Source organism: Pragia fontium (assembly GCF_900638655.1).
Taxonomy (GTDB): Bacteria; Pseudomonadota; Gammaproteobacteria; order Enterobacterales; family Enterobacteriaceae; genus Pragia; species Pragia fontium.
Map to the genome: position 1 here is coordinate 230,686 of NZ_LR134531.1, position 57,671 is coordinate 288,356.

Annotated in this window: 51 protein-coding genes (2 of these 51 only partly in view); 27 read left to right on the plus strand and 24 right to left on the minus strand. The window is 46.4% G+C overall.

The annotated features are described in order from the left end of the window. The 3 genes in view from EL341_RS00870 to EL341_RS00880 are tightly spaced (at most 60 nt apart) and all read left to right on the plus strand, a layout consistent with a single transcriptional unit that may run on beyond the window. A protein-coding gene (locus EL341_RS00870; RefSeq protein WP_126466793.1) for a YadA-like family protein crosses the window boundary here: on the plus strand, positions 1-460 show its final stretch. It extends 5,651 nt beyond the left edge of the window; only the last 460 of its 6,111 coding nucleotides appear in the window; its start codon lies beyond the left edge, outside the window; it ends in the stop codon at positions 458-460. 60 nt (positions 461-520) lie between these two features. After that, the gene (locus tag EL341_RS00875) at positions 521-1,297 is read left to right on the plus strand and encodes an OmpA family protein (RefSeq protein ID WP_126466795.1); all 777 of its coding nucleotides are present in this window, start codon (positions 521-523) and stop codon (positions 1,295-1,297) included. A gap of 18 nt (positions 1,298-1,315) precedes the next feature. Continuing rightward, complete coding sequence (locus EL341_RS00880; protein ID WP_126466797.1) at positions 1,316-2,317, plus strand: hypothetical protein; 1,002 nt, start codon at positions 1,316-1,318, stop codon at positions 2,315-2,317. Between the two features lie 152 nt (positions 2,318-2,469). On the opposite strand, the gene nfuA is transcribed toward EL341_RS00880, so the two are convergent. Next, positions 2,470-3,048, minus strand: a complete 579-nt coding sequence (nfuA, locus tag EL341_RS00885) for a Fe-S biogenesis protein NfuA (RefSeq protein WP_047779629.1) — start codon at positions 3,046-3,048, stop codon at positions 2,470-2,472. A gap of 51 nt (positions 3,049-3,099) precedes the next feature. Beyond that, positions 3,100-3,789 carry a DNA utilization protein GntX gene (gene gntX, locus EL341_RS00890; RefSeq protein WP_126466799.1) on the minus strand — a complete coding sequence of 230 codons (690 nt, stop codon included), beginning with the start codon at positions 3,787-3,789 and terminating at the stop codon, positions 3,100-3,102. A 65-nt stretch (positions 3,790-3,854) separates the two neighbouring features. Here gntX and bioH point away from each other — a divergent pair, with 65 nt between their 5' ends. Together bioH and EL341_RS00900 are read left to right on the plus strand one after the other, a co-directional pair. After that, positions 3,855-4,631, plus strand: coding sequence for a pimeloyl-ACP methyl ester esterase BioH (bioH, locus tag EL341_RS00895; RefSeq protein ID WP_126466801.1), 777 nt, complete (start codon positions 3,855-3,857; stop codon positions 4,629-4,631). Between the two features lie 114 nt (positions 4,632-4,745). Then, positions 4,746-5,018, plus strand: coding sequence for a YdgH/BhsA/McbA family protein (locus EL341_RS00900; protein ID WP_074824161.1), 273 nt, complete (start codon positions 4,746-4,748; stop codon positions 5,016-5,018). Positions 5,019-5,101: 83 nt separating this feature from the next. Here EL341_RS00900 and EL341_RS00905 read toward each other — a convergent pair whose 3' ends face one another. From EL341_RS00905 to EL341_RS00920, 4 genes are all read right to left on the minus strand, one after another. Then, entirely contained in the window at positions 5,102-5,350 is a 249-nt protein-coding gene (locus EL341_RS00905) for a FeoC-like transcriptional regulator (protein ID WP_047779633.1), read from the minus strand. After that, positions 5,351-7,669 carry a Fe(2+) transporter permease subunit FeoB gene (gene feoB / locus EL341_RS00910; protein WP_047779634.1) on the minus strand — a complete coding sequence of 773 codons (2,319 nt, stop codon included), beginning with the start codon at positions 7,667-7,669 and terminating at the stop codon, positions 5,351-5,353. Positions 7,670-7,728: 59 nt separating this feature from the next. After that, positions 7,729-7,956, minus strand: coding sequence for a ferrous iron transporter A (gene feoA / locus EL341_RS00915; RefSeq protein ID WP_047779635.1), 228 nt, complete (start codon positions 7,954-7,956; stop codon positions 7,729-7,731). Positions 7,957-8,547: 591 nt separating this feature from the next. Then, positions 8,548-10,869, minus strand: a complete 2,322-nt coding sequence (locus EL341_RS00920) for a Tex family protein (protein ID WP_074824162.1) — start codon at positions 10,867-10,869, stop codon at positions 8,548-8,550. 161 nt (positions 10,870-11,030) lie between these two features. On the opposite strand from EL341_RS00920, the gene greB reads away from it, so the two are divergent. The 3 genes from greB (at position 11,031) to envZ (ending at position 13,766) form a co-directional block, all read left to right on the plus strand. Further along, positions 11,031-11,519, plus strand: a complete 489-nt coding sequence (gene greB, locus EL341_RS00925) for a transcription elongation factor GreB (RefSeq protein WP_047779638.1) — start codon at positions 11,031-11,033, stop codon at positions 11,517-11,519. A 196-nt stretch (positions 11,520-11,715) separates the two neighbouring features. After that, entirely contained in the window at positions 11,716-12,435 is a 720-nt protein-coding gene (gene ompR, locus EL341_RS00930) for an osmolarity response regulator transcription factor OmpR (protein WP_047779639.1), read from the plus strand. Beyond that, positions 12,432-13,766 (plus strand): two-component system sensor histidine kinase EnvZ, encoded by a 1,335-nt coding sequence (gene envZ / locus EL341_RS00935; RefSeq protein WP_074824166.1) that lies wholly within the window; start codon positions 12,432-12,434, stop codon positions 13,764-13,766. Before ompR ends, envZ begins: the two co-directional genes overlap by 4 nt. 82 nt (positions 13,767-13,848) lie before the next feature. On the opposite strand, the gene pckA is transcribed toward envZ, so the two are convergent. The 4 genes from pckA to EL341_RS00955 form a co-directional block, all read right to left on the minus strand. Next, positions 13,849-15,483, minus strand: coding sequence for a phosphoenolpyruvate carboxykinase (ATP) (gene pckA, locus EL341_RS00940; protein ID WP_074824169.1), 1,635 nt, complete (start codon positions 15,481-15,483; stop codon positions 13,849-13,851). Between the two features lie 219 nt (positions 15,484-15,702). Then, a complete protein-coding gene (gene hslO, locus EL341_RS00945) occupies positions 15,703-16,587 on the minus strand; it encodes an Hsp33 family molecular chaperone HslO (protein WP_126466806.1) in 885 nt (294 codons plus the stop codon). 56 nt (positions 16,588-16,643) lie between these two features. Beyond that, the gene (hslR, locus tag EL341_RS00950) at positions 16,644-17,048 is read right to left on the minus strand and encodes a ribosome-associated heat shock protein Hsp15 (protein ID WP_047779643.1); all 405 of its coding nucleotides are present in this window, start codon (positions 17,046-17,048) and stop codon (positions 16,644-16,646) included. Between the two features lie 170 nt (positions 17,049-17,218). After that, entirely contained in the window at positions 17,219-19,390 is a 2,172-nt protein-coding gene (locus EL341_RS00955) for an IgaA/UmoB family intracellular growth attenuator (protein WP_074824173.1), read from the minus strand. A 318-nt stretch (positions 19,391-19,708) separates the two neighbouring features. On the opposite strand from EL341_RS00955, the gene nudE reads away from it, so the two are divergent. Continuing rightward, a complete protein-coding gene (gene nudE / locus EL341_RS00960; protein WP_047779645.1) occupies positions 19,709-20,275 on the plus strand; it encodes an ADP compounds hydrolase NudE in 567 nt (188 codons plus the stop codon). A gap of 61 nt (positions 20,276-20,336) precedes the next feature. Here nudE and EL341_RS00965 read toward each other — a convergent pair whose 3' ends face one another. Further along, complete coding sequence (locus tag EL341_RS00965; RefSeq protein ID WP_074824177.1) at positions 20,337-22,937, minus strand: PBP1A family penicillin-binding protein; 2,601 nt, start codon at positions 22,935-22,937, stop codon at positions 20,337-20,339. Positions 22,938-23,062: 125 nt separating this feature from the next. Here EL341_RS00965 and pilM point away from each other — a divergent pair, with 125 nt between their 5' ends. From pilM to trpS, 12 genes are all read left to right on the plus strand, one after another. Further along, positions 23,063-23,926 carry a pilus assembly protein PilM gene (gene pilM / locus EL341_RS00970; RefSeq protein WP_074824179.1) on the plus strand — a complete coding sequence of 288 codons (864 nt, stop codon included), beginning with the start codon at positions 23,063-23,065 and terminating at the stop codon, positions 23,924-23,926. After that, the gene (locus EL341_RS00975; protein ID WP_047779648.1) at positions 23,926-24,462 is read left to right on the plus strand and encodes a PilN domain-containing protein; all 537 of its coding nucleotides are present in this window, start codon (positions 23,926-23,928) and stop codon (positions 24,460-24,462) included. Before pilM ends, EL341_RS00975 begins: the two co-directional genes overlap by 1 nt. Further along, positions 24,459-25,031 (plus strand): hypothetical protein, encoded by a 573-nt coding sequence (locus EL341_RS00980; RefSeq protein WP_074824182.1) that lies wholly within the window; start codon positions 24,459-24,461, stop codon positions 25,029-25,031. Before EL341_RS00975 ends, EL341_RS00980 begins: the two co-directional genes overlap by 4 nt. After that, the gene (locus tag EL341_RS00985; protein WP_074824185.1) at positions 25,028-25,414 is read left to right on the plus strand and encodes a hypothetical protein; all 387 of its coding nucleotides are present in this window, start codon (positions 25,028-25,030) and stop codon (positions 25,412-25,414) included. Before EL341_RS00980 ends, EL341_RS00985 begins: the two co-directional genes overlap by 4 nt. Then, positions 25,414-26,733 carry a DNA uptake porin HofQ gene (gene hofQ / locus EL341_RS00990; protein WP_083399701.1) on the plus strand — a complete coding sequence of 440 codons (1,320 nt, stop codon included), beginning with the start codon at positions 25,414-25,416 and terminating at the stop codon, positions 26,731-26,733. The genes EL341_RS00985 and hofQ overlap by 1 nt, the downstream gene beginning before the upstream one ends. Before the next feature lie 369 nt (positions 26,734-27,102). Then, positions 27,103-27,621, plus strand: a complete 519-nt coding sequence (gene aroK, locus EL341_RS00995) for a shikimate kinase AroK (protein WP_047779651.1) — start codon at positions 27,103-27,105, stop codon at positions 27,619-27,621. Between the two features lie 57 nt (positions 27,622-27,678). Then, positions 27,679-28,764, plus strand: a complete 1,086-nt coding sequence (gene aroB / locus EL341_RS01000; protein ID WP_074824188.1) for a 3-dehydroquinate synthase — start codon at positions 27,679-27,681, stop codon at positions 28,762-28,764. A 75-nt stretch (positions 28,765-28,839) separates the two neighbouring features. Further along, positions 28,840-29,820, plus strand: coding sequence for an SPOR domain-containing protein (locus EL341_RS01005; protein ID WP_074824191.1), 981 nt, complete (start codon positions 28,840-28,842; stop codon positions 29,818-29,820). Positions 29,821-29,897: 77 nt separating this feature from the next. Then, positions 29,898-30,716: an adenine-specific DNA-methyltransferase gene (dam, locus tag EL341_RS01010; RefSeq protein ID WP_047779654.1), complete on the plus strand. Its 819-nt coding sequence runs from the start codon at positions 29,898-29,900 to the stop codon at positions 30,714-30,716. Between the two features lie 46 nt (positions 30,717-30,762). Then, the gene (gene rpe / locus EL341_RS01015; RefSeq protein ID WP_047779655.1) at positions 30,763-31,437 is read left to right on the plus strand and encodes a ribulose-phosphate 3-epimerase; all 675 of its coding nucleotides are present in this window, start codon (positions 30,763-30,765) and stop codon (positions 31,435-31,437) included. Beyond that, positions 31,434-32,126 carry a phosphoglycolate phosphatase gene (locus EL341_RS01020; protein ID WP_047779656.1) on the plus strand — a complete coding sequence of 231 codons (693 nt, stop codon included), beginning with the start codon at positions 31,434-31,436 and terminating at the stop codon, positions 32,124-32,126. The genes rpe and EL341_RS01020 overlap by 4 nt, the downstream gene beginning before the upstream one ends. A gap of 9 nt (positions 32,127-32,135) precedes the next feature. After that, a complete protein-coding gene (gene trpS / locus EL341_RS01025) occupies positions 32,136-33,140 on the plus strand; it encodes a tryptophan--tRNA ligase (RefSeq protein ID WP_126466808.1) in 1,005 nt (334 codons plus the stop codon). Positions 33,141-33,376: 236 nt separating this feature from the next. Here trpS and EL341_RS01030 read toward each other — a convergent pair whose 3' ends face one another. After that, complete coding sequence (locus tag EL341_RS01030) at positions 33,377-33,955, minus strand: dual specificity protein phosphatase family protein (protein ID WP_074824195.1); 579 nt, start codon at positions 33,953-33,955, stop codon at positions 33,377-33,379. 149 nt (positions 33,956-34,104) lie between these two features. On the opposite strand from EL341_RS01030, the gene codB reads away from it, so the two are divergent. The 3 genes from codB to EL341_RS01045 all read left to right on the plus strand — a co-directional run bounded on the left by codB (position 34,105) and on the right by EL341_RS01045 (position 37,353). After that, positions 34,105-35,355, plus strand: coding sequence for a cytosine permease (gene codB, locus EL341_RS01035; protein ID WP_074824200.1), 1,251 nt, complete (start codon positions 34,105-34,107; stop codon positions 35,353-35,355). After that, positions 35,345-36,625 (plus strand): cytosine deaminase, encoded by a 1,281-nt coding sequence (locus EL341_RS01040; RefSeq protein WP_047779660.1) that lies wholly within the window; start codon positions 35,345-35,347, stop codon positions 36,623-36,625. Before codB ends, EL341_RS01040 begins: the two co-directional genes overlap by 11 nt. A 161-nt stretch (positions 36,626-36,786) precedes the next feature. Then, the gene (locus EL341_RS01045; RefSeq protein WP_074824204.1) at positions 36,787-37,353 is read left to right on the plus strand and encodes a peptidylprolyl isomerase; all 567 of its coding nucleotides are present in this window, start codon (positions 36,787-36,789) and stop codon (positions 37,351-37,353) included. Between the two features lie 100 nt (positions 37,354-37,453). Here the strand turns inward: EL341_RS01045 and EL341_RS01050 are convergent, their stop codons facing one another. Continuing rightward, positions 37,454-40,270 (minus strand): FAD-binding and (Fe-S)-binding domain-containing protein, encoded by a 2,817-nt coding sequence (locus EL341_RS01050; protein WP_114986080.1) that lies wholly within the window; start codon positions 40,268-40,270, stop codon positions 37,454-37,456. Positions 40,271-40,564: 294 nt separating this feature from the next. Between EL341_RS01050 and EL341_RS01055 the strand changes: the two genes are divergently transcribed. Beyond that, positions 40,565-42,076, plus strand: a complete 1,512-nt coding sequence (locus EL341_RS01055) for a helicase HerA-like C-terminal domain-containing protein (protein ID WP_047779663.1) — start codon at positions 40,565-40,567, stop codon at positions 42,074-42,076. Positions 42,077-42,359: 283 nt separating this feature from the next. Here the strand turns inward: EL341_RS01055 and EL341_RS01060 are convergent, their stop codons facing one another. The 5 genes from EL341_RS01060 to manD form a co-directional block, all read right to left on the minus strand. Continuing rightward, on the minus strand, positions 42,360-43,049 hold the full coding sequence (locus tag EL341_RS01060; RefSeq protein WP_047779664.1) for a GntR family transcriptional regulator: 690 nt from the start codon (positions 43,047-43,049) through the stop codon (positions 42,360-42,362). Between the two features lie 548 nt (positions 43,050-43,597). Continuing rightward, positions 43,598-45,079 carry a mannitol dehydrogenase family protein gene (locus EL341_RS01065; protein ID WP_126466810.1) on the minus strand — a complete coding sequence of 494 codons (1,482 nt, stop codon included), beginning with the start codon at positions 45,077-45,079 and terminating at the stop codon, positions 43,598-43,600. Between the two features lie 58 nt (positions 45,080-45,137). Continuing rightward, entirely contained in the window at positions 45,138-46,502 is a 1,365-nt protein-coding gene (locus EL341_RS01070; protein WP_269471916.1) for an MFS transporter, read from the minus strand. A gap of 62 nt (positions 46,503-46,564) precedes the next feature. Further along, positions 46,565-47,578 (minus strand): Zn-dependent oxidoreductase, encoded by a 1,014-nt coding sequence (locus EL341_RS01075; RefSeq protein ID WP_114986083.1) that lies wholly within the window; start codon positions 47,576-47,578, stop codon positions 46,565-46,567. Between the two features lie 14 nt (positions 47,579-47,592). Continuing rightward, positions 47,593-48,807: a D-mannonate dehydratase ManD gene (gene manD, locus EL341_RS01080; protein ID WP_047779667.1), complete on the minus strand. Its 1,215-nt coding sequence runs from the start codon at positions 48,805-48,807 to the stop codon at positions 47,593-47,595. Between the two features lie 320 nt (positions 48,808-49,127). Here manD and argD point away from each other — a divergent pair, with 320 nt between their 5' ends. Then, entirely contained in the window at positions 49,128-50,351 is a 1,224-nt protein-coding gene (gene argD, locus EL341_RS01085) for a bifunctional acetylornithine/succinyldiaminopimelate transaminase (RefSeq protein ID WP_074824215.1), read from the plus strand. A gap of 112 nt (positions 50,352-50,463) precedes the next feature. Here the strand turns inward: argD and EL341_RS01090 are convergent, their stop codons facing one another. From EL341_RS01090 to EL341_RS01110, 5 genes are all read right to left on the minus strand, one after another. Continuing rightward, complete coding sequence (locus tag EL341_RS01090) at positions 50,464-52,539, minus strand: YccS/YhfK family putative transporter (protein WP_074824218.1); 2,076 nt, start codon at positions 52,537-52,539, stop codon at positions 50,464-50,466. A gap of 71 nt (positions 52,540-52,610) precedes the next feature. Further along, complete coding sequence (crp, locus tag EL341_RS01095; RefSeq protein ID WP_047779670.1) at positions 52,611-53,243, minus strand: cAMP-activated global transcriptional regulator CRP; 633 nt, start codon at positions 53,241-53,243, stop codon at positions 52,611-52,613. 300 nt (positions 53,244-53,543) lie between these two features. Then, complete coding sequence (locus EL341_RS01100; protein WP_074824220.1) at positions 53,544-54,413, minus strand: phosphoribulokinase; 870 nt, start codon at positions 54,411-54,413, stop codon at positions 53,544-53,546. A 91-nt stretch (positions 54,414-54,504) separates the two neighbouring features. Continuing rightward, entirely contained in the window at positions 54,505-54,756 is a 252-nt protein-coding gene (locus tag EL341_RS01105; RefSeq protein ID WP_047779672.1) for a YheU family protein, read from the minus strand. Further along, positions 54,753-55,733 (minus strand): hydrolase, encoded by a 981-nt coding sequence (locus EL341_RS01110; protein ID WP_074824222.1) that lies wholly within the window; start codon positions 55,731-55,733, stop codon positions 54,753-54,755. Before EL341_RS01110 ends, EL341_RS01105 begins: the two co-directional genes overlap by 4 nt. Before the next feature lie 100 nt (positions 55,734-55,833). On the opposite strand from EL341_RS01110, the gene EL341_RS01115 reads away from it, so the two are divergent. Continuing rightward, a complete protein-coding gene (locus EL341_RS01115; protein ID WP_074824225.1) occupies positions 55,834-56,436 on the plus strand; it encodes a LysE family translocator in 603 nt (200 codons plus the stop codon). Positions 56,437-56,488: 52 nt separating this feature from the next. Here the strand turns inward: EL341_RS01115 and EL341_RS01120 are convergent, their stop codons facing one another. Then, positions 56,489-57,671 carry the 3' portion of an ABC transporter ATP-binding protein gene (locus EL341_RS01120; RefSeq protein ID WP_074824228.1) on the minus strand. Its footprint extends 740 nt past the window's final position, so the window shows 1,183 of its 1,923 coding nt (coding positions 741-1,923); its start codon lies beyond the right edge, outside the window; it ends in the stop codon at positions 56,489-56,491.

Here is a 57,671-nt window from a genome sequence, read left to right on the forward strand (position 1 = left end):
CACGGCGAAAAACTCCGTCGCGTTGGGGGCAAGCTCGGTTGCCGATCGTGAAAACAGTGTCTCTGTTGGTTATGCAGGTGCTGAACGCCAAATCACCAATGTAGCAGCGGGTACGGCGAGTACTGATGCGGTGAACGTCAGCCAGTTGAAACAGGGGATTACTGAATCAAATCAGTACACCAACAAGCAATTTAATAATCTGAAGAACATGTTAGATGACCAGAAAGACAAATTAAGTGCTGGTATTGCTGGGGCAATGGCGATGGCAACCTTACCGCAACCGTATTTTCCAGGAGCCAGTATGGTCGGTCTTTCTGGGGGTACCTATCAGGGAGAATCCGCGGTGGCGCTGGGACTTTCTACCATTTCGGATAACGGTAAATGGGTAACCAAGTTTTCTGGAACCACTACGAGTCAGGGCGATCTTGGTGCCTCTATTGGCATCGGTTATCAATGGTAACCACTAACAGATATCCCCGCTCTGAGGGCGGGGAACTGCCGATTTTTAAGGATTAAGATCATGAGTAAAAAATTGATGAAGATAAATATGCTGGTGTCAGTTTGTGCCCTGTTGCTGTTATCCGGCTGTACTCGCAGTATTAGCCAAATCGACAAACAGGGACAAACGGCTGAGCCGGTGTTTCCGGCCGTCTCCTCAGCGGTGCGATCCGAAGGGAGTTATCCAAATGTAGATGCCCTGATGAACGTTAAGCCTGGGATGACCAAGGCACAACTGTATGAGCTTATTGGCGTACCACATTTCAAAGAAGGTGTTTTTCGGGTGAAGGAGTGGGACTATATTTTTCACTTCCCGGTGGAGGGACAGGAAGATATCACCTGCCAGTTTAAGGTACTGTTTGATAATCAAATGAAAGCTCAAGGGATTTATTTCCTGCCACAGAATTGTCTGTCGAAGTTAAAAGCCCCAATTCAACGTGAACTACGTTCTGAAGCGTTGTTTCCATTTGCCAGCGCCACGTTGAGCTATAGCGGTATCGCTCAGGTGTCAGCTCTGGCGGCAGAACTTAAGGTCATTGGATTGGAGGGGGTGCGTGTGTTGGTGCTCGGACATACCGATCGTATTGGTAAACCAGTGGATAACCAAAAGCTATCACAGGATCGGGCAGACGAAGTGAAAAGGTTGCTGACTATACAAGGTATTCCGGCGAGCATTATCGATACCCGAGGGTTGGGTGATAGCGAACCTCGCGTGGATTGCCCGGGAAGAAAATCAAATGCGGTCATTGCCTGCTTGGCACCCAATCGTCGAATGACGGTGGATGTCGTTATTCATTAATTCAGGTAAGTATTACTTATGAAAAAAAATCATATTTTAAAGACAGTCGCTGGCGGTCTTTTTTTCCTCAATAGCCTCCCGGTACTCAGTGCCCCACAGGATCTGCCAGTGTGGCATATCAGCATGCCAGCATTAAGTATGATAACAGAGTCGCTGAATGCGTTGGTGCCAAAGTTGAATGGTGAACGCAATCTATTTTTGATGCAGCAGATTTGTTCGCTGGCAAGAGGAGAGCGTTTGCAACAGCAGGTTGATCTGGCGCTGCAGCAAAATGGTATCGACCCTGCGCGCATTCCCCTTACTGGCAATAGTTTTTCTCTGTTAGTGAATGGCAATATAGAACAGCAGCAGACGGTTTGTGCGGCTTGGCTAGCGACATCATTGTCGGAACCAGTAAATTCGTCAACGTGGTATCACGAGAGAAAAGAGCAAGAAACAGAGATAATTGCGACACCACAAAATACCATTAACTGGAAATTTTGGGAAACGCAGGAGCTTCCTCGTGCGACCATGACCGAAGAGGAAAGGAAAGCATCGGAATACGATAAGAACAAACTGATTAGTGAAGCGAAAGTCACCATGGCTCTCTCTCAGGCCACGGCTAAGCTGTATGCGCTAATAGCCAATAATATCCCAACAAGTCCTGTTACTGAACAGGAGTACCAAGCCAATGTCTTGATGACAGTCAGCAACTATGCGGGAGAGTATCTCCGTACAATACAGATGCTCTATCATGGCCGCCAGCCCTATGGACTGAGTATTCATCGTGTTTCGGCAACGGGATTTACTGTGGCGGATGAACAAGGATATGAACTGGAGAGGGTACGTAATAAGACCTCGTTACGCTATCAAGACGTTGATTGGTTGGGCAATGGAAAAATCATGGGTAAGGACTACTTTGTTAATTTGAAGGTCATTGCTGATCCAGTGATTGCCGTGCAGAGAGTTGAACCTACAGAGGAAGCATCGCCGAAAGTGATAGAGAAAGAGCCAGTTATCAATAGGAAAGGAAAGCGTTAAAAAAGCGAGGCATTCTATGCATCATCTGTAGAATGCCCGATGAACCACATCAGGCGTTCTAAAATCTGAGAAAGCATCAACTTATCAGTAAGTCGTGCAGAATCCATCACTCAATCCACCTTCACCGAAGGTGGATAACTAAATCTTCAAAATTACTTATAGTAAGAATGCTCACCGCTCTGGTGTTCAGTCAGATCTTTTACGCCCTTCAGTTCAGGGAAGCGCTGCAACAGCTCTTTCTCAATACCTTCTTTCAGGGTGTAGTCAACCATCGAACAACCATTACAGCCGCCGCCGAATTGCAGAATCGCAAAACCATCATCGGTGATTTCCATTAGAGAAACACGACCACCGTGACCAGCTAACTGAGGGTTGATTTGTGATTGCAGCATATATTCTACGCGCTCAATCAATGGTGCACTGTCATCGACTTTACGCATTTTGGCGTTAGGTGCTTTCAGCGTTAGCTGTGAGCCTAGCTGATCGGTAACAAAGTCGATTTCAGCATCTTCAAGAAAAGGTGCGCTGATTTCATCAATGTAAGCAGAAATCTCGCCGAATGTTAACTTGGTATCGCTTGCTTCAACCGCATCCGGTGGGCAGTAAGAAACACCGCATTCTGCGGTTGGCGTGCCTGGATTAATCACGAAAACACGGATTTGCGTGCCTTCTTCCTGATTAGCCAGTAATTTTTTAAAGTGGGATTGGGCTGAATCGGTAATAATAATCATGACATGCTCAGTAGTTGACCTTTCTTGTCGGATATAATACGCCTATTTACCCTAACTCTTCAAGGTGCGGCATAAACACCAAACCTGAATAGAGGCAGCACCGTGTAGTAATAACAAACGGCTAATTTCTGCCACGGTACTGCCGGTAGTGACAATATCATCCAATAAAGCAATATGCTGTCCGCGTACGTCGCCGTTACAGGAAAAGGCATCCATCAGATTACACTGCCGTTGGTTGGCGCTTAAATTTCGTTGGCTGGGGGTAGGGCGATGGCGGGAAATAATGTCAGGTAGATACCGACAGTTAACCCATCGAGAGAGCCTGCGAGCTATCAAGTCGGTTTGGTTGAATCCGCGTCGCCAGTGGCGAGTATGGTGCAGAGGGACAGAAATCAGTAAATCAGGACGAGAGAGCTGGCGTATCCTGCGCGCGTTTAGCCAAGATAAGAGAAGTAAACGCGAGAGGAGTGGGACATATTTATCTTCGCCATAAAATTTTAAGCGGCTGATAAAGTATTTTAGCGGTGAGCAATAGTCGCTGACGGCAATAAGCTGCTGCCATTCTGGTGGTATTATTTGGCACTCGACACACTGGCGAGTCTGACTGGATGCCGGTAAACCGCAGCGCGGGCAGCATACGGGTAAAGAAGGTAGCAGATTCAGACAAACGCTACATATAGCATGTTGTACAATGGCAAGTGGCTGTTGGCATAGCCAACATAAGCTATTCATTATCGGCATTTTATCTTGACTCAGTGGGCCACCGGCGGGTGGTTTGCATTTATTAATTAGCAGGAACCATACTCATGTCATCACTTTATTGTCAGACTTTTGGCCATGGCGAGACCGATCTTGTGCTGTTGCACGGTTGGGGATTGAATACCGGGGTCTGGCATTGCATCGTTGATAGGCTTACGCCGCATTTTCGCGTGCACCTTATCGATTTACCGGGCTATGGTCGTAGCCAGCAGTATGGTGAGATGGAACTGGAAGAGATGACGTCTGTGGTGTTGAACAATACACCGGAGTCAGCGGTATGGCTTGGCTGGTCTATGGGAGGACTGGTGGCCAGTAAAGCAGCGCTGATGGCACCTGAACGGGTACAGGCACTGATTAGCGTAGCATCATCTCCCTGTTTTACTGAACGTAGCGATGAAGGTTGGCCGGGTATTAAAACATCGGTGCTAAACGGATTCGAAAATCAGCTCAGCATCGATTTCCAGCAAACGGTTGTCCGTTTTTTAGCGCTGCAAACGCTGGGTACGCCGGATGCCCGTAAAGATGCTAAACAGTTGAATCAAGTGATTCTTAGCTGCCCAATGCCAAGGGTTGAGGTGTTGAATAGTGGTTTACGTATGCTGGCAGAAAATGATTTACGCTCAGAACTGGTTGATCTTCAACCGCCTTTTTTGCGTATTTATGGTGCGCTGGATGGACTGGTACCGCGGAAAATTATTCCTCAGTTGGACCAGCTATGGCCAAGCTCTCATTCTCTGATGATCGACCACGCCGCTCATGCCCCTTTTATTTCCCATCCGGAGATTTTTTGTCAGGAAATAATATATTTTGTGAATAATTTATAGTTAGCTGAAACATATAAAAATTTAGTTTTGGTTATTTTTTGACAAATAAGGGATATGCTAAATACTTAATATGATCGTGAGACATCAGTATTCACTTTCTATTAAGGAGCTATTATGAAAATGTTTAGGACACTGGTTATCGCTATTGCAGCTGGCTGTTTCTCTCTCAGCGCCTTAGCCGCAACCGAGATTACCAAAGAGCAGGCTAAAGAAAACAACTACGAAAAAGTAGGTTCTGTTAATTTAGCCAAAAAAGCGACGGCATCACCAACTGATATTAAAGAAGCTCTGTCTAAGTTAGCCGATGAAAAAGGCGGCAAGTATTTCGTTATTATTGCTGAAGGTGGTAATAATCAAATCGAAGCAACGGCAGAAGTGTATAAATAACATCTCTTTGTAATGCTTTAATATAAAAAAGAATACCGCACATGTTACGGTATTCTTTTCTGGTATTGCCTGAGTTTGTCAATTTAATCAGTAGGATGACTTTTAATCCGATAGGCCTCGGTCAGACATTTTTTCCCTTCTGGGCAGCTTTTGCAGCTACCCGTCAGACAGCTGGAATCCACCTCTACCCGTTCAATTTTTCCCATCGCTTCGAGCTGTTTTAGCATTGCCTGCATTAAGGTCGGTGGTTGCTTAAATTGATGGCTAAGCTGATTCAATTCGGCGATACCCAGCAAGGCAATCGCATCACGTACAGCAATTAGGCTGACCATTTAATGGCAGTGTCCGGTTTTGTCTTTACAGCAGGCGGCTTCTACGCTGGTTTTCGGTATGCGCGTGGTAACCCGATCGCGAGCGTGATACAGGATATACATCAGCAAGGCATTAAATGACACAATAGTGGTGATAATCATAATGGATTGCTGTGGATGAGAAGCAAAGTTGGCTATCTGGTAGAACGACGTTGCCAGACTATAGGCCACATCAAGTCCCCAAAAAATGGAGAACAGCATCCAGCCTCTACTGCTTTCTCGGGCAATGGCACCCATGACCGATACGCAAGGGACATACAGCAGCACAAAAATCAGATAGCTGTAAGCGGCAGAAATACTGCCAAACTTACTGCTCATGACCCCCATAGAACTGCCTTCCATATTGCCGTCGCCTTTACTGGCTTCAATAGGGTTGCTGAGAGCGCTTAGGGTGAAGGTTTCTTTTAGGCTATCCCAGGTTTCAGTTACCGCACCTTCCAGTTCAGTCAACAGATTGAAGTTCTGATAATCAAAGGGTTCTTTGGTAATTTGTTCGGCGGTATACAGGGTATTTAATGTTCCGACGACCACCTCTTTAGCCATGGCGCCGGTGATCAGACCGACGGTGGCTTGCCAGTTATCTTGGGTTACGCCCATTGGGTGCAGTAGTGGGGTTAACACTTTGCTGGTAGAAGCCAAGGCGGATTCATTAATGTTATTTACCGGTTTGCCTGAAAACGAGAAGCTGTTTAGGCCACCAATAATGATGCTGGCGATAACAATCACGGTTCCAGCGCGTAGTACGAAGCCTTTGAGGCGCTGCCATGTTTGTAACAATAAACTTTTCACATGGGGTACGTGATAAACCGGCAACTCCATAATAAACGGTGTCGCTTCGCCTCTCATAATGGTGTACTTCAACATCAGGCCGGTGAGAATAGCGACGATAATCCCCAGAATGTAGAGCGAGAATACAATTAGCGCGCCGTCTTTGCCAAAGAAGGCCGCTGAGAAGACCGCAAATATGGCCAGTCGAGCTCCGCAGGACATAAAGGGAGCCATCATAATGGTCATCAGACGTTCCCGTGGTGCATCCAGTGTACGGGTGCCCATAATGGAAGGGACGTTACAGCCAAAACCAACAATTAACGGCACAAATGATTTACCCGGGAGTCCGAGCGCGTACATCAGTTTATCCATAACGAATGCTGCCCGCGCCATATAACCGGAGTCTTCCAGAAAGGATAAAAACAGATACATCAGGCCAATTTGTGGAACCAGAGGCAGAACGGTATTAATACCCCCGCCGATACCTTGAGCCAGGAAGATAGTTAGCCATTCTGGGAAATGCAGAGTTTGACCGACCCATTGAATGCCAGAAATAAAAATGGCGGCTGAGCCAGCGTCAAACAGCGGTTGTAGTGCTCCGCCGATATTAATCGCCAGCACAAACATCAGGTACATGACTAACAGAAATATTGGTAGCCCCAGCCAACGGTTAATCAAGACCTTATCGAGTCGCTGAGTCAGCTTACTTGGTTGAGCCTGACTAATGTTATGTACATCATGACAGATAGTCGCAATAGTCTGATAGCGGGCATCGGCAATAATCAGTCCCGGATCTTCCTGATAATACTGCTGTAATATTTCTCGGGCTTCTGGCAACAGTTCAACGGCCTGCCCGGACAGTGAGCTACTGTAAATATCCCCTTCCAGCATTTGTAAAGCTAACCAACGAGTTTGCTGATTGGATAATGACGCAGGCATCAGACTAGCCAGTCGGCCGGCCTGATCTTCAATAATATCCGGATAGGTAATCAATGATTCATGTTGATTTGATTGCCATGTATCAATCACCGCTTTTAATTCTTTTAAACCTTGAGCCCGCGTGGAGACCAGCGGAATAACCGGACAGCCCAGCTTGTCAGCAAGCGCTTCAATATCAATTTCGATATTCTGGTTGTGGGCAATATCCAACATATTCAGGGCGACAATGCAGGGAATACCAAGTTCTAACAGCTGTAATGTCAGATAGAGGCTACGTTCGAGGTTGGAGGAATCTACAACGTTGAGTAGCAGGTCGGCTTCGCCGCTTAAAATATAGTGACAGGCAATCTGTTCATCGAGAGAAGATTGCTCTGATATGGTGGTGAGTGAATACGTTCCCGGCAGGTCAACCAGCGTGACTTGATGACCGTCAGTCTTGAAGTGGCCTTCCTTACGCTCAACGGTGACCCCAGCCCAATTTCCTACACGCTGGCGTGAACCAGTAAGCTGATTAAACAGGGTGGTTTTACCTGAATTTGGGTTACCGATTAATCCAATAGTAAGTTGTTTCATGTGTTAGCCAGGAAAGAGGAAAGTGATGAATATTGATTGTTATTAACCCAGTACATCGATTATTCAATCGGGCTGAGTTTAATAAAATTTAAATCTTTTTTTCGCAGCACCAGACATATGCGGGGTGTTTCAATTTGAATGGGATCACCGAGTGGCGCTACGCGGATAACGCGAAATATGGAGCCGGGTAATAGACCAAGAGAAAGCAGTTTTTGTCGATATGCAGGATTAATTTCGGCACTGAAGCCGGTAATTTTGTATGAGCACTGAGGTTGTAATGATTTCATAGCGTTATTATGTAACCTTAACTCACATTTTTAAACAGCATAAGACGTATCAAATAACGGTTGAATGGTTAACCAGTAACAGCCAGCCGTTATCAATTGATCATCGCCACTCTTAATTGTCATGCTTACGATGCTAATGTTAGTAATAATGATTATCGTATACAATGACACGACAATTGTTAAGCGTAAATAATTATTACTATCTTTGTTCATCGATATTGCCAGCATTAATATGCGCGATTTGTCTGGAAAAGTTTTTGCGGGTCAAGAGAATACCTTGTTTTTTAATTATTTGATTTATATATTAAATTTATAAGGTGAAGCGATGTTCGTAAAGAAGATGGAAATTAGCGGGAATATGCCCAAGGACGGATGTTTTTTGTCTGTTACTTATTGAAGATAAAAGAGAATCTGACTTTATATAATGAATTTATTTTTTCTGATTATTTTATTCGGCAATAATATTTAACCAATAATACACGTAATAAAGAATGATCTTTGTTTGATTTAAATCAATTAGATAACTATTCACAGGCTGTGGCTTATATTAGCTGTCACCGACAGCCAATGAATAGTTTATGGTATCACTGACTATCGCTTCATTTTATTTAAAGCGGCCGCTAGTGCATCACCCATTGCGCTGTTATTGCCACCTGACGCGGGTTTAGCCTTTTGCTGAGAAGCTTGGCGTTGTGGCCGGTCACGTTCGACAGGAGAAGATTTACGACTGCCGTTTTCACCCGGTTGTTCATCCAGTCGCATAGAGAGCGCGATGCGTTTACGGGCCAGATCAACCTCCATCACTTTCACCTTCACAATATCCCCGGCTTTGACAACCGTGTGCGGATCTTCGACAAACTTATCCGCCAGCGAGGAGATATGGACTAGGCCATCCTGATGTACGCCAATATCCACAAATGCACCGAAGTTGGTAACGTTGGTAACGGTACCTTCAAGGATCATCCCGACGTTGAGATCGTTCAGGGTTTCCACACCTTCGGCGAAGTTAGCGGTTTTAAACTCAGGACGAGGATCGCGACCCGGTTTTTCCAGCTCTTTCAGAATATCTGTCACGGTAGGTACGCCGAAACGCTGGTCAACAAAGTCTGACGCTTTTAAGCCACGCAGGGATTCCGGGCTACCCATCAGGTCCCGTAGCGTTTTATCTGTTGCTGCCAGAATACGTTCTACCACCGGATAAGTTTCCGGGTGAACGGTAGAGGCATCCAATGGATTATCCCCTTCATTAATGCGCAGGAATCCGGCACATTGCTCAAAGGCTTTCGGTCCGAGGCGACTCACATCTAACAGTTGATTACGGTTGTTAAAACGCCCGTTGGCATCACGCCAGTCCACGATATTTTGAGCGATAATACGGCTTAAACCAGCAACGCGAGTTAGCAGTGGCACAGAAGCGGTATTCAAATCCACACCAACGGCGTTTACGCAGTCCTCAACCACGGCATCCAGACGACGCGCCAGCAAGGTTTGGCTAACGTCATGTTGATACTGGCCAACGCCGATGGATTTCGGTTCGATTTTTACCAGTTCCGCCAGTGGATCCTGTAAGCGGCGAGCAATAGATACCGCACCACGTAAAGAAACGTCCAGATCGGGGAATTCCATTGCGGCTAATTCAGAGGCGGAATACACCGATGCACCCGCTTCACTGACGATAACCTTCTGTCCTTTAACGTCAGGATATTGGCGCTGTAGCTCAAGATAGAAACGTTCCGTTTCCCGGGAGGCGGTACCATTACCGATGGCAACCAGTGCTACATCGTGTTTTATGCACAGTGCAGCCACGCTGGCAGCGGCTTTGGCCGCCTGACCGGTATGTGGATAGATGGTATCGGTGGCAACCAGTTTTCCGGTCGCATCGACCACGGCAACTTTTACCCCAGTACGCAGACCCGGATCCAGCCCCATGGTGGCACGCATACCGGCAGGTGCTGCCATCAGCAGATCGTGCATATTGCGAGCGAAAACGTTAATTGCTTCATCTTCAGCACGTTCTCTCAGGCCACCCATTAGCTCGGTTTCCATATGCATCAAAATCTTAATACGCCAGGTCCAGTTAACCACGGCCTTACGCCAGCTGTCTGCTGGTGCGTTGTTTAAACGCAGATTGAGATGATCGGTAATAATCTGTTCGCAATAGCTTTCACGCGGCGGTTCATCGTGCTGCGGATCGGCATTTAAAGCGAGGTTCAGGATGCCTTCATTACGACCGCGGAACATTGCCAGCGCTCGGTGAGAAGGGGTGTTGGCAATGGGTTCCTGATGGGCAAAGTAATCGCGGAACTTGGCTCCTTCCTCTTCTTTACCTTCGATAACTCGGGAAGTCAGGTAAGCATTTTTCCACAGATAGTCGCGGACTTTACTTAACAGTGCAGCATCTTCGGAGAAACGTTCCATTAAAATATAACGAGCGCCGTCAAGGGCAGCTTTGGTATCCGCGACCCCTTTGTCACTATCAATGTAGGTGGCAGCAACCTGTTCCGGATCCTGCTGTGGGTCTTGCCATAGGCTGTCTGCCAGTGGCTCCAGACCAGCTTCGATAGCAATCTGCCCACGAGTACGGCGCTTGGGTTTGTAAGGCAGGTAGAGATCTTCCAGTTCGGTTTTACTCATGGTGCCATTGATGGCTGACGCAAGTTGGTCTGATAATTTACCCTGTTCGCTGATAGACTTAAGAATAGTTTGACGGCGATCTTCCAGTTCACGCAAGTAAACCAGACGGGCCTCCAGCTGTCGGAGTTGAGTATCATCCAGACCACCGGTAACTTCTTTACGGTAACGGGCGATAAAGGGAACGGTGTTGCCTTCATCCAATAAGTTCATGGTGGAGAGAACCTGCTCAGCTCTGACCTTTAGCTCATCGGCAATGGTGCGACTTAATAGATTATTCATAAAGCATACATTTGTCTGTTTGAGGAATTAGGGTTGTTATACGGATTACTGAATAAAAATACCAGAACAACCAGTATAAGCATGGCTTAATGTATATAAACTAAGGTTAACTTATCGTAGTTAAGCTACAATTTGAAATAGTTTGAAGTGTAGAGAATCTAATGGCAAAGAGTAATTACATTACCCGTCAGGGCTGGGAAGCGTTGGATACCGAGCTGAAATATTTATGGCGTGAAGAGCGGCCAAAAGTCACTCAGGCTGTTTCCGAGGCTGCCGCGATGGGCGATCGTTCTGAAAATGCGGAATATATTTACGGTAAGAAGCGACTGCGTGAGATTGATCGGCGGGTACGCTTTTTGACTAAGCGCTTAGAAGTATTAAAGATTGTTGACCCGAATCCGCAACAGGAAGGTAAAGTCTTTTTTGGTGCTTGGGTGCAAGTAGAGAATGACAACGGCGAGCTGAACGTTTTTCGTTTAGTTGGACCCGATGAGTTTGCGCCGTCCAAGAAATGGATTTCTATTGATTCACCGGTAGCCAGAGCATTGATTGGTAAGAAAATTGATGATGAAGTGAGCGTTGAAACGCCGAATGGTTTGGCAACGTATTGGGTGGTTGATATTCGTTATCGCCCCTTTGATGAAGAATAAAAAACATTGTTTTTTATAAAGTTACACATAGTTTTGCACAAATGAACGGCTGAGTTTAGTTAACCTGAATAGACAAAAGTTTACGGTTATTAATCTTTGTAACAATTTGTCCGCGTCAGTTATGCAAATTACGTTGTCTCAGCTAAACATATTATTTGAGTTTAGATATTAAGCAAAAAACCTTTGGAGCGAAATCATGCAAGAGAACCATAAGATTCTGGTTGTTGATGACGATATGCGTTTACGCGGTCTGTTAGAACGTTATCTGACTGAGCAAGGCTTTCAGGTTCGTGGTGTAGCCAATGCAGAGCAGATGGATCGGCTATTAACTCGAGAATCTTTTCACTTAATGGTGCTTGATCTCATGCTTCCCGGTGAAGATGGTCTGTCGATCTGCCGCCGTTTGCGGAGTCAGAGTAATCCAATACCGATTATTATGGTGACGGCCAAAGGTGAAGAGGTCGACCGTATTGTTGGTCTGGAAATTGGTGCGGATGACTATATTCCCAAGCCTTTTAATCCTCGCGAACTGCTGGCGCGTATTCGCGCGGTACTGCGCCGTCAGGCAAATGAATTGCCGGGAGCCCCTTCTCAAGAAGAAGCGGTTATCGTATTCAGCAAATTCAAGTTGAATTTAGGCACCCGCGAAATGTTTAAAGATGATGAGCCAATGCCGCTGACCAGCGGTGAGTTTGCGGTGCTTAAAGCATTAGTCAGTCATCCACGAGAGCCGCTTTCACGGGATAAACTGATGAATTTGGCGCGTGGGCGCGAATACAGCGCGATGGAACGCTCGATTGATGTGCAGATTTCTCGCTTGCGTCGGATGGTCGAAGAGGATGCTGCGCATCCCCGTTATATCCAGACTGTGTGGGGTCTTGGTTACGTATTTGTGCCGGACGGTAGTGCTGCATGAGTTTATGGAGGTTTCCGCCAAGGAGCTCGGTCGCACGGACTTTATTACTGATAGTGTCGTTACTGTTCATTAGTTTAGTAACGACCTACTTTGTTGTGCTGAACTTTGCTATTTTGCCGAGTATTCAGCAGTTTAACAAAGTATTGGCCTATGAAGTTCGTATGCTAATGACAGACCGGTTAAAGCTTGAAGATGGAAGCTATCTGGAAATACCTCCCCAGTTTCAACAGGAAATGTATCGGGAATTGGGGATCTCTCTGCATACCAACGCGTCCGCTGAAGAGAGCGGATTACGTTGGTCACAGCCTTATGACTTTCTCAGTAAGCAGATGGAACAGCAGCTTGGTGGCCCCACTGAGGTGCGTATTCAGTTGGGTAATCATTCTCCGGTTGTTTGGTTAAAGACCGATCTTTCCCCGAAAATTTGGGTTAGAGTGCCGTTGACTGAAATCCGGCAGGGAGAGTTTGCACCGCTATTTCGCTATACCTTGGCAATTATTCTGATGGTTATCGGTGGCGCTTGGTTGTTTATCCGTATCCAGAATCGTCCGCTCGCCGATCTTGAACATGCTGCACAGCAAGTAGGGATGGGAATGACGCCGCCGCCACTGCGTGAATATGGCGCATCAGAGGTACGTTCAGTTACTCGCGCATTTAATCGGATGACGTCCGGGGTTAAACAACTGGATAACGACCGTACCTTATTAATGGCTGGCGTTAGCCATGATTTACGTACTCCTCTGACCCGTATTCGTTTAGCAACGGAGATGATGGGGGAAAGGGATGAGTATCTGGCAGAATCGATTAATAAAGATATTGAAGAATGTAACGCGATTATTGAGCAGTTTATCGATTATCTGCGCACCGGTCAGGAGCAGCGTACTGAGCCCGGCGATGTGAATAGTATTCTGGCGGAAGTGGTGTCTGCCAGCGGTCTTGAGCAGGAAATAGAGACTCATTTATATTCAGGTGAATTGATGGCGAATATCCATCCGCTCTCAATTAAACGTGCGGTAGTTAACTTAATCGTCAATGCTGCGCGTTATGGCAAAGGGTGGATAAAAATTAGCAGTGGCCGGGAGCATGGCCGAGTTTGGTTTCAGGTAGAGGACGATGGCCCCGGTATTCCTGAAGATCAGTTGGAAGCCTTATTTCAACCTTTTGTACGTGGTGATAGTGCCCGCAGCATCAGTGGAACTGGCTTAGGTTTATCAATTTTACGACGAATTATTGATAGCCATGACGGAGAGATTCTGATGGGAAACAGCGGTAAGGGCGGGCTAAGCGTGAAAGTTTATTTGACGGAGTGTAAAGAGAACGATTTGAAATAGCGTTGTGATAAGGCTATTTCATATTGAGTTTACGGTTCGGTGATAAGAAAGGCGCCCTAGGGCGCCTTTTTATATTTTATATTTAAACTGCTTTTTCTGTGCACTTCGGTCCCACAGCAACTAACGCGGCACCGGCTGGCGTATCGGTATATTTATCGAAGTTGTCGATAAACAGATTCGCCAGTTTTTCAGCTTTGCCTTCCCATTCGCTTTCCGTGGCGTATGTGGCGCGTGGATCGAGGATATCAGGATTCACTCCCGGCAAGGCAGTTGGCACGGCTAAATCAAAGATTGGTAGTTGGAAGGTCTCCGCCTTTTCAATTTCACCGCTTAGGATAGAATCGATAATGGCGCGGGTATCTTTAATTGAGATTCGCTTACCGGTGCCATTCCATCCTGTATTCACCAAGTAGGCATGTGCGCCAGAGGCTTTCATTCGTTTTACCAGAACTTCAGCGTACTGAGTTGGGTGCAGCGACAGGAAAGCGGCACCGAAGCAGGCCGAGAAGGTTGGTGTGGGTTCAGTGATACCACGCTCGGTACCTGCCAGTTTTGCGGTAAAGCCAGACAGGAAATGATACTGAGTTTGGTCTGGCGTTAATTTAGAAACCGGAGGTAAAACCCCAAAGGCATCGGCAGTCAGGAAGATAACTTTCTGTGCATGCCCAGCTTTTGATACCGGCTTCACAATATTCTGGATATGGTAAATAGGGTACGAAACTCGGGTGTTCTCAGTTTTGGAACCATCATCGAAATCTACACTGCCGTCTGAACGTACTGTGACGTTTTCCAACAGCGCATCACGCTTAATCGCATTATAGATATCGGGCTCAGCTTCTTTCGAGAGCTTGATGGTTTTGGCGTAGCAGCCACCTTCAAAGTTAAAGACGCCATCATTATCCCAGCCGTGTTCGTCATCGCCAATCAACTGACGCTTAGGATCGGTTGAGAGCGTGGTTTTACCGGTGCCTGACAGGCCAAAGAATATGGCGACGTCACCTTTATCGCCTACGTTAGCTGAACAGTGCATGGAAGCGATGCCTTTCAGCGGCAGCAGGTAGTTCATAATGGAGAACATCCCTTTTTTCATTTCACCGCCGTACCAGGTACCACCAATCAACTGAATACGTTCGGTCAGGTTAAAGGCAACAAAGTTCTCTGAATTTAACCCCTGCGCTTTCCAGTTAGGGTTAATGCACTTGGCACCGTTCATCACGATAAAGTCAGGCTTAAAATTTTGTAGCTCTTCATCGGATGGGCGGATAAACATATTTTTAACAAAGTGGGCTTGCCATGCCACTTCGGTAATAAAGCGTACGCTGAGGCGAGTGTCCGGGTTGGCACCGCAATAGGCATCCACAATAAATAGGCGTTTTCCCGACAGTTGGCTACCTACTAATTTTTTCAGATCGGCCCAAACGGCCTGAGTGATAGGCTTATTGTCGTTTTTACCTTTGCCTTGATCGGCCCACCAAACGGTATCGCGGCTGGTGTCATCACGAACAATATACTTATCTTTTGGTGAGCGGCCTGTAAAAATACCAGTATCGACGGCAATGGCACCTAAATCAGTTACGGTACCCTTTTCGTATCCTTGTAGATCGGAACGTGTTTCTTCTTTGTACAGGTAATCATAGCTCGGGTTGTACACGATCTCAGTGACGTCTTGAATACCGTAGGCAGACAGGTCTTGGGGTGTGATACGGTTTGTGCTCATAATTTTTCCTTAAAAAGATGGATACTGCTAGATATTGTAAAGGCTTCCCCAACGGTGACTGAGATGACTATCAAGGATCGGTATATTGTTCTAAATTTTGCCGCAAGATGCGATCAAGGTCGCTGTGATTTGAGAAGTGAAACGATTAAAGAAGGGTAAATAGCAGGAAATAGAGACTGAAATCCCGAGAATGTGCAACATTCTCGGGAGGTATATTCATTAATGGTGGTTATTGCTTTCCATATTGGTGCCACCATTTAAGCGTAAGGATTCAATATCCATTTTTTCAAAAATGTAATGACTACCACAATAATCACAATGCATATCGATATGGCCTTCTTCCGTCAGCAGTGCATCAATTTCTTCCGGAGAAATGGTAATCAGAGCCTGCGCACAGCGCTCTCTAGAGCAAGTGCAGTGGAAGCTGACTTTCTGGCCTTCAAATAGCGTGACATCTTCTTCGTGATACAAGCGGTAAAGAATGTCTTCAACGTTAAGGCTAAATAATTCTTCGGCCTTAATGGTTTCCGTTAACATCGCCAGGTGCTCATATTCACTATCGTTGCCTTTATGGGCTGGCAGAACTTGTAACAGAATTCCCGCCGCGGCTGCTTTTCCCTGATGAGCGCCGGTTTTGATAAACAGACGAGTTGGTAACTGTTCAGACTGGCGGAAATAGGCTTCAATGCATTCGGATACCGTTTCACCTTCCAAACCAACCACTCCCTGATAACGCTCACCTTCTTTAGGCATAATGGTGATCACCAGATAGCCGTTGCCGAGCATTTGTTTTAGGGTCGCGTTATCATCAACTTCTGCTTGCAGGCGCGCTACACCACGCATCTGTTGCTGGTTATTGCCATTAATCACTGCTAGTTTTACCGGGCCATCGCCCTGCAGTTGAACGGTAATATCGCCATCAAATTTTAGCGTTGCGGTTAATAAACTGGTGGCAACCAGCATTTCTCCCAATAGGCGCTGAACGGCGACGGGATAGTCGTGATTTTCCAGAATATGATCGTAAGTCTCATTGAGGGTCACTAACTCACCACGCACATCATGCTTTTCAAATAGATAGCGGTATAACAGATCTGAATTTGACATTGATTTTCTCTCGTTAGAACGATGACTTGTAGGCTGGAATACCATAATTCTGGCTGTTATTCATCGTTGCTATATTTAAATTTTATCAGGTTACGGCGTTCTTTCTTATCCGGACGACGATCCGGATGCGGCATTGTTAATGCATTCAGCTTACGGGCCTGTGCGACGCTTTCCCGCTTGATGACGCTTTCTGTGGTTTCCAGATAAAGCTGTTGGGCTTCGTTGGCGCCTCGGCGCTGAATGCTTAAGGCTTCGACAGTAATCGTCTTTTCATCATTTCCCTGGCGTAAACGGATCTCCGCACCGATTTCAACTAGTTTACTGGGCTTGGCTCGCTGGCCGTTATAATGAACTTTACCACCGTCAACCATTTCGCGGGCTAGGGCTCTGGTTTTATAAAAACGAGCGGCCCAGAGCCATTTATCCAGCCTGATTCCCTGATCTTCGGGTTGCTTTGCCATCACAGATTCTCCTGAGTGGCTCCGGTGATGATTGCAGTATCCGATCGACAATACCGTAATAATTCGGGAGCATGAAACGGGGATGAAAATTTACCGATACTTAAACATATGGGCGAAACCCAGTAAATCAAGGTGTCTCGCCTAATCGATAGCATCTGTTAATGTTAGGGCTAACTCTGCTGTACTTTGAGCCTTAGGCTTTTGGCAAAGCACCGGTCATAGTAGTCCTGTATTTTGGAAATGCGATGGGCGTTTTTACGCATTCTGATAATCAGCAATAGCAGGTTATACAGCAGGCTGGCCAGCATAATAACGAATAGCAGACTGGCACCCAGATAACGCCAGAAAGAGATAATGTTGGACTCGCTATGCAGAGAAATTTTAGTGGTTCCATTCTCTATGGGCGTCACTTCAAGCACAATGCCGCTGGTGCTGAATTGAGTATCCAGTAGCTTATTTGACAGGCGTTGAAGCTCAAACCACTGCTTAATTGCGGTATTATCATAGAGCGTATCCAGTGGGATCGTAGGATGAGTGAGTTCCTGAATTTCACTGTTGTCGACCATCTGTTTTTCATCGTCATCATTGCGGATATAGAATCCACCCTTAGGCTTAATGTATAAAGCCTGTGCAGCCTGATGCGTTTGACTGTAGAAGAATGATGAGACAATTGAGTTAACCTGAGAACGTAATGTATCAGCAGCCACCGGACGTAGAAAAACATCGGTATCTTTCGTGGCATGAACCTGTGATTTCGCCACCAGATCATCCCAGTCTTTCTCATTACTGAGAATCATCAGGGAGTTTTTTAACCGTCGACAATCCCCCGGGTCCTTACATAGATTCTCTGTTTTCAATACGATATCTGAAAAGTCAGGAACCAGTGTCATACCCGCCCGTTCAGCCGTTCTGGCCAACTCTGGATTATTTTTGACCGCCTGATTGTTCATCGGATTGAGCTGATAGTTCATGGTATTCAGCAACGCTATCCCATTATCAATCACTTCTGAAGGCGGTAGAGAGGGCAAGTTGGTCACACCCCAATACATTTCAGTACAGTCGAATGGCATAAATGGGTAGTCAATATCACTGCGGTATATGGTTGGGATACTACACATGCCCATACCCCGTACCGTTAAGTGATCGCCCACTTTAATTTTGGCGCGCTTTAGCTGCTCTGGCGAAGTCACATTGATATTGGATGAACCGTGTAGCCAAGCTTTAGTTAGCTCAAGGGGTAGTTTAAGCGGAATGAATGAGATAATTAGCGTAACAACCAATAGGGAAGAGAGCGCCAGTACCAGATTCTTACCCCAGTGATGTAGTGGAAAGTTAACGGACTCATTATGCAGGGAGAGGAATTTGCCCTGTTTCACCACATAGCGATTTAAGTAGATATCGATATTGGTTTTATGATCAAGATCGTAGCCAACATAAGGTTGCCAGTGAGGAGGATAGATAAGGTCGATAGTTCCAACTGAGATATTGGTCAATTGCCCATTATCAGATTCGCCAAATAACCCCCAGCGTTTAGGCACACCGCGTAAACAATGAATATTGTACTGAGTTTTCTTGGGGTCGGGTCTGAGCATACGCCAGATACCAAAACCTAGCAGCAATCCCCCCAAAATAACGAACCAAGGCAGGAGTTCCGCGGAGCTCACTAAACTGAAGAAAAAGATGGCATAAGATGCCGATATAATAAGTGACTCATATAATTTTTTCTTCGGCTTTAAATTGTACTCTGCCGTTGTTTCTTTTCTTAGACGTATGAGCTCAACATTGTCGTCGTTTTCTTGAGACTCTGTTTGAGCCGGCTGACTATCGACGAATTGATGTGGACGTTTAGACAAGACAAATTCGGTAAGTTTATGGCCGTTTAACTCAACAACTAATGGTATGGTCTGAGTTTTGACCACATCGACCTGATTGATATCGCTCAGGTATTCAATCCATTCTGCTTCGAGGTAAACCTCTATTCCGTCAATATAGTAACGCTGAACGTTAGTATTATCAGGAGAATTCAAAGTAATAATGGCTGACTGGAATGAATAAACGTTATCACTATAAGGAGTGAGGGATGATTTAATCGAGGTGTTGGATGATTGATCAACTTCTTTATGCTGTTTTTCCAGCAGTTCTAAATATTCGTTAATCGCTAGCGTTTCTTCAGTCGATAATTTGCGGGTGCTGTTATGAACAAAAGGCAGGTGATTTTCCAAAGAAGCGTTGTTTTTTTTGCGATGACGGATTATCCATAGAGCCAATCCCACGCCAGCTAGCGCGATAAAAATGATAAGTAGTAATATGGTTAATACACTTACATCATCATTACTTAACATGTAATACTCTCATCGATGAGCCAGATTTCTCTATAATTCATTGATATTAAATAATTTTAATTGATCGTCAGTTAGGGGGTGTTTTATCTGGTGATTCCAATATAGCCTGCTCTATCATATATTTTGTGGCAGTCAGTATCAAAATTCAGATGTAAATATTTGCTTATAGTAAAGTAATAAGGGTTAGAATACTAAATTAGTAAGATGAATTTTGCATTATTTCACTGTTATTTCATCACCAGTCTTCAACATATTGGTTAAATATCGGCATCCAGAGACCGGCAACATTACCGGGATTATCCATCTGAGGTCTCATTAATGAGTAAAGCGCAGCAAAAACCTAAAATATTAAACGTTAAGACGGTCGCAAGTTCGCGGATGTTTCGTATTCAGTCGGTTGATTTAACCTTTAGTAACGGTGAGAGTAGGGTTTATGAACGTTTGCTGCCAGAAGGGCGTCAGGCGGTGATGATTGTGCCAGTGATCAATGATGATATTTTATTGATTCGCGAATATGCGGTGGCCATTGAGGATTATGAGCTCGGTTTTCCCAAAGGCTTGGTCGAGCAGGATGAAGATATTCTGGTGGCGGCAAATCGTGAATTAATGGAAGAGATTGGTTACGGAGCCAGAAAACTCACGGTATTGTCTCAGTTAACTCTGGCACCAAGTTACTTTGCCAGCACCATGACCATTGTGTTGGCCGAAGACCTGTATATTAATAAATTGGAAGGGGATGAGCCTGAACCTTTAACGCTAGTCGCCTGGCCTCAGGAGAAAATGATGGAGCTACTGGCGGACCCTGATTTTAATGAGGCGCGTAACGTTAGTGCGTTATTTCTTACCAGAGAACACCTGAATCAGAGAGCAGGCTCAGAACTGTAGGTGATTGCTAAGTATAGAATAATCAAAAGGCCGTTCAGTTGAACGGCCTTTTGACGAGTGACTAAAATAGCTCTTGGGTATTACCACCGCTGTCTGTCACGGTTGTTCCTACTTCAGAATAGCCGCGGGAAGTGGGTTCAGTACCTTTAATAAAGTATTCTGAACGACTTCTGCCGCCGCTAGGTAACTGGCCGGTCGACATATCAATGGTGACGCTGATAATGCCTTTAGGCTGAGGCGTTTTCTGTACAGGGATACCTTCGAGAGCCGCTTTCATATAGTCAATCCATGCTGGTTGAGCACTTTGCGCCCCGGCTTCACCACGGCCTAAACCACGACGATGGTCATCGAAACCAATCCAGACTGACGTCACGGTTGCAGGACCGAAACCAGAGAACCAGGCATCTTTTGAGCCGTTGGTTGTGCCGGTTTTACCGCCAATATCATTACGCTTCAGGTCACGAGCTGCTCGCCAGCCGGTACCATTCCAGCCACCGCCCGGTTCACCAGCAATATTACTTTTCAGTGCATCCTGCATCAGGAATGCTAGCTCGGAACTAATCACGTGTGGTGCGTAAGGAGACTCATCCGGGGTTTTGGTTGAGTCAACTTTTTCCAGATTAGGGACTGGCGTGATGTTATTCAGGGCATTTTCTGTTAATGGATCCACTTCATCATTGCCGTCTTCAGGAGCTTCAGTATGAGTTTCTGTGGTCGCGGCGGCCGTTGTAGAGGCCTCTTTTTGCCCACTGAGATCAATGGTATTGCTGATAAATGCCTGAGATTTCTCGGTAACGCCATAAACCACCGGCAGATCGCACTCAAAACCACAGGCTACTTTAGGCTTGGCTTCGAATATCACTTTTCCATCATCGGTTTCTATCTTTTTAATAAAGTAAGGATCGATAAGGTAGCCGCCATTAGCAAATACCGCATAGCCACGAGCAATCTGCATTGGTGTAAAGGATGCCGCACCCAATGCCAGTGATTCAGTCCGTGAGATGTTTTGAGCCGGGAAGCCGAAACGTTGCAGATAGTCAGCGGCATAATCCACGCCCATAGCGCGCATAGCACGGACAATCATCACGTTTTTCGATAGGCCTAAACCGACGCGCAGACGTAATGGGCCGTCATAACGTGGCGGAGAGTTTTTGGGTGACCAAATCTTGCCGCCACCAACGCTCATACTAATTGGTAAGTCGGTTAACAGGGTAGAAAGCGTCATACCGCGGTCGAGCGCAGCGGCATAAACGAAGGGTTTAATATTGGAACCCGCCTGACGAACTGATTGGGTGGCTCGGTTAAATTTGCTCTGATTAAAATCAAAACCACCGACCAGCGCTTTCACCGCTCCGTCATGAGGATCCAGTGAAATCAATGCGGAGTTGACGCTCGGTACCTGTGACAGCACCCAGTTTTCACCACTTTTACGTAACCAGATTTGTTGGCCGCTTAAAACCACATCAGTGACTTTTCTTGGGCTAGCGCCCATCGCGCGATCGTTGATGAATGGTCGAGCCCAGCGCATGGCAGAGAAAGGTAACGTTACTACCTCTCCGTTAGCTAACATCACTGTCGCCTGTTGAGCCTCTGTCTGCGTTACAACGGCGGGAACCAAAGGCCCATAAGGGATAATGGTTTTCAGCGAGGTAATAATTTGCTTTTTATCCCATGCCGGCTCGCCATTTTTCCATAGCACGCTGGCCGGACCGCGATAGCCATGACGGACATCATACTGAATGATGTTATTACGCACCGCATCACTTGCCGCGGTCTGTAATGTTTTGGTCACGGTAGTATAAACTTTATAGCCGTCGGTGTAGGCATTTTCATCGAACAGTTCCATCATCTCCTGGCGTACCATCTCTGCCAGATAAGGCGCCGAGAAGTCCATTTCAGGTTCATGATAGTTAGCGACCAGAGGCGCTTGCTTGGCTTCCATATACTCTTGTTGAGTAATGTATTTCTCTTCCAACATGCGGAACAGAACGGTATTGCGGCGGGTAAGGGCGCGATCCGGATAGTTGATCGGGTTATAGCTTGATGGCGCCTTTGGTAGTCCGGCAATCACTGCCATTTCACTTAATGTCAGTTGGCTGACGTCTTTGCCAAAGTAAACATGCGCCGCAGCACCGACACCATAGGCTCGTGAACCTAAATAAATTTTATTCAGATAAAGTTCAAGAATTTCATCTTTGGTTAATGAGCGCTCAATACGTATGGCCAGAAAAGCTTCTTTGGCTTTACGGATCACCGTTTTTTCCGGGCTCAGGAAGAAGTTTCTCGCTAGCTGCTGGGTGATGGTACTCGCCCCTTGTTGTGCAGAACCTGCGCCAACGGCAACCACCACAGCACGGGCAATACCGATAGGATCGAGACCATGATGCTCATAGAAACGGCTGTCTTCCGTGGCCAAAAACGCATGAATAAATTGAGGCGGTATTTGGTCTAGCGTCAGTGGGATACGGCGTTTTTCACCGAACTGAGCAATCAAGTCGCCCTCAGCGCTGAATACCTGCATTGGCGTTTGTAGGCGAACCTCTTTTAGCGTTGAGACATCCGGCAATTCGGGCTCAAGATATTTATAGAGGCCAAAAACCGCGCCAATTCCCAAAAAAAAGCAACAGATTGCAATGATGAAAAAATACTTTACGAACTTCACCTGATAATTCCCATGACACGGACATTGAGTGGTTTATAAACAATCGGCGGATAGTATAAAGCCAACATAGCTTAATGGATACGTTCTTTTATAGAAGGAACGCATAAAAGGGGGTTTTGCAAGATATGCAAGTCTGGCAGGTGGGGTTAGATATTCAGGAAAATGGTTTTTATTCGCTGGCGGTACAGCGGCAGCGCTATGGTTGGCAACTACGTCACTGGGGTTATCAGCCGATAGCCACTGTCCAGAATCAAGGGGCGTCGTCGGTAATACCGCAGCAGGTTATCTCTGCGTTAAAACAATGGCGGCAAAAATTACCCAAGCGAGTTTCCGTGCGGATGGCTCTGCCAGCAGGCTCAATCTTACAGCAATCCATTCCTATGCCAGCACCGCCCCTGTCTCTTCAGGAGCAGTCGTGGCTGGTAGACGCCTCACTGAATAAGCTCTTTCCTTTAGCGGCTAAAGAACTGGCGATTGATTATCGCGTGTTGGATTACCCAGAGAGTGCTGGCCGTGTGAATCAATCAATTGTGGTTAGCGCAGCGCGGCGTTCTGAGGTTGACGGATGGTTGCAGGCGTTAGCGGAGGCAGATATTTTTCCGGAGATTATTGATACAGCTCCCTGTGTATTGCGTTCGATGGCCCAGCTTGCTGGCGTCGCGGATAATAGCCTGTTATTTCATCAGCTCCCCCGACAGTTTTTGCTGGTTTCTCCATTGGAGCATGCCTTTCTATATCGGTTAATGCCGAATGAATTGATGACGTGTGCTGAGCGTATCGAAAGTGCCCGACAGCTCTATTTGCTGGCTGGTGGAGAAAGGGTACAGCAGGTTTGTTACAGCGGGGTGGATGATGGCGAGGGACTACCGCCGAGTGTTGATTATTGGTCACCTTTGGTCGCTATCCGACAGATGTCACCGCCTTTACCCGACACTCCACATCAGTGGGTTCTGGCCTGTGGCCTCGCTTTACGGCAGGAGGATCTCTGATGCTTCAGGTTAATTTTCTCCCATGGCGAGAACGGCGGCAAAAGAGGGCGCTACAGCATTTTGTATGGCTAGTCATACTCTATTTAGTCCTCATTTTGTTGGGATTATGGGGGACATATTTTAGCCTTGCCCGTCAAAACCAACGATTATCTGAACAGTTAGTGACCATCCGTGACGCGAATGACGCCATACAGCAGGAGATAAGGCATATTCAGCAGCTTCAAGCTCAGGTTGCCATCCGGGATCAATCTCAACGTGATATTGCTCGAATTCGGCAATCGGGAAAGAATATTCAAGCGCTGTTTCCCAATCTTGAGCGCTCATTATCACCATCTCTATGGCTGAAACTTATCACTATTCAGCAGGGCAGATTAGTGATTGAGGGGCAGGGGCGAGGATATCAAACCATCGTGGATTTTTATCAAAAGATGGCGATCTCGCCTTTAATCTCTGAGCTTCTCTTGGCTAATGTTTCTGCGATAGGAGTGGAATTGTACGCTTTTAGGCTGAGCGCAGACTGGGTTGAAGCCAAATGATGGTGAACGATCTGGATATCGACTGGCGCAGGATTGTTACCGCTCCTCGATGGTTACGCCATGCTCTTGCTATGTTAATTAGTGCGATACCTGCCGTGGTGTGTGGGTATTGGGTGATGCTACCAGCAGTCGACACCGGTGAACTATTACATCAGAAATTGGCGGTGGAAAAACAATTTTATCAAACTTATCAACAGCAAAGGATGGCATTACCTGAGTCAGAACGGGTGAGTAATCAGTTACGGCAACTGGAGGCCGAATTACATCAGTACCACAATTTCAATGCGGTTACCGCTGAATTTGTCCGCTATGTTACCGATTTTATTTATCTTTCTGGTTGCCAATTGCTGGATATCAAAAGGCTGCTTGCGGTAAAGGAAGAGGGATTTACCGTTTTTCGTTGGCAGCTGAAAATTCAGGCTGGCTATTTTCAATTTATAGATTTTATTCACTTGGTTAATGACAGCGTCCAAATCATCACTATTAATGAGCTGACGATGGAGGGAAGCTCATTATTGACGCTTAATATGACCGTTAGCCTGTATCAATTAAATCGGGAACCATCATGAAGATTGGCTCCGTTATGATGGCTTTGTTGTGCGTAGTCGCATTGATCAGTATTGAGGATAGTCTCGCGGATGATGATTTATCCCGACGAGATCCGTTTCTTTCCCCTGAATCAACAGGATGCCTGAAGGCAATCGACGATGAGGGAAGTATCGTCTTGGGTTGGCAACTACGTGGCGTTATTGGCAGGGCATTGGAGATGAGAGGCTGGATTCAAACGCCAGCCGGAAGCTGGATCAAGGCCATACCCCAGATGGCGCTACCGTTAACTTATTGGCAGTTGGAAAATATTCAGCAGGGGACGGCAACGTTTTCAGTGAATGATTCGGTGGTGGATGCGTGCCGTAATCAGGATGTCATTGAACTTAAGTTGAGGAACAAATAATGGCTTGGCTGCCCTATTTTCGTACTGCCTGTTTGTGTCTCAGCTTACTCTTTATGCCAGTTTTGGCGGTGAGTGCTAAGCCGAATAGCGTTGAGAGTCGGGTTTCACTGGAGTTTCAGGATGCGCCATTGGCTGTGATATTGCAGGCTTTGGCTGACTATCAACAATTAAATCTGGTGGTGATGGACAGCGTACAGGGAAAATTGACGATTCGTCTTGATGATATTCCATGGCAGCAAGCCCTATCAGTGGTTTTAAAAGCGGGCAATCTTGAAATGGAGCGAGAAGGCAGTGTGATGATTGTACTGTCCCGGCAAGAGAGTGAGGTGCGCAGAGAGCAGAATAAACAACAGCAGCAGCAACAGGTCGCTGAAGTTCCATTAACAACATTTCATTATCAGGTTAATTATGCGGATGTGACCGAGCTGGTGAAAATATTAAATGGTCAGCAGGGTAATCTGCTGTCTGAACGCGGGAGCGTCATTGCTGATATTCGTTCAAATTCAGTGATTATCCGCGATCTTGCCGTTGTTATTCCGGCGATTAAATCATTTATTCAGCAAATTGATCGTCTACAACCGCAAGTGCAGTTAACCGCACATATTGTGACCATTGGCGATGAAAGTCTGGAGGAGTTAGGGGTCAGATGGGGCTTAGGGGGCGGGACAGAATCAAGTGGCGGAGGCGTTAACGGCCAACTTAATATTCATTTACCGTTAACTAACCCGGCAGGAATGGTGGGGTTTCAAGTGGCTCGCCTGAATGGCCGTTTGTTAGGACTCGAATTGTCGGCGCTGGAGGCTGAGAATAGCGTAGAGATTATTGCCAGCCCCAGACTGATGACGGCGAATAAGCAAACCGCAAGTATCCGGCAAGGGACTGAGATACCTTATGAGGTCTCCAGCGGTTCCAGCGGAGCAACGTCCATTGAGTTTAAACAGGCCGTTTTAGGACTGGAGGTGACGCCGCGTATTTTTCCCGGTGGTCAGTTAGAGCTGACTCTAAATATCAGCCAAAATATGCCGGGAAAAAGTCTGAAAAAAGGAGATGGTGGCGAGATTCTGACGATTGATACTCAGGAAATTAAAACGCAGGTTTTTGTGTCAGATGGCGAAACTATCGTGTTAGGCGGTATTTTCCAGCAAACCCGGCTTTCTGGAAAAGAGCAGGTTCCGGTACTGGGGCGCATTCCGCTGCTTGGCGGGCTGTTTCAACGGGATTCCCAGAAGCAGAGTAAACGAGAACTGGTTATTTTTATTACGCCAACTATCGTCATATCTCCAGAAAGAATCTCAGCAAATAAAATAGAAAATGGTTAATATCAGAGCGGAACACGATGATTGATAACATAGTTAGTTAAAATTACGCTAATTATTGGGTTATTTGTCGGTAAAACTCGATTGAAATTTGACGAGTAGACTGATTTAGCATACAAGTGTCTATCTGAAACAAGCTAAGTTATGAGGTGCAAGATCAGATTTGAGCGGTGAGAAGAAGTTTTAACCGTCGAAAGCTGATGTACTAAAATTTATTAGGTTGCCAAACTACCTATAGTGTTGAGATAATTTCCAGTCTGATCTCACACATCATGCTTATGAGGTTTCAGGTGAACTCCCGTTGATGTATTGAAAATGAAAACTTACGCAGCGGGTTGTCATTAACGAATTATCTTAGTAATACCAAAAAACATGGCAGATAAACGCAATATCTTTCTGATAGGGCCTATGGGTGCAGGCAAAAGCACAATAGGACGTCAGTTGGCTCAACAGCTTAATATGGAGTTTGTAGACTCCGATCACGAGATTGAACGCCGTACTGGAGCTGATATAGCCTGGGTATTCGACGTAGAAGGCGAAGAAGGTTTTCGCGATCGTGAAGAAAAAGTCATTAATGAACTGACGGAAAAGCAAGGCATTGTCCTGGCAACCGGCGGTGGCTCTGTAAAATCCAAGGAAACCCGCAATCGTTTATCCGCTCGCGGCGTTGTTGTGTACTTAGAAACAACGATTGAAAAGCAATTAGCACGTACGCAGCGCGATAAGAAACGTCCATTATTGCAGGTTGATACCCCGCGTGATGTTCTGGAATCCTTGGCTCAGGAACGTAATCCTCTGTATGAAGAGATCGCGGACGTCACGATCCAGACGGACGATCAAAGTGCTAAAGTTGTTGCAAATCAAATCATTCAGCTGATCGAAGACCGTTAATTTTAAACGCGCTCATTCCGCTTTGAGTCCAATAACAAAATTAAAAAAGGCATGTTAATGGAGAGGGTAACAGTTATTTTAGGAGAGCGTAGCTATCCTATTACTATTGAGGCCGGTTTATTTAATGACCCGGCTTCTTTTCTTCCTCTTCAGTCTGGAGACAAAGCGCTTATTGTTACTAATAGCACTATTGCGCCTCTCTATTTGGATACGGTCGTTAAAAGTCTGGAAAAGCTTGGCGTCAATGTTGATTCTGTTGCTTTGCCCGATGGAGAGCAATATAAAACGCTATCGGTAATGGATACCGTTTTTAGCCGTTTATTGGAAAATAACCATGGGCGAGATACCACCTTAATTGCTCTTGGCGGTGGTGTTATTGGTGACTTGACCGGTTTTTCTGCGGCAAGCTATCAACGTGGCGTTCGTTTTATCCAAGTTCCAACCACACTTCTATCTCAGGTCGATTCTTCCGTTGGTGGTAAAACTGCGGTTAACCACCCTCTCGGTAAGAATATGATTGGCGCGTTTTATCAGCCAGCATCGGTTGTTATCGATCTTAATTGCCTGAAGACGTTACCGAAACGGGAGCTGTCTTCAGGACTGGCTGAAGTGATCAAGTATGGCATTATTCTTGATGCTGACTTGTTTGACTGGCTGGAAGACAATATTGATGCGTTGATGTCGCTGGATGAGAAGGCTATGGGCTATTGTATTCGCCGCTGTTGCGAAATTAAAGCCAGCGTCGTCGCTGCTGATGAACATGAAAATGGCGTTCGCGCTTTGCTGAATCTGGGGCATACCTTCGGTCATGCGATTGAGGCTGAAATGGGTTACGGTAACTGGCTGCACGGTGAAGCCGTCGCTGCCGGCATGGTCATGGCAGCTGAGACCGCTCGTTTACTCGGCTCATTTGAGCAGACAGACGTTGAGCGGATTAAGCGTCTATTGGTCAGGGCAAACCTTCCGGTTCATGGGCCGGAGAGTATGAAGCCTGAAGCATATATCCCCCATATGCTGCGAGATAAAAAGACATTGGCAGGTAAATTACGTTTAGTCCTACCTACTGCAATCGGTCAATCCGAGGTGAAAGGTGGTGTGGCACATGACGTTGTATTGTCAGCGATAGGATGTTGCTTAATATAATCTTTGCGTCTACGGTATCTATATAAGCGTAAGCGTTGTGTTTACTGTATTTCATTGAGTCAAAGGGGTGGGAAAGTGCGAGAAGAAGATCAAGAAAACTTCGAATCTGACGAAATCAGACCTGATATTAGCGATCGAGCGCCCCGCCGTGAGCGCAGTAAACCCCAGCAGAGCCCTATGGTTTCACGCCAGCATATCAAGATTGGTCTTGGTGTTTTGGTACTGTTGCTGTTGATTTTTCTGATCAGCTCGGCTTTGAAGTCACCTGCACCGCAGGATACCGGTCCTCGGGAAGTGAATTTAGGCAATACCTCTGATAATACGTCTCAACCAGCTACACAGACTTCGGGGCAGCAAACTGAGGGCGTAGTAGCGCCGGGTACTGCTCCAACTCAACCGGTTTCTCCTCCACCGGTATCAGGTACCCCAACTCAATCACAACCGTTACCAGAAACGCCAAATCAGCAACGAGTTGAGATCCCCGGTGAGATCACCGATGCGCTTTCTGCGCAACAAGAACAGCTTAACCGCTTGAAAGAGACAGAAATGCCGGGTTCTGCCCCTGCATCGACAACGACTTCAAAGCCAGACAATGAACCAGTGAAGGCACCGGCTCAGGCGACTCAGCCAGCTTCGACGGCTTCACCTAATGCTTCAAATCAGGTCAATCAAGCACCTCATAAAACCTCAACATCATCGGCGACCAGTACACCTAAAGCTAATGAAAGCTCCACGGTTTCAACCGCTAAGGGGTCTACAACGCCGGGTACTACTGCTGCGTTGTCAGCGATACCAGGAAGTCGTGTGACGTTGCAGGTTAGTAGCGCCTCTCGTTCCGATACTTTATTGGCATTTGCCAAGAAAAATGGCATGAAGGACTACTGGGTGTATTCAACTCGTCGCAATGATAAACCTTGGTTTGTTTTAGTAACCGGTAGCTATGCGTCGGCCGCGGAAGCTCGGGCAGCATTATCCGGCATGTCAAATGAAGTACAGGCTAATAAACCATGGGTAAGATCTATGCAACAAGTGCATCAGGATCTGAAACAAAAATAACTAGAGATGTGCAAATGTGCTGCTTGAAACAGAGTGCAAAACGCCGTTGTGAATTGTATAAGTAGTTAACTTGCAGCATGAAAAAAAAACGTTCTTTTCTAAAGTGGGCAGGGGGAAAATATCCCCTTGTTAATGAAATTCGTGAACATTTACCTAAGGGTGAACGTTTAATTGAGCCGTTCGTTGGAGCAGGATCAGTATTTCTCAATACGGATTATGAGGAGTACATCTTAGCTGACATTAATAGCGATCTGATTAACTTGTATGACATTGTAAAGCAATGTCCCGATAGGGTAGTACAAGATGCTCGCGAGCTGTTTAGCGAGGAGTATAATCAGGAGCCGGTTTATTACCAACTGCGTACTGAATTTAACCAAAGTCGCGATCGCTATCGCCGGGCTTTGCTGTTTCTTTATCTGAATCGCCACTGCTATAACGGGTTATGCCGTTATAATCTGAGCGGTGAATTTAATGTGCCTTTTGGCCGCTATAAAAAACCGTATTTCCCAGAAGCCGAACTGTATTGTTTTGCCGAAAAAGCGCAAAGAGCGACATTTTTTTGTGAAAATTATGAGCAGACGATGATGAAGGCCACGCAGGGAGCAGTGGTCTATTGCGATCCTCCTTATGCGCCTCTGTCAGCGACGGCTAATTTTACCGCTTACCATACCAATAACTTTAATGTTGATGATCAACGACGGTTAGCCCTATTGGCGCAGGATATTGTTGAAAGCGCGGGTGTTCCGGTACTGATTTCTAACCACGATACCGAATTGACGCGCGAATGGTATAGTTCAGCTGAATTAGTGGTTGTTAGAGGCCGTAGAACTATCAGCCGTAATGTGATGGGCAGAACGAAAGTGGATGAATTGCTGGCGCTTTATCGTCCACGCTAAGTCGTTGTTCTGTGATAACGTTTTCTATAATTAAGTGGATATGTAGATGAAAAATTTTCTGATTGCACCTTCAATTCTTTCCGCTGATTTTGCGCGGTTGGGTGATGATACCGCCAGAGTTTTATCTGCTGGTGCTGACGTTGTGCACTTTGATGTTATGGATAATCATTATGTTCCTAACCTCACCATTGGGCCGATGGTTTGCCAGTCATTACGTGATTATGGCATTACGGCACCGATCGATGTGCACCTGATGGTGAAGCCGGTTGATCGCATCGTTCCCGACTTTGCTAAGGCGGGAGCGACGTATATCTCTTTTCATCCTGAAGCATCGGAACACGTCGATCGTACTATTCAGTTAATTAAAGAGAATGGATGTAAGGCTGGTCTGGTATTTAATCCGGCAACGCCTCTGAGCTATCTTGACTATGTGATGGACAAGCTGGATGTGATTTTATTGATGTCGGTTAACCCGGGGTTTGGCGGTCAGTCATTTATACCGGCTACGCTGGATAAGCTACGTCAGGTTCGGCGGCTAATTGATGATAGTGGTTTTGATATTCGCCTGGAAGTTGATGGGGGCGTGAAAACCAGCAATATTGCCGAGATTGCAGCAGCTGGCGCCGATATGTTTGTTGCAGGTTCCGCTATTTTTAGCCAGCCTGATTATAAAGCCGTGATAGACCAAATGCGCAGCGAATTGGCGAAGGTAAAAGCATGAGTTTATTTTCTGGCATCAAGGGGATGGGGTTCGACCTTGATGGAACATTAGTCAATAGTTTGCCTGGCTTGGCTCAGGCTGTCGATGCCACCTTAGAATCATTAGGTTTACCGACTGCCGGTGACGAGCGCGTTTCCCATTGGATTGGTAACGGTGCCAGCGTTTTGATTACGCGTGCATTGACTTGGGCCGGTGGTGATACCTCAGCAGAATATGTAGAGCGCGCCCGAATTTTATTCGATCACCACTATGGTGAGTCGGTAGAGCAGGGAACCCAGCTCTATCCACATGTTGAGTCAACGCTGAAATTTTTAGCGGATGATGGAATAAAGATGGCGTTGGTCACCAATAAACCGACACAATTTGTCCGTCCATTATTGAATTCATTGGGCATTTTAGACTATTTTAGCGTAATTATCGGTGGTGATGATGTCGTTGAAAAGAAACCTCACCCTGCTCCAATCTATCTGATGTTAGGTCAGCTGGGCTTAAGAGCGGATGAGCTGGTTTTTGTCGGTGACTCTCGTAATGATATTCAGGCCGGTCAGGCTGCCGGGTGTCCGACGATAGGGCTTTCCTACGGCTATAACTATGGCGAATCCATTACATTGAGTCATCCTGACCGTGTTTTAGCGACGTTTGCCGAACTTTTGCCCGTTATCGGGCAGCTTACTTCAAAGATGAATTAGGAAAAAATCATGAGTAAACCCATTGTATTTAGTGGCGCACAGCCATCTGGTGAATTGACCATTGGTAACTATCTGGGAGCGCTGCGTCAATGGGTTCAGATGCAAGATGAGTATGACTGCATTTACTGCATTGTTGATCTGCATGCCATTACCGTGCGTCAAGACCCGGAGAAATTGCGTAAAGCAACGCTTGATACGCTGGCGCTGTATTTGGCCTGCGGTATCGATCCGCAGAAAAGCACGATCTTTATCCAGTCTCACGTTCCTGAACATGTACAACTGGGCTGGGTGCTGAATTGCTATACCTATTTTGGCGAATTGAGTCGCATGACTCAGTTTAAGGATAAGTCCAGCCGCTATGCCGAGAATATTAATTCAGGTCTGTTTGGTTATCCGGTACTGATGGCGGCAGATATTTTGCTGTATCAGACTAATCAAGTTCCGGTTGGTGAAGACCAGAAACAACATCTTGAACTCAGTCGCGATGTGGCTCAGCGCTTTAACGCCTTATATGGTGACATATTTAAAGTTCCTCAGCCGTTTATTCCTAAGTCTGGTGCCAGAGTGATGTCACTGCTTGAGCCAACGAAGAAAATGTCCAAGTCAGATGACAACCGCAATAACGTTATTGGCTTGTTGGAAGATCCGAAATCAGTAGTGAAAAAGCTCAAGCGTGCAGTAACGGATTCTGATGAGCCGCCTGTTGTACGTTACGACCTTGCAAATAAGGCGGGTGTATCTAACCTGTTGGATATTCTGTCTGGCGTAACCGGTAAGTCTATTGCCACGCTGGAGCAGGAGTTTGAAGGTAAGATGTATGGTCATCTGAAGACCGAAGTCGCCGATGCTGTAGCGGGAATGTTGACGGAGCTTCAGGAACGTTATCATCGCTTCCGTAATGATGAAGCTTTCCTGCAGCAGGTGATGTGTGACGGTGCCGCTAAAGCCAGAACCCGTGCTAAAGAGACGCTGGATAAGGTTAATCAGGCCGTTGGGTTTGTTGCGTTACCTTGATTGACTGCTGTTCTTGCTGTCTTCATGGTGAACTGAACGCCCAAAATTGAATACATTATCGCCATTCCGGTAAATACCGGAATGGCGATTTTAACTTAATGACAATATTTGGCTTAACAACATTCACGGGCCAAAAGTTTTTTCGGTTCAGTTCAAAAAACGGGAACGCGTTGTTGAACTTAGCGGCTTTCTTATGGCATTGGTAGTATTAATAAATCTCAAGGATTGCTTGATATTTAATCTCTTTCCGCGGACGCCATAACCTGCTTACGTACACTCTCTATATCTACTTTTTCCAGATATTGCACAATGTTGTAATACGCCCATTGGTGGTAGCCAAACTCTGGTTTTTTGAGTTCTGCTATGGCGGCATCCCGCTCCCAACCCTGAAAGATTAATCGATACATGGCCACGATGACACCGGTTCTGTCACTGCCATGCCAGCAGTGCACCAACACTGGCTTGGGAGCATTTTTAATATCTCTTAGCGCGGTCACAATGTGTTGTTCGGTAAAGCGTCCTGCTTCCATCGGGACGTGATACAGCTTTAGGCTGGTTCCCATTGCTTCTTGGTTATCTGTATGAAAGTTGCGTAGGTTAAGTACTGACTTAAAACCACGTTGCTCAAGCTCTTTCATTTGGGCTTTATCCGGCTGTCCGGAGCGATACAGTTCGGTGTCGATCTGATAAAAATTGTCTAACGTGGTATGGGTTACTTTAGATGCCGGAATAGGGAGAGATTGTTCATTGGCGGAATTTGCCCAAGGTGAAAAAAGAATAAACAGCATCAGTAAAATATATCGCTGAAAGCACATAGCAAATAATCCATTTTTTGATAATAAATCACGTTATATTTCATCACTATGGCATGTTTTAGGAAAAAAGAATAGGCGAAACCGATTGCTTTGTTGTGGAATGCGTATAGAATGCGGCAGATTTTTTGGCCCGGATTTAAGGAGATATTGTGTCGCAAGATAACAATTATAGTCAGGGGCCCGTTCCCCTGGCTGCGCGAAAAGGCGTGATTTCATTGACATTTGTCATGTTGGGATTAACGTTTTTTTCAGCCAGTATGTGGACCGGAGGCACTCTCGGTACCGGTCTTTCCTATCACGATTTCTTTTTAGCAGTTCTCTTCGGTAATCTCCTTCTCGGTATCTATACAGCATTTCTTGGTTATATCGGTTCTAAAACCGGACTCTCTACCCACCTTCTGGCTCGTTATTCATTCGGTATTAAAGGCTCATGGCTGCCATCGTTTTTACTTGGGGGAACTCAGGTTGGATGGTTTGGCGTAGGCGTGGCGATGTTTGCTATTCCGGTGAGTAAAGCGACCGGTCTGGATACCAACATGCTGATTCTTATTTCCGGCCTGTTGATGACGGTTACCATTTTCTTCGGTATCTCCGCTCTGACTATCCTGTCGATTATTGCTGTACCAGCGATTGCAGTTCTGGGAAGTTACTCGGTCTGGTTGGCAGTAAACGACGTGGGTGGATTGGACCATCTGAAAGCGATTGTGCCTGAGCATCCTCTGGACTTCTCCACTGCGTTAGCATTGGTGGTCGGCTCCTTTATCAGCGCCGGTACATTGACCGCCGACTTCGTGCGCTTTGGGCGTAATCCCAAAGGTGCGGTATTGGTTGCGCTGATTGCTTTCTTCCTCGGTAATTCCCTGATGTTTATTTTCGGTGCGGCTGGTGCTGCAGCGGTAGGTCAGGCGGATATTTCTGACGTGATGATTGCGCAAGGATTGTTAATACCGGCGATTGTGGTGTTAGGTCTGAATATCTGGACCACCAATGATAATGCGCTGTATGCATCAGGATTAGGTTTTGCCAATATCACCGGGCTTTCCAGTCGTACACTATCGGTCATGAATGGAGTGATTGGTACGTTGACCGCCCTGTGGTTATATAACAACTTTGTTGGCTGGTTAACCTTCTTATCCGCGGCTATTCCGCCGATTGGTGGGGTGATTATTGCTGACTACCTGATGAATCATCGCCGCTATGCTGATTTCAGCCGTGCGCGGTTCTTAACCGTTAACTGGGTAGCGCTGCTGGCGGTGGCCATTGGTATTGCTGCGGGCAACTACTTACCGGGGATTGTGCCGGTGAATGCGGTACTGGGCGGGGTAGTGAGCTATCTACTGTTGAATCCGGTCTTTAATCGTAAATTTATGAATGTTCCAGAGGTTAGTCATGTCGAGTAATTCTGTCATTATCACTAATGCACGTTTGCAAAATCGTGAAGGCTTATGGCAACTGCGTATTGAAAATGGCGTTTTTCAAAGCATTGAGTCACAGCATTCAGCGGTGCCCGCGGAAGGGAATGTGGTTGACGCTGAAGGTGGATTAGCCATTCCACCTTTTGTTGAGCCCCATATTCACTTGGACACCACTCAAACGGCAGGTGAACCTAACTGGAATCAGTCGGGAACATTGTTTGAAGGCATCGAGCGTTGGGCTGAGCGTAAAGCCATGCTAACTCACGATGATGTTAAAAAACGTGCCATGCAGACCCTTAAGTGGCAGATAGCCAACGGTATTCAGCATGTTCGTACCCATGTGGACGTTTCTGATCCAACCCTGACCGCGTTGACCGCAATGCTGGAAGTGAAACAGGATGTGGCGCCGTGGGTTGACCTGCAAATTGTGGCGTTCCCGCAAGAAGGTATTCTCTCTTATCCTAATGGTGAAGGGTTAATGGAAGAAGCGGTGCGTTTAGGGGCTGATGTTATCGGCGCTATTCCTCACTTTGAGTTTACTCGCGAATATGGCGTTGAATCACTGCACAAAACGTTTGCACTGGCTGAGAAGTATGACCGCCTGATCGACGTTCACTGTGATGAAATTGATGATGAACAGTCACGGTTTGTCGAAACGGTAGCCGCTCTGGCCCATCGCGATGGGACTGGATCTCGCGTCACCGCTAGTCATACCACCGCGATGCATTCCTATAACGGTGCTTATACTTCTCGCTTGTTCCGTTTGTTAAAGATGTCAGGGATTAACTTTGTGGCGAACCCGTTAGTGAACATTCACTTACAAGGGCGCTTTGACACTTATCCTAAACGTCGTGGTATCACCCGGGTAAAAGAGATGTTGGAAGCGGGGATCAATGTTTGCTTTGGACATGATGATGTTTACGACCCATGGTATCCGCTAGGAACCGCAAATATGCTGCAAGTGCTGCATATGGGATTACACGTTTGCCAACTGATGGGCTATGGTCAGATAAATGACGGGTTAAACCTGATTACAACCCACAGTGCTAAGACGCTAAATCTACAGGATTATGGCATTGAAGTCGGGCGTTCTGGTAGTTTGGTTATTTTGCCAGCAGAAAACGGTTTTGATGCCCTACGCCGACAGACTCCGGTGCGTTACTCCATTCGCCACGGTAAGGTGATTGCACAAACGATTCCTAGTCAAACCACCATCTATATGGATCAGCCGGAATCAATTAACTTTAAACGTTGATTTTCTACTCGGTAACATAAAACGTATAACGCCATGGCATTGCTCATGGCGTTTCTGTTTTCGCCTTTAGCAGAGTGCTAAATGAGTAGCCGTTGATGGTTAAAATCTCTAGAATCACAACGGACCTGGTTTATTGTTAAATAACAAGAAGGTATTTTCCTATGTTTAAGCGTATCTGTATTACTTTAACGGCTCTGTTTTCACTGGCCGTACTTGCTCCAGCGGCGTTAGCGGCTAATCCTCATGTGGTGTTAACCACGTCACTGGGTGATATTGAGATTGAGTTGGACAGTGAAAAAGCACCTATTTCCAGCAAAAATTTCCTTTCTTATGTTAACGATGGCTTTTATAACGGCACCATTTTTCACCGCGTGATCCCAGGATTTATGGCTCAGGGTGGTGGCTTTACAACGGATATGAACCAGAAAAAACCGAATGCGCCAATCAAGAATGAAGCTGCCAACGGTTTGAAAAACGTTAGAGGCTCCATTGCGATGGCGCGTACTAATGTGGTGGATAGCGCGACCAGTCAATTCTTTATTAACGTGATTGATAATGATTTTCTGGACCATTCACCGAATAACTATGGTTATGCGGTATTTGGTAAAGTGGTTAAGGGTATGGATGTGGTCGACAAGATGATGAAAGAGAAGACTAAGTCTGCTGGTCAACATCAGGATGTACCGGTCACGCCGATTGTGATTACTGCGGCTAAAGTGGTGCAGTAAAGTGTAGCCTGAGAGGCGCAAAACGCCTCTCAGAACTCACATAAAATGATTTTATGTGTAGTCTTAGCGCCTTTCGGCGCTTTTTTATCATAAGTGCTTACTAACTTAATGGTGTCGTCACCCGATCAACCACATACAGGATGGAACGATAAGGTACGCCTGAGTGTTCAGTTAAACCAATTTCGCAGGTTCGGCTGTTTGATACCCCTTCACTACAGTTAGCGGGTACTTGCTGACTTAACAGCCTTAGTGCGTTGGAATTCAACTCTGGCGTTTTGATACCTTTGTCCCCGGCAAATCCGCAGCAGTGGATACCGTCTGGAATAATGACTTGTGTACAGCACCGATCCAGCAGGTTTTTCATGGCGGCAGATAGCCCCATTTTCACGCTAGAACAGGTTACATGCATCATGATGGGTTTATCTTCCGGCGTGAAATGCAATTTATCGGCCAGATAGTGGTTTACGAATCCCACTGGCTCAAATAGCGCCATGGGTTTGGTGAAACCTTCTACCGCACGCAGCGCGCAGGGACTGGTATCGATCAGTATTGGATACTTACCTTGTTCACTGGCTTCCCACAGTGCCTGCTCCATATCACCTAGCTTATTTTGGGCCACGGTAGTAATGCCTTTACTGTTATAGGGCATCCCACAACACAGGCTGTCGAGTTTTTCAGGATAGATAATGCTGAAACCGGCCTTGTTCAATAGCTTTTCAACGATTTCGGTCAATGGACGTTGATCGTCATCATTAGCCGAAGCGCCCATAGTACGGGACGCACAGCTTGGCAGATAAACCACTTTCAGATCGCCAGCTACCAGTTTAGGCGCGGTTGGCGAATGAGCTCCTTTGGGGAAGGATGGCGTAAGTAGCGGAATATGTCCGGCGCTGGTGACGTGCAGTGCTTTGGTGATTTTCCCCAGACGCTCTCTACCCACCACTTTCCCTGCGCCAGCAACGGTATTCAACGCCAGACGAGCACCGGTTGTGAGGGTTGTGAAGTGGTCAGCCGTCCAGCGGGCGACTCTTTCATAGCGCATATTGCGCTGGGTGCGGATGTCGCGAATTAGTTCGCCGGTATTGATGCCAACCGGACAGCGACGGGCGCAAAGGCCGGTTGCGGCACAGGTATCATCTCCCAGATAGCGGAAGTCTTTTTCCAACTGCTTAAGACGCTGGTTATCGTCACCGCTGCGGCGCAGGCGGTTAATTTCTCGCCATATCACAATGCGCTGGCGCGGCGTAAACGACAGGTTGGTTGATGGGCATACGGGCTCACAGAACCCACATTCAATACAGCTATCGACCCGCTTATCGGCGGCAGGTAGCAGCTTCAGATTTTGTAGATGGGCCTGATGATCGCGATTAAGCAAAACGCCCGGGCTGAGCAGATGATGGGGATCGAGCAGGTTTTTTAATTGCCACATCAGCTCATAGGCTTCACTTCCCCATTCCAGCTCGACGAAAGAGGCCATATTGCGGCCGGTACCGTGTTCGGCTTTCAGTGAGCCTTTGTATTCAACCGCTACCAGTTGGGCAATATCCTCCATAAATACCTGATAGCGACGGACCTGTTCTGGCGAGTCGAAAGACTGTTGGAAGACAAAGTGCATATTGCCGTCTAATGCGTGGCCGTAGATCACCGCATTGTAGTCATGTTTAATAAATAGCTTACGTAGGTCACGAACGCCGGCGGCCAACTGCTCGATAGGGAACGCAACGTCTTCAATAATGACGGTAGAACCAACGGGACGAACGGCACCAATCGCCGGAAAAATACCTTTACGGATGGCCCACAGGCGGCCGAATTCTTCTGGTTTATCGGTAAATGGAACCTGTTGCTCCAGAGTGAAGGTCGAGATAGATGACATGATTTGCGCCATCTTCTCTTTTAAGCCTTCAGCATCGGCTGAACGTACTTCGACTAATAAGGCGGTTGCGTCTTCACTCAGGTTTGGCATGAAGTCTGGTAATCCGGATTCATTTTCCACAGAGGCCAACGCACCGCGGTCCATCAGTTCAACGGCGGAAACCGGCTGCTGTTTCAAAATGCGAGTTGCCTCACAGGCGGCTTCAATATCACTGAACACGAATAGGGCAGAAGCTTTAAATTGGTGTTCTTCTACCGTTTGATAGGTAATTTCGGCAATAAAGCCTAAAGTGCCTTCTGAACCGATCATCAGGTGAGTCAGAATATCCAACGGATCGTCGAAATCAACCAAGGCATTCAGACTGTAACCGGTGGTATTTTTTAACCGATATTTATGACGAATTAACTCAGCCAAATGATGATTGTTTTTAGTTTGTTGTGACAGCGTTTGCAGCTGTTCCAGCATGGCGTTATGGTTTTTTTTAAAGGCGGAAACGGATTCGCTATCGGCGGTGTCAATCAGCGTGCCATCAGCCAAAATCAAACGCATAGCCTGTAAGGTTTGATAGGAGTTCTGCGCGGTACCACAGCACATACCGCTGGCATTGTTGGCGGCAATACCACCAATCTTACAGGCATCAATGGAAGCCGGATCCGGACCAATTTTTCGGCCAAATGGAGCTAAATAGCGGTTGGCGTCGGCACCAATAACTCCAGGTTTTAATGAAATATATCCGGCATCAGCAAAAATTTTATACTGACGCCAATTATCGCCAAGGGTAATGAGGATAGAATCGGTAATCGCCTGACCAGACAGGCTAGTTCCCGCCGCACGGAAGGTGACGGGGTGCCCATGTTTTTGCGCCAAAACCAATGTTTGTTGAACCTGTTTTTCGCTGTCTAGTCGTACCACAATTTGTGGAATTAAGCGGTAACAGCTGGCATCGGTTCCGTATGCCATAGTTCTGGATGGATCGGTATAAATACACTCTTTGGGGACAAAACGACACAGCTCACGATAAAAAGTCTGATAAGACGCTTTCATTGATTCTTCCTTTATATGTTCTATCGTATCCGGAACATGTTTCTTCTTCTTTGATAATAATGAAGAAACTAAAAAAATATCGTGATCGCAATCTCTCTTTATTGCCGGTGAAACGGTGTTGAATCGATTCATATTACAAATAGGTAGGCTATTCAGGTAAGAGGGAATCGATATGGTGGTATGGTCAGGTTGATTCGTATTAGTTAACGGAGATAAACGGATTTTTATTAATGTTCCCGATAGGGTCAATTATACTGTGTTTATATTCAAGCGTTATGCATAGGATGAACTCTGATGTTAGAACCTCTTGTTATTGGAAAAAGTAATGAGTTAGCGCTGGCTATTCTGCCTGCGTTGGCCAACCGCCACGGATTGGTGACTGGGGCAACCGGTACGGGTAAAACCGTAACTCTGCAAAAGATGGCCGAGAGTTTTTCACATATTGGCGTTCCGGTATTTATGGCTGACGTGAAAGGCGATTTATCAGGAATTGGGGCGGCCGGGGTCATGAATCCTAAGCTACAGGCTCGCTTAGATGCGCTTCACGTTACTGATTGGGAACCTGCGGCTTGTCCAGTAGCATTTTGGGACGTGTACGGTGAGAAAGGTCATCCGGTTCGGGCTACCATTTCGGATATGGGGCCAGAATTATTGGGTCGGTTACTGAATCTGAATGATGTGCAGTCCGGTGTTTTACAATTGGTCTTCAAAATCGCTGATGATAATGGCCTGCTGTTATTAGATATGAAAGATCTGCGCTCTATGGTGCAGTTTGTTGGTGATAACGCTAAACAGTTCCAGACTCAGTACGGCAATATTTCCAGTGCCTCAATCGGTGCTATTCAGCGTGGATTACTGACTCTTGAGCAGCAAGGGGCAGAGAACTTCTTCGGTGAACCCATGCTCGACATCTTCGACCTGATTAAGACCGATGCGTCAGGCAAGGGTATGGTGAATATTCTGGCGGCTGATAAGTTATACAATCAGCCAAAGCTGTATGCGATATTCCTGCTGTGGTTACTGTCCGAGCTGTTTGAGCGTTTGCCAGAAGTTGGCGATATGGATAAGCCAAAGATGGTGTTCTTTTTTGACGAGGCACATTTGCTGTTCAATGATGCTCCACCGGCGCTATTGCAGAAAATCGAGCAAGTTGTTCGGTTGATTCGTTCTAAAGGGGTTGGGGTGTATTTTGTTACCCAGAATCCGTTAGATATTCCGGATAGCGTACTCGGCCAACTGGGAAATCGGGTACAGCACGCGCTACGTGCCTTTACACCTCGCGATCAGAAAGCAGTCAGAGCGGCAGCTGAAACCATGAGAGCGAATCCGGCGTTTAACGCAGAACAAGCGATTACCGAGCTGGGTGTTGGGGAAGCATTGATTTCGTTTTTGGATGAAAAAGGGCGGCCGAATGTGGTTGAGCGCGGCTTTGTTATCGCCCCTGATTCCCGCATGGGAGCACTAACGGATGATGAACGTAATGGCCTGATAAATCGTTCGCCATTATATGGTCGTTATGAAGATATGGTTGACCGTGAATCTGCCTATGAAAAGCTGATGGCTGGATATACGCTAATGCCGGAAAAAGGCGCAGAGGTAGCGGCGTCAAATAATCAGCAAAGTAACAGCGAAGCCGGAGGCGGTCTGCTAGGTGGCCTGAGCGACATCCTGTTTGGCACCACCGGACCTCGAGGTGGTAAGAAAGATGGTTTAGTGCAAACGGCCGCTAAGTCAATGACCCGTCAGATCAGCAATCAAATCGTGCGCGGTATTTTGGGCGGAATCTTAGGGGGCAGAAAGAAATAATCTGCGTTGATAATCAGTGGAAATAGCGGTCGTTGGGTCTAATGCCGTTTAGTTAAGAAAATGCAGTGATTCTTATCTTTTGTCCTTTCTATTGAGCGCTGGAATTCAGCCGACAACTGAGTAAGGGAGCACGTCCAGTAAGGATGCTGGGCGAGGCGCTCACCTTAGCGCCTTTGCTCGGCCACTTACACTCGCGCTGATTTATTCTATGTATTGATAGTGGACGAAACATTCGCCTAACTGACAAGAACTAAGATCGCTATTTTATATCCTAAAAACACAACTACTCATCCGCTTCAAACCAATCGGTATTGAGCTGAGAAATAGTAGTGACGGTTGAAATCATTTCGCTGAGATGTCGTTGAATGGCTTTTTCGGCAGCGTCAGGATCTCTACTCTCCAGCGCTTTATAGATTTGATAATGCTGCTCAATCAGGCTTTCCGGCGGTGAGACATCCGCCAGACTCATAAAGCGTACCCTATCCATGGTTGCCTTAATGTTTTCTATGGTTTCCCATGCCATCGGACAATTAACGATTTGAGTAAATGTACGATGGAATTCATCATCAAGCTCGAGGAATTCCTTGCCCCTTTTATTATTAGCGGCCAGTTCCTGACGATGAAGGTTATGTTTTAACTGCATTAAATATTCCGGCGTGATAGATAAGGCTGCACGACGGATAATGGCTGTCTCTACCGCTTCACGAATAAACCGCCCGTCGGAGACTCGCTTGGCCGAGATTTTCATGACGAAGGTTCCACGCTGGGGCAGTATCTGAACCAAGCCAGTCTCAGAGAGTTTGATAAACGCTTCTCTAACTGGTTGGCGCGAAACGTTAAACCGCGTTGAAATCTCTTTTTCCGATAGCAACGTACCGGGGCGAATTGTGCAATCGACAATCTCCTGCCTCAACAAATGATATATCTGTTGATTGACGGGTTCATGAGTAGTGAATGGGTAAACAATTGTCATTGAAATTAGCCATACTCTTATTGTAGTTAGCAGCGCTGGTCATTATAGAGCCTTTTGGCAGATTTTTCGCTAAGATTCTTGTCTGATAGCGCAGTTATTTGAAAAATTCTATTAAATAGAGGAATGGTTTTTATTAAGAAATTTGTGATGGTATTGTTTGAAATAGCGTTATTTATCCACATGTTATCAGGATGGCTATTAAATATCAGCTTTGCAGAAAATACCTTAACTTAAGGTGATAATTGATATTTTCTATATTTCTATAAAATAGCAGCCTCCTTTATTGGATAACTTCTTTCTTAATCACGTTATACGCGTTAAATATGATAAGCATATAATGATTATATTTTAAATTTGTTATTTTTCTCCGTGCGCTTTGACCATTAAGTCTATTTATTAAATAGTAATAAATTAAATAAAATAAGTTATTTCAGAGCCATAAGAGATGGTTTATTGATGTTTTTATTCAGCAGTTATTGACGTTTAACGATAAAAAGTCCGGAATTGGGTTCCGGACTTTTTCGTTCAGGGTATCGCGATTTGTTGGTTTAGAAGCCTTGCGCTAGTTGAGCAACGGTCTCACGGGCACCATTTTTTAACAGATTTTGATAGGCTGCGGTGACGGCTGAAACAAAGCGCGGATTTTGCGGCAGCGTTTTACCAAACACCACTTCCAGAGACAACAGGGCGTTTACGCGTTCCTCTCCTTGCTGACTGTGACTAACCAGCGTTTTCAGTTGCTCAATTAATGGATCGCTGACTTCGATCGGCTGACCTTGCTCGTCAACACCGCCGACATAGCGCATCCACGCCGCGATACCTAAAGCTAAGCAGGCAAAATTGCTATTGTGCTCTAAATGGTAACGCACGGAATCCAACATCCGCTGAGGTAACTTTTGTGTTCCATCCATAGCTATTTGCCAAGTGCGATGTTTTAGCGCGGTATTACGATAGCGGTTTAACAGCGAATCAGCATAAGCGGTTAGATCGACTCCTTTGGTACGCAAGGTAGGAGCCTGTTCGTTGAGCATCAATTGGCGAGCCGCCGCGACATAGTTGCTGTCTTGCATACAGTCATTGATATGCTGGTAGCCCGCTAAATAGCCAAGATAAGCTAAAAATGAGTGGCTACCATTGAGCATCCGCAATTTCATTTCTTCAAAAGGCAATACATCCTGTACCAGTTCTGCGCCGGCTTTTTCCCATTCGGGGCGGCCATTCACGAAGTTATCCTCGATAACCCATTGGCGGAAAGGTTCACAGGCGACGCCTGCCGGGTCATTTATGCCGCCAAGTTGTTGAGTGATTTTTTCCAACGTGTCCGGCGTGACTGCCGGAACAATGCGATCAACCATCGTGGATGGGAAACTCACGTGAGTTTCAATCCAATCCGCTAGCTGTGCATCCTGTCGTCGAGCCAATCCTAAAATAACATTGCGGGTAACGTGACCGTTTTCCGGCATATTATCGCATGACATCACGCTGAGCGCCGGAAGGCCGCGCTCACGACGAAGGCGCAGGCCCTGAACAATAACGCCGGGTGCTGACTTCGGCGTAGCTGGATTAGCAATGTCATGCTGAATTAGCGGATGGTCTTCAATCAGTTTGCCGGTCGCCGGTTGGTAACCGTAGCCTTTTTCGGTGATGGTGATGGAAACAATGGCGGTATCAGGTTGGGCGATAGCGTCTAAGACGCTATCAATGCCATCAATTTCTCCGTGAATGGCGCGACGAATAACACCAACGATGCGCCCGGACCAGCCTTCGGCTGCCATTTCAGCTACCGAATAAAGCTTATCCTGTGAGTTTAGGTCGATAATCTGCTGTTCACCGCCAATCAGGTTAACTTCACAGTAGCCCCAGTCGCTACCGTGTTCGGTTGCCAGAATATCGGCATAGATAGCCTGATGAGCCCGGTGAAAAGCACCAAAACCCAAATGGACAATGCGCGGTTTAATCTTCTCTCTATCGTAAGACGGAATAACGATGTCTTGGGGAAGATTTGATAACGTTTTATTGGATAAATTCATTTTATCTATTAACCAGTTAGAGTAAGAATAGTTCAGACGTTTGTTGAGTCATATTTAACTAAACTTCTGCCGCATCTTTGGGATCGCTTAAGTCACGATCCTTAACTTCCGGCATACAGATGGCGGAGATTAAACCGATGACGGAATAGATGATGATCATAACCACGATTGGCAGCCAAGAATCGGTCATATTACAGAAGATACCGGCCAGTACAGGACCAAAGCCAACGGCAACCAGACCACCTGTCTCTTTGGAAATCGCCATTCGGGTGAAGCGATTTCGAGAGCCAAAAATCTCTGCCATGGTGATGTTTTCAAGGGCAAACAGGCCTAATACTGCAATATTATGAATGATGATAAGGCAGGCCATAATTACGTTAACATCGCCACTTTTATCAACAATGATCGATAGCATCGGGTAGGCTAAAATGATGGCACCAATGTTCAAAACAATATAGGGCAGTCGGCGGCCAATTTTGTCTGAAATCCAGCCTAATAGCGGTATTGTCAGGAAGCCAATAACCGAACTGATCATCAGGGCATCGGTTGGAATGCGTTTTTCAAACAGTAAACTTTGTACCAGATAACCGGCAAGGAAGGTTTGAATCAGCCCTGAGTTACCAGCCTGACCAAAGCGTAATCCTGTTGCCAGCCAGAAAGATTTACTGGTAAACATGGCAAAGATTGAGCTGTCTGAGGTGTCTGTTTTGGCCGTGGAGGTATTGTTATCAGTGGCTTCATTAACTTGTTCGAATACCGGGCTTTCTTTAAGGTTCATTCTTAACCAGACCGCAAAGAACATCACCACGACGCTGGATAAGAACGGGATACGCCAGCCCCAGTCTAATAGTTGTTCTTTATCCAGAAAGAAGAACATCACTGCCCAGATAGCGGTGGCGCTTAAGGTTCCGCAGTTGGTTCCCATGGCGACTAAAGAAGAGATGATCCCGCGTTTACCTTTGGGAGCATATTCAGCCAGCATGGTACCTGCACCGGAGATTTCTGCACCGGCACCCAGTCCCTGAACAATACGAAGAGTAACCAGCAAAATTGGCGCAAAAATACCGATTTGGGCATAGGTCGGTAATACGCCGATAAGCGTAGTACAGATACCCATCATAGTGATGGTGATAAACAGCACTTTTTTCCTGCCGATGGTATCGCCCATTCTACCGAAGATAAAAGCACCCACGATACGTGCAATATATCCGGCACCGTAGGTTCCCATTGCCAGAATTAAGGCCATCGCCGCCGATTGTTCCGGAAAGAATATTTCATGGAAAACCAGAGCGGCACCCAGAGAGTAGAGCTGGAAATCCATAAATTCCAGAGCAGTTCCCAGCCATCCGGATACCGCGGCTTTAATGAGATCGGTGGTACTTCTTTCTGGCGTATTCTGTTTGAGTTCCATATTGTTATTCATATTTTATTCTCTACAGTTTGTTGTTATATCTACAGAAAAAGGTCGGATACAAAGGTCATTGGTTAAAATTTCAGTAAAACCTTGCAGCAGGTCTTAGGGTCTTTTTCAAAAATCTCCATGGCATTAATAACGTGCGTGTAGTCGAACTGGTGAGTAATCAGTTTCTCTGGAGCGATCTTTCCTTTTACCATCCAGTCAATCACCATCGGAAAACGGTTACTGTTCAGGCGTGAGCTATAAATGGTTAATTCTTTGCTGGTGATACCCTGCTGGCTAATCATGCAGGGTTCAGAAGAGAAGCCCATAATGCCAATACGCGCGGCGGGAGAGGCCAAACCAATCGCTTCGGGTAGGATAGAGACGTGGCATGCTGCATCAACAATTAACGTCGGGCGAATACCCAGTTTGGACAGTTCGCTGGCTAAGTCGATATCGGTATTGTTGATGATGCGGTCGGCACCGCTTTCTTTAGCCATTGTCAGGCGTTCATCAAGACGGTCGGCAACAATAATCTCTTTTACGCCGTATACGCCGCGTAATGCCTGAATAGTGGTTAATCCCATTGGGCCAGCACCATAAACTAGCGCAACGTCCAGTGGGCCGGGGTTCATTTGACTACAGATATTGGCCGCAATGGTAAACGGTTCAATCATGGTTGCTTCCCGATCCGCAATGCTGTCGGGTACGACATGCGCATTTCTGGCCGGTAGCGTGATGTATTCACTGAAGCCCCCGTCACGATGCACACCGATAACCTGCAAGGAAGTACAAACGTTAGGTTTTCCTACCGAACAGGGATAACAATGACCGCAACTGACCACGGGATCGCCAACCACACGCTCACCAATACGCGATGATTCAACGCCTTCGCCAACGGCGTCGATGCGACCAAAGAATTCATGACCAATAACGCGTGGATATTTAGCAAAAGGGTTATGACCGCGATAAATATGGACGTCTGAGCCGCAAATACCGGCACTTTCCACTCGTAAGCGGACTTCACCCGGCAGAGGTTGGGGGATCGGGCGCTCTTCGATGACTAATTTTTCGGGTTCTTGAATAACGACGCTTTTCATTGTTTTCTCCTTTATTACCAATTCCATAGTGTGCCGTCGGTCAAGCGAGCAACCGGTAAATAGGCCGCTTCGTAGGGATATTTCGCCGCCAGTTTCTCGTCAAAATCGATGCCCAGACCGGGTTTATCACTTGGGTGCATATAGCCATCGTCAAATGTCCAGTTGTGTGGGAAGACTTCCAGCATTTGCTCTGAGTACCCCATATATTCCTGAACGCCGAAATTAGGCACCCAAAGGTCGAAGTGCAGCGCAGCAGCGTGACAAATTGGTGATAAGTCGGAAGGGCCATGAGAACCGGTGCGAACCTGATACATGGAGGCGAAATCTGCAATACGGCGCATATGGGTAATACCGCCAGCATGGGTAATGGTGGTACGGATATAGTCGATAAGCTGTTCTTCAATCAGCTGTTTACAGTCCCAAATGCTGTTAAATACTTCGCCAACAGCGATTGGCGTCACTGTATGTTGGCGAATCAGGCGGAAGCTTTCCTGATTTTCAGCCGGCGTGGGATCTTCCATCCAGAACAGGCGATAGTCTTCAATACTTTTACCAAAGCGCGCGGCTTCAATTGGCGTTAGGCGGTGGTGCATGTCGTGCAGCAGATGTTCTTCAAAGCCGAATTTGTTACGTACCGCTTCAAACAGCTTTGGTGTGAAATCCAGATATTTCTCAGTCGACCACAGCTGTTCTTCTGGGTAGTGACCTTTAGTGGCGGGCTCATAGGCCAGATTTTTGCCTTTGCTCAGACCGTAGGTGGTTTGCATTCCCGGTACGCCGCACTGAACTCGAATCGCTTTAAAGCCCATTTCTTGGTGCTTGGCGTAATCTTCCAGAACTTCGTCAATCGTACGACCGGTGGTATGGCAATACACCATAACGCCAGTGCGCGAAGCGCCACCCAGCAATTGGTAAAGCGGCATATTGGCAGCCTTGCCTTTAATATCCCATAACGCCATATCAATGGCGGAAATGGCTGACATGGTTACCGGACCGCGACGCCAGTAAGCACCTTTATAGAAAAATTGCCAGATATCTTCGATCTGATGAGCATCGCGGCCAATCAGTTGGGGACATAGATGATCTTTAAGATAGGAGGCGACAGAAAGTTCTCGGCCATTAAGCGTGGCATCACCAATGCCGTATAGCCCTTCATCAGTGGTAATTTTGACGGTAACAAAGTTACGTCCCGGACAGGTAACAAATACTTCAGCCTTTACGATTTTCATAATGCATTCATCCTAACGGGTAAAAAGTGGGCGCTGATTGATAGATAAGTGAGCACAAAATACTTCTGGATTAACTACCATACAAGTATGTTTGATGTGGTTTAGTGAGAAAGTTTTAGATCTGTGATTGGTATCACCGATAAATGAAAATGCATGGAATGAATATTTATGGCTAAGGATGTCTTTTTGTTTTTATTTAGTTATTTGATTTATAAATATTAAAAATAATTTATCTGTATTTTTATCCTTATAAATTGATTTTATATTCATTTTTGGTAGTGTTGTTTGATTCACGATGAAATTTAATAAGGCAGGATGGTATGGGTGGCGCAGCATCAGTTAATCGCGATACGTTTGAGAAGGTTATGTTACCAGTTTATGCACCGGCAGCATTTGTACCGGTAAAAGGCAAAGGCAGCAAAGTATGGGATCAGCAGGGAAACGAGTTTATCGATTTCTCCAGTGGTATTGCCGTTACTGCTCTCGGGCACTGTCATCCTGCTTTGGTAAAAGCGCTGAATTCCCAGGGTGAGTTGCTCTGGCATACCAGTAATCTGTTTACCAATGAACCTGCTTTGCGTTTAGCTCAAAAACTGATTGATGCGACATTTGCCGAGCGGGTATTTTTTGCTAATTCGGGTGCAGAAGCCAATGAAGCCGCATTTAAGCTGGCTCGCCGTTATGCTATTACCCGTTACAGTCCTTATAAAACCAAGATTATAGCCTTTAACAATGCTTTCCATGGCCGTACGTTATTCACCGTCTCCGTGGGTGGGCAGCCTAAATATTCCGATGGTTTTGGCCCTAAGCCGGCAGATATTGTTCATATTCCGTTTAACGATTTAGACGCAGTTAAAGCGGTGATCGATGATCATACATGTGCGGTGGTGCTGGAGCCGGTACAGGGCGAAGGGGGAATCACTCCGGTAGATGCCGAGTTTTTACGCGGTGTCAGAGAGCTGTGCGACCAATACAATGCTTTGCTGGTGTTTGATGAAGTGCAGTCAGGGATGGGAAGAACCGGTTCATTGTTTACCTATATGCAATACGGTATTACGCCAGATATTCTCACCTCAGCTAAAGCGTTAGGCGGTGGTTTCCCGATCAGTGCGATGCTGACGACCAGTGAAGTGGCTCAAGTGATGGAGCCCGGCGTACACGGTACCACCTATGGCGGGAATCCATTAGCCTGTGCCGTAGCCGAAGCGGCCTTTGACGTGATTAATACGCCAGAAGTGCTGGCGGGTGTGCAGTCTCGCTATCAATATATTGTCTCTCGATTAGAAGAGATTAATCAGATTTACCACGTCTTCTCGGACGTTCGTGGTCTTGGTTTATTAATCGGCGCGGAGCTACAACCTGCTTATCAGGGTATGGCCAGAGAGTTTCTTGCTGCGTCGGTGGAAAATGGATTGATGCTGTTAAATGCCGGACCTAGCGTTATTCGCTTTGCCCCTTCGCTGGTTATTCCAGAAAAGGATTTGCAACAGGGAATGGATTGCTTTGAGAAAGCGGTTAAGCAGATGGTTGAAGCCAAGAAGTAATCGTCCGTTAAATTTAAAAGTATCCCCTTCATTCGTCGGGGAATATTCAATGACTTTATCCGTAACCTCAAAACGGCTGGTTAAATCAGCCGTTTTCCCCTTAGCGATCGACTTAACTTTTATCGCGTAAACGGCGTTTCAGCCAAATACCATGATGCGGACGCTGCTGCCAAGCCAGAGAAGAGATTGTGTGCATGGATTTTAAGTGGGCCAATACTCGCTCAAGATGCCGCTCCATGGTGGTTTCCGGTAGCTCACTATTGGGTTCAACAATCTGTAGCATACTGGTATCACTGCTCGGCCCATCATACTCTAATCGTTGCTGGCAGCTTTGAATCATAATTTCGCAGGTGTTTAGATAGGTTTTGGATAGTTCCGGTATCAGGACATATTGGTCTCGGGCGATAACCGTCATGCCATTCAGATGTTCAACCAGAAACTGGCTGTGAGTAATCCACAGACGCATATCCGTTAAGTAGCGGGAATTAAAACCGGGTTCCTGCATCGCCTGATTCAAGGTAGTGAAAAGCGTATTGTGTGCCTGATTAACCTTCATTCGAGTATAGGAAAGTTCAGGCGCATTATCGGTCATGCTAAACATCTGGCGAAGGTGCTGTTGATAAGTTTCCAGGGCATCATGGGCATTTTTACGTAGCAGACCGCTTTGCCACTGTGGCCATAACCAGATGGTACTGGCAAATACCAAAACGCAACCAATAACGGTATCAATCAGGCGCGGCAGCAGGAATTCCATACCGCTATTAGCAATAATTTGCAGGGTATAAACCGCGGTAATGGTAAAGCCAATAACCGCAATGCCGTAATTTTTGCGCACAATCAGATAGGACACCAGAGTAAGCAACAGCATCAGCAATAACATGTAATTTTGCGGGTAATGCAAATGAAGAATGACTGCGCCCACGATAATGCCGAACATGGTTCCCAAGGCACGGTGCTGAATTCTGATGCGGGTTGCGTTATAACCATTCTGGCTGACTAACATGATTGTCAGAAGGATCCAATAAGGTTTGGGTAAGCTAAGTACGCTACCGATAGCGGTTCCTGCTGCTAACGTTAGCCCGAGGCGTGCAGCGTTTCGTAAAGCAATCGATTTGATTGAGCAGTAATTCTTTAATGCTCGCCAGAAAGGTAAACGGTTTTGGGCAGGCATTAAACTGCGGTTATATAGCGGTAGCTGGCTGCTCAGCAGATAGGCAATGCGACTAAAGTGATAATAACAGAAGGCGCCAACCGGATTATCAGGATGTTGGTTGGCAATTTTTTCCAGTGCGGATAACTCATGATCCATATTGAAGGGACTGGGGCGACGATGGTAAAGAATATCATCGGCTAAAATCCGTAAGCGATGACTGATAATTTTAGCATTATGGCGAATAACTGCTTCAGCATGGCTTTGTTCAACCAGTTTTTGCACCTCATCTGGTTGGTGCAGGCTGACCGTAATATGCTCCTGTAAATCCAGAGCGACCTGAAAAGCTCTCATCAAACGTTGATGGCGTGGGTGCTTCAGGTCGGTAATCATATATATTTGCTGATAGACCAGCGAGATACTGTCCATGGCCTGCTGTTGGCGTTGTAATAATGGTGGCAGAGCGGTTTCTGGGTCGGTGTGTTGAGTGAGGAGGCTATATTTTTCTTCAAAATAATCAGCTAATTGGCGATACAGTAAACTGAGTGACTCGCGCATTGGCTGCTCTTGCCAGAGCCTGAACCAGACATAGGTGAAAAGGCCGTACCAGATGGTGCCGATCATAAACAACATGGGGGCATACCAGATTGGTAGGACATCAACCATGCTGAGGGTAAATATCCCTGCCACCAGCGCAGCAGGCATTAAGCGCCCATGTAACGGGCTGATTTCTGCGGTCACGCCAAACAGCAGAGCCAGTATCAACATGCAAACGCCTAGCGGTATCGACCAGATAAGAAATTGTTGCAGTAAAAGGCTGCTGAGAACAAACAGTGCTCCGCCAATGGCCAGTCGTTTAAAGAAGCGTTTATGGGGGGTATCTAAGCCGCCGATATTACAGCAGGCCGGTACCAGAGAGAGTAGAAAACCGGTGCGTAAATCGTTTAATAGCCAGAAGAGGGCAATAGGTAGACAGAGAACCAGCGTTTGGCGCAGAGCGTAATTAATTTCTGGATGATAGATTACTCGTCGCCACATAGGTTTTCCGGGAAAGAAAAACGGGCATGCTGTCCATGAAGTCCAAGCATACCCGTCGATTTGTGTGTTACTTAACGAGTCCCGTAAACAACAATGGTTTTACCGTGTGCAGAGATCAGGTTTTGATCTTCTAACATTTTTAAGATACGGCCTACCGTTTCACGGGAACAACCAACAATTTGTCCAATTTCCTGACGGGTGATTTTAATTTGCATCCCATCCGGATGGGTCATCGCATCAGGCTGTTTGGCTAAATTCAACAGCGTTTGTGCAATACGACCCGTTACATCAAGGAAAGCCAAACTGCCCACTTTCTCTGACGTTACCTGTAAACGACTGGCCATTTGGGCTGACAAACGCATTAAAATATCTGGGTTAACTTGAATCAGTTGACGAAACTTCTTATAGGAAATTTCAGCAACTTCACATGCTGTTTTCGCCCTAACCCAAGCCGTACGCTCTTGACCTTCTTCAAAAAGGCCAAGCTCACCAATAAAGTCCCCTTGATTCAGATAAGAGAGAATCATCTCCTTACCTTCTTCATCCTTAATCAGAACGGCTACGGACCCTTTCACAATGTAATAAAGCGTTTCTGCTTTTTCACCTTGATGAATCAGTGTGCTCTTAGATGGATATTTATGAATATGACAATGAGATAAGAACCATTCGAGAGTAGGGTCTGTTTGCGGTTTGCCGAGAACCATTTGTTGTTATCCTCTTTGTAGTCACTGCCAAAAACAGCAAAGCGAGAAGCTTGCCGGAAACCTTACCCGCCCCGGAGCATATAATTTGCTTAGTGAGCGCTATTATAGCCGATGTAGAAAATAATATAGAGGTGTTTGTCTATTTGTCCTACATCTGGCTGAACACAACCTGTTTTACCTAATAGTACCTGACACTTATGGTTTTAACACAGGTTGAGCGAAGAGTCTCGTGTTGTCTTATTAAAATGAGGGTTAAGCTGCGTAATCACTGGTTGTTTGCTCATTTTACCCACGATATTTTTACTCTAATATCCGGCCTTCTAATAATTGCTGGATTAACGGAGTAATAATCAATTCCATGGCCAGCCCAAACTTGCCGCCGGGGATCACCAGCGTATTGGTTTGGGAGATAAATGAACCCTGCAACATCGCCAGCAAGTAAGGGAAATCGATACCGGTTAATCCCCTAAAATGGATCACCACCAAGCTTTCATCCATGGTTGGAATACTCTTAGCCGAAAAGGGATCGGATGTATCAACGGTGGGGACTCGCTGAAAGTTAATATGGGTGCGGGAAAATTGAGGGGTAATATAGTTGATGTAGTCATCCATTGAACGTACAACGGAGTCGAGAACGGCCTCACGGGAATGTTCCCGTTCACCGGTGTCGCGAATCAGTTTTTGTATCCATTCCAAATTGACGATAGGAACAACTCCAACCAGCAGATCAACGTGCTGTGCGACATTTTGCTTAGCGGTGACAATACCGCCATGCAGTCCTTCATAAAATAGCAGGTCGGTTTCTTCTGGCAGTGCCTGCCAAGGGGTAAAGCTGCCCGGTAATTGGTTATAGGGCATCGCTTCATCGTAGGTATGTAAATATTTTCGGGTATGGCCAGTACCGGTCTTACCATATTCGATAAAGCTGTTTTCCAATTGGGAAAAGTCGTTGGCTTCCGGGCCAAAATAGCTAATATGGCGTCCTTGCTCTCTGGCTTTGCGGATTTCTGCATCCATTTCCGGGCGGGTATATCGATGATAAGCATCGCCGTCGATGCGGGCGGCATTGAGCTGTAGCTGCTGGAAAATTTTCCGGAAAGCCAAACTGGTAGTGGTGGTACCGGCACCGCTAGAGCCGGTAACCGCAATAATCGGATGCTTTGCTGACATTGGCCTGATTCCTTATTTTCATTGTTATTTTTTAATGGTTATTGGGTAGAGCATAGTTCAGCGCCGGGAAGGTATTAGCAAAAATTTCGGGCTAATTAAAATCCGGATAAGGCTGTTCTTCAGCACCATCGCTGAACTGGTCTTTTAACATGATATTGATAGTTTCATGCAGTTCTGACCAGATCAATACTAACTTTCCGCTTTTTAGCTGACGTTTAATATCATCCACTTTTTGTTGTAAGGTCTTCTCCTGCTCCCCATAGTCGGTCCCTTCACGCAGAACAAATGATTCGATAATACTTTCTAAGGTTTCTGGCGGCAGTTCTTGCCACGGGATGATCATGCTGTTTTCTCCAGATAAGGGGTCAGCCATTCAGGGATGCGTTGTTCCAACCACATTTTTGGTTTTTTCCAGGTTCCACTGACGAATCCAACGTGTCCGCCATGTTCCGTTAGCTGGTATTCAATATTTTCCGGCAGCTGGCTGAGATCGGGGATCACCTCCGGCGCCATAAATGGGTCGTCTTTGGCGTGAATAATCAGCAGTGGGATTTGGATGGCAGGCAACATGGGTAAGGCACTGCACTGATGGTAATAGTCATCGGCATTTTTGAAGCCATGCAGTGGGGCGGTCAAGGTGTTATCAAATTCACGAATGGAATGGATATTTTTTAGTGAAAAATTGGGTAAGGGCATGATGTCAGGATAGCGATCCAACTTACGCTGAGTACTGTGTTTTAACTCATTGAGTAGATAACGGTTATAAACTCGGGACAGTCCCTGTTCCAAACGGTAGGAGCAAGGCCCGAGCATCAATGGGGCTGAGACAATCACCGCCGCTTGCAATAGCGTATTTTCTCCGGCTTCAGCCAGATAGCATCCCAGCATATTGCCGCCAAGCGAGTAACCTACTGCCGCGGTAGGGGCGGGACCTAAAGTTTGGTGCAGCCAGTTAAGGAAAAAGCGGCTATCGCCTGTTTCTCCTGAATGGTAGGCGCGGGGGCTTCGGTTAGGTTCTCCGCTGCATCCGCGGAAATGCATGACTACCGCCAGCCAGCCATTTTTTCGGCAAACGTCCATTAAGCCATGAGCATAAGGACTATTGACGCTACCTTCCAGACCGTGAAATAGAACTAAACGCGGTTTATGTTTAGCGCCTTCTGGCGCTTCGCTCCAGGCCAGATCGACAAAGTCACCATCAGGTAGATCAAGCCGCTGCCAGACCGGCTGCTGTTCTATTTTTCGGCGAATAAGACGTGGCAGAAGGGTTTGTATATGCGGATTAGCTGTTCCACGCATCGGTTGAAATTGTGCATCCATAACTGATTAAATTCACTCAAAGGGACTTGTGCGATCAATATCACACTGATAGCTTGAATGGAATGACTAAACATCTCGCGAAGGCGAAGGGTTACGCAAAATGGAGTTAGGCTGGTTTTTTTCAATGTTGATGTTTTTATGGATAGCGGCGGTAACGCCGGGTCCAAATAATATGTTACTCACTTCATCTACCGCCAACTTTGGTTTTGTTCGTTCTCTGCCACTGATGTTCGGCATTATGATGGGAATGCAGCTCCTGCTACTGTTGGTTGCCGCCGGAGTTGGAACACTGATAACTGCTTATCCTCCTTTGCATCTGATATTGAAGATTTTGGGTAGTCTGTACCTGATTTGGCTGGCGTGGAAAATAGCCACTTCCCGTTACGAAAAGCTGGAAACGGATAAAGGTTCGGTTAAGCCGATTCGTTTATATCAGGGATTGTTATTGCAGGCGTTAAACCCTAAAGCTTGGTTGATGGGGTTGGGTTCTATTGCCAGCTACAGTCTGGCCGGGAGTATGTACAGCGCTTCGGTGATCGCGATCAGCGTCGCAATGTTTATGGTGAATTTAGTGGCAGGCTTGGTTTGGATGGGCTTTGGTTCAGCGATTAGCCGTTTATTGAGAAGTCGCCAATCGTGGGCGATCTTTAACGTATCGATGGGGATTCTGACCGCGGGGTGTGTGGTTTTTATCTGGCAATAGGTTGTAAATTAAAAGAGGGAACCGAGTAAAGGTTCCCCCCTGAGTATCAGCTTTAGCCGTTATCCTGATTAAAGCTGTTGGTCATCTCTTCCAACTGTTCATGTAATTCCAGCCAGTGCATTTCACACTCTTCCTGAGCTGACTTAACTGCGACCTGCTGCTGCAGTAATTTGGTTAACTCCGCTTTCTTTTCTGCTTCATAAATCGCACTGTCGGATAGCGACTGTTCAATATCGCTAAGCTGTTTAGACAGTTTCTCTAGTTCGTTATCCAGCTTGTCGATTTTTTTGCGGATTGGCTGAGTTTGTGCTCTGAAATCTGCTTCACGGCGTTTTTGGTCTTTTCGGGCCTGGGCGCTGTTGGCGGTAGACTCTTTGCTGCTCTCTTCCGGTTGAAGTTCCTGTTTTTGTAGATCGACCAGCCACTGTTGATAATCTTCAATGTCGCCGTCAAAAGGCTCAACTTTTTGGTCATGAACCAGATACAGCTCATCGGTGGTGGAACGCAGTAAGTGACGATCGTGGGATACCACAACCAAGGCACCATCAAAGTCGATCAGGGCTTCGGTTAGCGCCTGACGCATATCAAGGTCGAGGTGGTTAGTCGGTTCATCAAGCAGCAACAGGTTTGGTCTTTGCCAGACGATTAGCGCCAGTACCAAACGGGCTTTTTCACCGCCGGAAAAACGTTCAGTATTTTCACTTACTTTATCGCCGCGAAATCCGAACCCACCCAGATAATCACGTAATGGCTGCTCAAATTCTTGCGGAGCCAGGCGACTAAGGTGCTGTAACGGGGACTCGTCCGAGCGCAGCGTCTCTAACTGATGCTGGGCGAAATAGCCCAGCTTGATACCTTTCGCCAAGCCAATTTCACCCTGTTGGGGAGTCAACGTTCCAGCCAGCAGTTTGATCAGGGTTGATTTACCGGCACCGTTGCGACCCAATAGCCCAATACGTGAACCCGGTACCAGATTCAGTTTGATTGATTGCAGAATAGTTTTATCACCGTAGCCAGCGCTGACCTTTTCCATTCTTAGCAGTGGATTTGGCAGGCTTTCTGGTTCCCGGAAGCTAAAATGGAACGGATTATCAACGTGGGCTGGGGCAATCAGCTCCATGCGCTCCAGCATCTTAATTCTGCTCTGGGCCTGTTTGGCTTTAGTGGCTTTGGCTTTGAAGCGGTCAATATAGCTTTGTAGATGTGCCACTTTTTCTTGCTGACTTTGGTATAAA

Coding starts and splice junctions, on each gene's coding strand:
- crp (WP_047779670.1), bottom strand. CDS start 53,243: ATGGTTCTCGGCAAACCGCAAACAGACCCTACTCTCGAATGGTTCTTA.
- EL341_RS00875 (WP_126466795.1), top strand. CDS start 521: ATGAGTAAAAAATTGATGAAGATAAATATGCTGGTGTCAGTTTGTGCC.
- nudE (WP_047779645.1), top strand. CDS start 19,709: ATGAGTAAAGCGCAGCAAAAACCTAAAATATTAAACGTTAAGACGGTC.
- EL341_RS00905 (WP_047779633.1), bottom strand. CDS start 5,350: ATGGTCAGCCTAATTGCTGTACGTGATGCGATTGCCTTGCTGGGTATC.
- EL341_RS01090 (WP_074824218.1), bottom strand. CDS start 52,539: ATGTGGCGACGAGTAATCTATCATCCAGAAATTAATTACGCTCTGCGC.
- pilM (WP_074824179.1), top strand. CDS start 23,063: ATGCAAGTCTGGCAGGTGGGGTTAGATATTCAGGAAAATGGTTTTTAT.
- EL341_RS00985 (WP_074824185.1), top strand. CDS start 25,028: ATGAAGATTGGCTCCGTTATGATGGCTTTGTTGTGCGTAGTCGCATTG.
- EL341_RS00920 (WP_074824162.1), bottom strand. CDS start 10,869: ATGAATAATCTATTAAGTCGCACCATTGCCGATGAGCTAAAGGTCAGA.
- aroB (WP_074824188.1), top strand. CDS start 27,679: ATGGAGAGGGTAACAGTTATTTTAGGAGAGCGTAGCTATCCTATTACT.
- EL341_RS01045 (WP_074824204.1), top strand. CDS start 36,787: ATGTTTAAGCGTATCTGTATTACTTTAACGGCTCTGTTTTCACTGGCC.
- EL341_RS00955 (WP_074824173.1), bottom strand. CDS start 19,390: ATGTTAAGTAATGATGATGTAAGTGTATTAACCATATTACTACTTATC.
- bioH (WP_126466801.1), top strand. CDS start 3,855: ATGTCATCACTTTATTGTCAGACTTTTGGCCATGGCGAGACCGATCTT.
- EL341_RS00980 (WP_074824182.1), top strand. CDS start 24,459: ATGATGGTGAACGATCTGGATATCGACTGGCGCAGGATTGTTACCGCT.
- dam (WP_047779654.1), top strand. CDS start 29,898: ATGAAAAAAAAACGTTCTTTTCTAAAGTGGGCAGGGGGAAAATATCCC.
- envZ (WP_074824166.1), top strand. CDS start 12,432: ATGAGTTTATGGAGGTTTCCGCCAAGGAGCTCGGTCGCACGGACTTTA.
- greB (WP_047779638.1), top strand. CDS start 11,031: ATGGCAAAGAGTAATTACATTACCCGTCAGGGCTGGGAAGCGTTGGAT.
- feoB (WP_047779634.1), bottom strand. CDS start 7,669: ATGAAACAACTTACTATTGGATTAATCGGTAACCCAAATTCAGGTAAA.
- ompR (WP_047779639.1), top strand. CDS start 11,716: ATGCAAGAGAACCATAAGATTCTGGTTGTTGATGACGATATGCGTTTA.
- EL341_RS01100 (WP_074824220.1), bottom strand. CDS start 54,413: ATGTCAGCAAAGCATCCGATTATTGCGGTTACCGGCTCTAGCGGTGCC.
- EL341_RS01105 (WP_047779672.1), bottom strand. CDS start 54,756: ATGATCATCCCGTGGCAAGAACTGCCGCCAGAAACCTTAGAAAGTATT.
- EL341_RS01115 (WP_074824225.1), top strand. CDS start 55,834: ATGGAGTTAGGCTGGTTTTTTTCAATGTTGATGTTTTTATGGATAGCG.
- hslR (WP_047779643.1), bottom strand. CDS start 17,048: ATGGCAAAGCAACCCGAAGATCAGGGAATCAGGCTGGATAAATGGCTC.
- nfuA (WP_047779629.1), bottom strand. CDS start 3,048: ATGATTATTATTACCGATTCAGCCCAATCCCACTTTAAAAAATTACTG.
- EL341_RS01055 (WP_047779663.1), top strand. CDS start 40,565: ATGTTAGAACCTCTTGTTATTGGAAAAAGTAATGAGTTAGCGCTGGCT.
- EL341_RS01040 (WP_047779660.1), top strand. CDS start 35,345: ATGTCGAGTAATTCTGTCATTATCACTAATGCACGTTTGCAAAATCGT.
- trpS (WP_126466808.1), top strand. CDS start 32,136: ATGAGTAAACCCATTGTATTTAGTGGCGCACAGCCATCTGGTGAATTG.
- rpe (WP_047779655.1), top strand. CDS start 30,763: ATGAAAAATTTTCTGATTGCACCTTCAATTCTTTCCGCTGATTTTGCG.
- EL341_RS01050 (WP_114986080.1), bottom strand. CDS start 40,270: ATGAAAGCGTCTTATCAGACTTTTTATCGTGAGCTGTGTCGTTTTGTC.
- gntX (WP_126466799.1), bottom strand. CDS start 3,789: ATGCCGATAATGAATAGCTTATGTTGGCTATGCCAACAGCCACTTGCC.
- EL341_RS01110 (WP_074824222.1), bottom strand. CDS start 55,733: ATGGATGCACAATTTCAACCGATGCGTGGAACAGCTAATCCGCATATA.
- EL341_RS00880 (WP_126466797.1), top strand. CDS start 1,316: ATGAAAAAAAATCATATTTTAAAGACAGTCGCTGGCGGTCTTTTTTTC.
- EL341_RS01060 (WP_047779664.1), bottom strand. CDS start 43,049: ATGACAATTGTTTACCCATTCACTACTCATGAACCCGTCAATCAACAG.
- manD (WP_047779667.1), bottom strand. CDS start 48,807: ATGAAAATCGTAAAGGCTGAAGTATTTGTTACCTGTCCGGGACGTAAC.
- hslO (WP_126466806.1), bottom strand. CDS start 16,587: ATGTCAAATTCAGATCTGTTATACCGCTATCTATTTGAAAAGCATGAT.
- EL341_RS01020 (WP_047779656.1), top strand. CDS start 31,434: ATGAGTTTATTTTCTGGCATCAAGGGGATGGGGTTCGACCTTGATGGA.
- hofQ (WP_083399701.1), top strand. CDS start 25,414: ATGGCTTGGCTGCCCTATTTTCGTACTGCCTGTTTGTGTCTCAGCTTA.
- EL341_RS01070 (WP_269471916.1), bottom strand. CDS start 46,502: ATGAATAACAATATGGAACTCAAACAGAATACGCCAGAAAGAAGTACC.
- EL341_RS01075 (WP_114986083.1), bottom strand. CDS start 47,578: ATGAAAAGCGTCGTTATTCAAGAACCCGAAAAATTAGTCATCGAAGAG.
- argD (WP_074824215.1), top strand. CDS start 49,128: ATGGGTGGCGCAGCATCAGTTAATCGCGATACGTTTGAGAAGGTTATG.
- pckA (WP_074824169.1), bottom strand. CDS start 15,483: ATGAGCACAAACCGTATCACACCCCAAGACCTGTCTGCCTACGGTATT.
- EL341_RS01030 (WP_074824195.1), bottom strand. CDS start 33,955: ATGTGCTTTCAGCGATATATTTTACTGATGCTGTTTATTCTTTTTTCA.
- EL341_RS00975 (WP_047779648.1), top strand. CDS start 23,926: ATGCTTCAGGTTAATTTTCTCCCATGGCGAGAACGGCGGCAAAAGAGG.
- EL341_RS00900 (WP_074824161.1), top strand. CDS start 4,746: ATGAAAATGTTTAGGACACTGGTTATCGCTATTGCAGCTGGCTGTTTC.
- aroK (WP_047779651.1), top strand. CDS start 27,103: ATGGCAGATAAACGCAATATCTTTCTGATAGGGCCTATGGGTGCAGGC.
- feoA (WP_047779635.1), bottom strand. CDS start 7,956: ATGAAATCATTACAACCTCAGTGCTCATACAAAATTACCGGCTTCAGT.
- EL341_RS01065 (WP_126466810.1), bottom strand. CDS start 45,079: ATGAATTTATCCAATAAAACGTTATCAAATCTTCCCCAAGACATCGTT.